This is a genomic window from Paenibacillus sp. RC84 (assembly GCF_041260495.1).
GTDB lineage: Bacteria > Bacillota > Bacilli > Paenibacillales > NBRC-103111 > Paenibacillus_F.
The window spans coordinates 288,357-346,027 of record NZ_JBGBYL010000007.1 but is presented as its reverse complement, the minus strand read 5'-3'; the positions used below and the strand labels follow the sequence as shown (position 1 = coordinate 346,027).

50 protein-coding genes and 6 pseudogenes (2 of these 56 cut by a window edge) are annotated in these 57,671 nt (G+C 49.7%); 16 read left to right on the top strand and 40 right to left on the bottom strand.

The window, feature by feature from the left end; all coding sequences use genetic code 11:
• The 5 genes from ABH899_RS18010 to ABH899_RS17990 form a co-directional block, all read right to left on the bottom strand.
• Positions 1–103, bottom strand: partial view of a CPBP family intramembrane glutamic endopeptidase gene (locus tag ABH899_RS18010; protein ID WP_369998964.1) — the beginning only. It extends 770 nt beyond the left edge of the window; 103 of the gene's 873 nt are visible here — the first part of the coding sequence; it begins with the start codon at positions 101–103; its stop codon lies off the left edge, out of view.
• 68 nt (positions 104–171) lie between these two features.
• The gene (locus ABH899_RS18005) at positions 172–12,321 is read right to left on the bottom strand and encodes an amino acid adenylation domain-containing protein (protein WP_369998961.1); all 12,150 of its coding nucleotides are present in this window, start codon (positions 12,319–12,321) and stop codon (positions 172–174) included.
• A 28-nt stretch (positions 12,322–12,349) separates the two neighbouring features.
• Positions 12,350–12,733 carry an aspartate 1-decarboxylase gene (panD, locus tag ABH899_RS18000; protein WP_009674847.1) on the bottom strand — a complete coding sequence of 128 codons (384 nt, stop codon included), beginning with the start codon at positions 12,731–12,733 and terminating at the stop codon, positions 12,350–12,352.
• A gap of 662 nt (positions 12,734–13,395) precedes the next feature.
• Positions 13,396–14,457, bottom strand: a complete 1,062-nt coding sequence (locus tag ABH899_RS17995) for a glycosyltransferase family 2 protein (RefSeq protein ID WP_369998957.1) — start codon at positions 14,455–14,457, stop codon at positions 13,396–13,398.
• A gap of 260 nt (positions 14,458–14,717) precedes the next feature.
• Positions 14,718–15,146: a MarR family winged helix-turn-helix transcriptional regulator gene (locus ABH899_RS17990; protein ID WP_369998954.1), complete on the bottom strand. Its 429-nt coding sequence runs from the start codon at positions 15,144–15,146 to the stop codon at positions 14,718–14,720.
• Positions 15,147–15,304: 158 nt separating this feature from the next.
• Between ABH899_RS17990 and ABH899_RS17985 the strand changes: the two genes are divergently transcribed.
• Entirely contained in the window at positions 15,305–16,615 is a 1,311-nt protein-coding gene (locus ABH899_RS17985; protein WP_369998951.1) for an amidohydrolase family protein, read from the top strand.
• 878 nt (positions 16,616–17,493) lie between these two features.
• On the top strand, positions 17,494–17,868 hold the full coding sequence (locus ABH899_RS17980) for a hypothetical protein (protein WP_369998948.1): 375 nt from the start codon (positions 17,494–17,496) through the stop codon (positions 17,866–17,868).
• Positions 17,869–18,075: 207 nt separating this feature from the next.
• Here ABH899_RS17980 and ABH899_RS17975 read toward each other — a convergent pair whose 3' ends face one another.
• Complete coding sequence (locus tag ABH899_RS17975; protein WP_369998945.1) at positions 18,076–18,996, bottom strand: AraC family transcriptional regulator; 921 nt, start codon at positions 18,994–18,996, stop codon at positions 18,076–18,078.
• Between the two features lie 222 nt (positions 18,997–19,218).
• Here ABH899_RS17975 and ABH899_RS17970 point away from each other — a divergent pair, with 222 nt between their 5' ends.
• Both ABH899_RS17970 and ABH899_RS17965 read left to right on the top strand, forming a co-directional pair.
• Positions 19,219–19,473 (top strand): Atu4866 domain-containing protein, encoded by a 255-nt coding sequence (locus tag ABH899_RS17970; RefSeq protein ID WP_369998942.1) that lies wholly within the window; start codon positions 19,219–19,221, stop codon positions 19,471–19,473.
• Positions 19,474–19,551: 78 nt separating this feature from the next.
• Positions 19,552–20,289 (top strand): SDR family oxidoreductase, encoded by a 738-nt coding sequence (locus tag ABH899_RS17965; protein WP_369998939.1) that lies wholly within the window; start codon positions 19,552–19,554, stop codon positions 20,287–20,289.
• A 603-nt stretch (positions 20,290–20,892) separates the two neighbouring features.
• On the opposite strand, the gene ABH899_RS17960 is transcribed toward ABH899_RS17965, so the two are convergent.
• The 3 genes from ABH899_RS17960 to ABH899_RS17950 form a co-directional block, all read right to left on the bottom strand.
• Positions 20,893–22,053 (bottom strand): MFS transporter, encoded by a 1,161-nt coding sequence (locus tag ABH899_RS17960; RefSeq protein ID WP_369998937.1) that lies wholly within the window; start codon positions 22,051–22,053, stop codon positions 20,893–20,895.
• Positions 22,054–22,158: 105 nt separating this feature from the next.
• Positions 22,159–22,512, bottom strand: coding sequence for an FAD-dependent monooxygenase family protein (locus ABH899_RS17955; protein WP_369998934.1), 354 nt, complete (start codon positions 22,510–22,512; stop codon positions 22,159–22,161).
• 99 nt (positions 22,513–22,611) lie between these two features.
• Positions 22,612–24,033 carry an MDR family MFS transporter gene (locus ABH899_RS17950; protein WP_369998931.1) on the bottom strand — a complete coding sequence of 474 codons (1,422 nt, stop codon included), beginning with the start codon at positions 24,031–24,033 and terminating at the stop codon, positions 22,612–22,614.
• Positions 24,034–24,273: 240 nt separating this feature from the next.
• Between ABH899_RS17950 and ABH899_RS17945 the strand changes: the two genes are divergently transcribed.
• The 3 genes and pseudogenes from ABH899_RS17945 to ABH899_RS17935 all read left to right on the top strand — a co-directional run.
• A complete protein-coding gene (locus ABH899_RS17945) occupies positions 24,274–24,741 on the top strand; it encodes a MarR family winged helix-turn-helix transcriptional regulator (RefSeq protein ID WP_009674855.1) in 468 nt (155 codons plus the stop codon).
• 354 nt (positions 24,742–25,095) lie between these two features.
• On the top strand, positions 25,096–26,442 hold the full coding sequence (locus tag ABH899_RS17940; protein WP_369998928.1) for a glycoside hydrolase family 64 protein: 1,347 nt from the start codon (positions 25,096–25,098) through the stop codon (positions 26,440–26,442).
• A 21-nt stretch (positions 26,443–26,463) separates the two neighbouring features.
• Positions 26,464–26,835, top strand: a pseudogene (locus tag ABH899_RS17935) (EamA family transporter); the annotation flags it as partial.
• A gap of 382 nt (positions 26,836–27,217) precedes the next feature.
• Here ABH899_RS17935 and ABH899_RS17930 read toward each other — a convergent pair.
• Positions 27,218–27,802, bottom strand: a complete 585-nt coding sequence (locus ABH899_RS17930) for a TetR/AcrR family transcriptional regulator (RefSeq protein ID WP_369998926.1) — start codon at positions 27,800–27,802, stop codon at positions 27,218–27,220.
• A gap of 159 nt (positions 27,803–27,961) precedes the next feature.
• On the opposite strand from ABH899_RS17930, the gene ABH899_RS17925 reads away from it, so the two are divergent.
• The 4 genes and pseudogenes from ABH899_RS17925 to ABH899_RS17910 all read left to right on the top strand — a co-directional run.
• Positions 27,962–29,434, top strand: coding sequence for an MFS transporter (locus ABH899_RS17925; protein ID WP_369998923.1), 1,473 nt, complete (start codon positions 27,962–27,964; stop codon positions 29,432–29,434).
• 196 nt (positions 29,435–29,630) lie between these two features.
• Positions 29,631–30,104 carry a MarR family transcriptional regulator gene (locus tag ABH899_RS17920; RefSeq protein WP_369998920.1) on the top strand — a complete coding sequence of 158 codons (474 nt, stop codon included), beginning with the start codon at positions 29,631–29,633 and terminating at the stop codon, positions 30,102–30,104.
• 156 nt (positions 30,105–30,260) lie between these two features.
• Complete coding sequence (locus tag ABH899_RS17915) at positions 30,261–31,496, top strand: MFS transporter (protein ID WP_369998917.1); 1,236 nt, start codon at positions 30,261–30,263, stop codon at positions 31,494–31,496.
• A gap of 190 nt (positions 31,497–31,686) precedes the next feature.
• A pseudogene (locus ABH899_RS17910) lies at positions 31,687–32,200 on the top strand (LysR family transcriptional regulator substrate-binding protein); the annotation flags it as partial.
• Positions 32,201–32,203: 3 nt separating this feature from the next.
• On the opposite strand, the gene ABH899_RS17905 reads toward ABH899_RS17910, so the two are convergent.
• Positions 32,204–33,106, bottom strand: coding sequence for a LysR family transcriptional regulator (locus tag ABH899_RS17905; RefSeq protein ID WP_369998914.1), 903 nt, complete (start codon positions 33,104–33,106; stop codon positions 32,204–32,206).
• A gap of 143 nt (positions 33,107–33,249) precedes the next feature.
• Between ABH899_RS17905 and ABH899_RS17900 the strand changes: the two genes are divergently transcribed.
• Complete coding sequence (locus ABH899_RS17900; RefSeq protein ID WP_016424203.1) at positions 33,250–34,269, top strand: alpha/beta fold hydrolase; 1,020 nt, start codon at positions 33,250–33,252, stop codon at positions 34,267–34,269.
• 29 nt (positions 34,270–34,298) lie between these two features.
• On the opposite strand, the gene ABH899_RS17895 is transcribed toward ABH899_RS17900, so the two are convergent.
• From ABH899_RS17895 to ABH899_RS17860, 8 genes are all read right to left on the bottom strand, one after another.
• Positions 34,299–34,445, bottom strand: coding sequence for a hypothetical protein (locus ABH899_RS17895; protein ID WP_369998910.1), 147 nt, complete (start codon positions 34,443–34,445; stop codon positions 34,299–34,301).
• Positions 34,446–34,485: 40 nt separating this feature from the next.
• Entirely contained in the window at positions 34,486–35,694 is a 1,209-nt protein-coding gene (locus ABH899_RS17890; protein ID WP_369998907.1) for a hypothetical protein, read from the bottom strand.
• Between the two features lie 259 nt (positions 35,695–35,953).
• A complete protein-coding gene (locus tag ABH899_RS17885; RefSeq protein ID WP_009673985.1) occupies positions 35,954–36,514 on the bottom strand; it encodes a DUF4303 domain-containing protein in 561 nt (186 codons plus the stop codon).
• 230 nt (positions 36,515–36,744) lie between these two features.
• Complete coding sequence (locus ABH899_RS17880; protein WP_369998904.1) at positions 36,745–37,011, bottom strand: SMI1/KNR4 family protein; 267 nt, start codon at positions 37,009–37,011, stop codon at positions 36,745–36,747.
• A gap of 109 nt (positions 37,012–37,120) precedes the next feature.
• Positions 37,121–37,396, bottom strand: coding sequence for a hypothetical protein (locus ABH899_RS17875; RefSeq protein WP_369998902.1), 276 nt, complete (start codon positions 37,394–37,396; stop codon positions 37,121–37,123).
• 248 nt (positions 37,397–37,644) lie between these two features.
• Positions 37,645–38,655: a hypothetical protein gene (locus ABH899_RS17870; protein ID WP_369998900.1), complete on the bottom strand. Its 1,011-nt coding sequence runs from the start codon at positions 38,653–38,655 to the stop codon at positions 37,645–37,647.
• A gap of 122 nt (positions 38,656–38,777) precedes the next feature.
• Positions 38,778–39,350, bottom strand: coding sequence for a hypothetical protein (locus ABH899_RS17865; protein WP_369998898.1), 573 nt, complete (start codon positions 39,348–39,350; stop codon positions 38,778–38,780).
• Positions 39,351–39,756: 406 nt separating this feature from the next.
• A complete protein-coding gene (locus ABH899_RS17860; RefSeq protein ID WP_369998896.1) occupies positions 39,757–40,437 on the bottom strand; it encodes a TetR/AcrR family transcriptional regulator in 681 nt (226 codons plus the stop codon).
• Positions 40,438–40,578: 141 nt separating this feature from the next.
• Between ABH899_RS17860 and ABH899_RS17855 the strand changes: the two genes are divergently transcribed.
• Positions 40,579–41,931: an MATE family efflux transporter gene (locus ABH899_RS17855; protein ID WP_369998891.1), complete on the top strand. Its 1,353-nt coding sequence runs from the start codon at positions 40,579–40,581 to the stop codon at positions 41,929–41,931.
• Between the two features lie 79 nt (positions 41,932–42,010).
• Here the strand turns inward: ABH899_RS17855 and ABH899_RS17850 are convergent, their stop codons facing one another.
• Positions 42,011–42,586 (bottom strand): TetR/AcrR family transcriptional regulator, encoded by a 576-nt coding sequence (locus ABH899_RS17850; RefSeq protein ID WP_369999065.1) that lies wholly within the window; start codon positions 42,584–42,586, stop codon positions 42,011–42,013.
• Positions 42,587–42,955: 369 nt separating this feature from the next.
• On the opposite strand from ABH899_RS17850, the gene ABH899_RS17845 reads away from it, so the two are divergent.
• On the top strand, positions 42,956–43,924 hold the full coding sequence (locus ABH899_RS17845) for an ABC transporter substrate-binding protein (RefSeq protein ID WP_369998888.1): 969 nt from the start codon (positions 42,956–42,958) through the stop codon (positions 43,922–43,924).
• A gap of 77 nt (positions 43,925–44,001) precedes the next feature.
• On the opposite strand, the gene ABH899_RS17840 is transcribed toward ABH899_RS17845, so the two are convergent.
• On the bottom strand, positions 44,002–44,241 hold the full coding sequence (locus ABH899_RS17840; protein WP_369998885.1) for an aromatic-ring hydroxylase C-terminal domain-containing protein: 240 nt from the start codon (positions 44,239–44,241) through the stop codon (positions 44,002–44,004).
• On the opposite strand from ABH899_RS17840, the pseudogene ABH899_RS17835 reads away from it, so the two are divergent.
• Positions 44,204–44,386, top strand: a pseudogene (locus ABH899_RS17835) (MarR family transcriptional regulator); the annotation flags it as partial. The gene ABH899_RS17840 and the pseudogene ABH899_RS17835 sit on opposite strands and share 38 nt — an antisense overlap.
• Before the next feature lie 191 nt (positions 44,387–44,577).
• Here the strand turns inward: ABH899_RS17835 and ABH899_RS17830 are convergent.
• The 6 genes and pseudogenes from ABH899_RS17830 to ABH899_RS17810 all read right to left on the bottom strand — a co-directional run bounded on the left by ABH899_RS17830 (position 44,578) and on the right by ABH899_RS17810 (position 48,196).
• Positions 44,578–45,069, bottom strand: coding sequence for a hypothetical protein (locus ABH899_RS17830; protein WP_369998882.1), 492 nt, complete (start codon positions 45,067–45,069; stop codon positions 44,578–44,580).
• Between the two features lie 383 nt (positions 45,070–45,452).
• Positions 45,453–46,130 carry a GNAT family N-acetyltransferase gene (locus ABH899_RS17825; RefSeq protein WP_369998879.1) on the bottom strand — a complete coding sequence of 226 codons (678 nt, stop codon included), beginning with the start codon at positions 46,128–46,130 and terminating at the stop codon, positions 45,453–45,455.
• 284 nt (positions 46,131–46,414) lie between these two features.
• Positions 46,415–46,615, bottom strand: a pseudogene (locus tag ABH899_RS28605) (IS4 family transposase); the annotation flags it as partial.
• Positions 46,616–46,718: 103 nt separating this feature from the next.
• A complete protein-coding gene (locus tag ABH899_RS17820) occupies positions 46,719–47,078 on the bottom strand; it encodes a hypothetical protein (RefSeq protein ID WP_369998876.1) in 360 nt (119 codons plus the stop codon).
• Between the two features lie 290 nt (positions 47,079–47,368).
• On the bottom strand, positions 47,369–47,911 hold the full coding sequence (locus ABH899_RS17815) for a YfbM family protein (protein ID WP_369998873.1): 543 nt from the start codon (positions 47,909–47,911) through the stop codon (positions 47,369–47,371).
• A 105-nt stretch (positions 47,912–48,016) separates the two neighbouring features.
• Positions 48,017–48,196, bottom strand: coding sequence for a hypothetical protein (locus tag ABH899_RS17810; RefSeq protein ID WP_369998871.1), 180 nt, complete (start codon positions 48,194–48,196; stop codon positions 48,017–48,019).
• Between the two features lie 282 nt (positions 48,197–48,478).
• Here ABH899_RS17810 and ABH899_RS17805 point away from each other — a divergent pair.
• Positions 48,479–48,839 (top strand): annotated as a pseudogene (locus ABH899_RS17805) (winged helix-turn-helix transcriptional regulator).
• A 225-nt stretch (positions 48,840–49,064) separates the two neighbouring features.
• On the opposite strand, the gene ABH899_RS17800 reads toward ABH899_RS17805, so the two are convergent.
• From ABH899_RS17800 to ABH899_RS17740, 13 genes and pseudogenes are all read right to left on the bottom strand, one after another.
• Entirely contained in the window at positions 49,065–49,727 is a 663-nt protein-coding gene (locus ABH899_RS17800; RefSeq protein ID WP_369999062.1) for a nitroreductase family protein, read from the bottom strand.
• 134 nt (positions 49,728–49,861) lie between these two features.
• Positions 49,862–50,275, bottom strand: a complete 414-nt coding sequence (locus ABH899_RS17795; protein WP_369998868.1) for an RrF2 family transcriptional regulator — start codon at positions 50,273–50,275, stop codon at positions 49,862–49,864.
• A gap of 173 nt (positions 50,276–50,448) precedes the next feature.
• On the bottom strand, positions 50,449–51,360 hold the full coding sequence (locus tag ABH899_RS17790) for an NAD(P)/FAD-dependent oxidoreductase (RefSeq protein ID WP_369998865.1): 912 nt from the start codon (positions 51,358–51,360) through the stop codon (positions 50,449–50,451).
• 54 nt (positions 51,361–51,414) lie between these two features.
• Positions 51,415–52,314 (bottom strand): methyltransferase domain-containing protein, encoded by a 900-nt coding sequence (locus ABH899_RS17785; protein ID WP_369998863.1) that lies wholly within the window; start codon positions 52,312–52,314, stop codon positions 51,415–51,417.
• Between the two features lie 139 nt (positions 52,315–52,453).
• Positions 52,454–53,899 (bottom strand): MDR family MFS transporter, encoded by a 1,446-nt coding sequence (locus ABH899_RS17780; protein WP_369999059.1) that lies wholly within the window; start codon positions 53,897–53,899, stop codon positions 52,454–52,456.
• A gap of 139 nt (positions 53,900–54,038) precedes the next feature.
• Entirely contained in the window at positions 54,039–54,509 is a 471-nt protein-coding gene (locus ABH899_RS17775) for a DinB family protein (RefSeq protein ID WP_369998861.1), read from the bottom strand.
• A gap of 58 nt (positions 54,510–54,567) precedes the next feature.
• Positions 54,568–55,206, bottom strand: a complete 639-nt coding sequence (locus ABH899_RS17770; RefSeq protein ID WP_369998858.1) for a ThuA domain-containing protein — start codon at positions 55,204–55,206, stop codon at positions 54,568–54,570.
• 148 nt (positions 55,207–55,354) lie between these two features.
• Positions 55,355–55,444, bottom strand: a pseudogene (locus ABH899_RS17765) (transcriptional regulator); the annotation flags it as partial.
• A 67-nt stretch (positions 55,445–55,511) separates the two neighbouring features.
• The gene (locus ABH899_RS17760; protein ID WP_217558613.1) at positions 55,512–55,913 is read right to left on the bottom strand and encodes an Rrf2 family transcriptional regulator; all 402 of its coding nucleotides are present in this window, start codon (positions 55,911–55,913) and stop codon (positions 55,512–55,514) included.
• A gap of 235 nt (positions 55,914–56,148) precedes the next feature.
• Positions 56,149–56,364, bottom strand: a complete 216-nt coding sequence (locus ABH899_RS17755) for a hypothetical protein (protein WP_369998854.1) — start codon at positions 56,362–56,364, stop codon at positions 56,149–56,151.
• A gap of 85 nt (positions 56,365–56,449) precedes the next feature.
• Positions 56,450–56,797: a VOC family protein gene (locus tag ABH899_RS17750; RefSeq protein ID WP_369998852.1), complete on the bottom strand. Its 348-nt coding sequence runs from the start codon at positions 56,795–56,797 to the stop codon at positions 56,450–56,452.
• A 61-nt stretch (positions 56,798–56,858) separates the two neighbouring features.
• Positions 56,859–57,368 (bottom strand): P-loop nucleotide/nucleoside kinase family protein, encoded by a 510-nt coding sequence (locus ABH899_RS17745; protein WP_369998849.1) that lies wholly within the window; start codon positions 57,366–57,368, stop codon positions 56,859–56,861.
• 213 nt (positions 57,369–57,581) lie between these two features.
• Positions 57,582–57,671: the final stretch of a CPBP family intramembrane glutamic endopeptidase gene (locus tag ABH899_RS17740; RefSeq protein ID WP_369998846.1), read on the bottom strand. It continues 633 nt past the right edge of the window; only the last 90 of its 723 coding nucleotides appear in the window; its start codon lies beyond the right edge, outside the window; it ends in the stop codon at positions 57,582–57,584.

The window sequence follows — 57,671 nt, the reverse complement described above, 5'->3', positions numbered from 1 at the left end:
GCGTCACTTCGTAATTGTAAGTAGAGCGAAGCAGATAGAGCAGCGCATAAAAGACCCCGAGATAAAGCGCGATATTCCCTATCATGGTCAACACTTTTTTCACAGGAAAGCTCCTTTCTTCCTTCGTCAGATGTATTCGAAGGGCCAGGCACAACCAGGGCTTGGCCCATGCTACGCCCCCGGGACGGCGCTGCCTGTTGCGGCGCGATATTGCTCGACCACGCTCGACAGCAGCTCCAGATAAGCGGAAGCCCAATCCAGCACCGCCTCTTTGCCGAGGCGCCGGGCGTTGTATGTCCATACCCCGCCAAGCTTTGGTCCCTCTGCCCCGCTTGATGCGGCAGCGCCATCCATATACAGCACAACATCGAATTGTTCCAATAGCGACTCGCGCTCTTTGAACCCATGCTGCGCTGCTCCTGCAAATAGCGGGAACAAGGCAAATCCGGCTTTGGCTTGCGGCTGCTTTCTGATTTGCCGCGCCGTATAACATTCTCCCGCGCTCGTCCGCTTGGCGGCGTGCCGCAGCAGCGTATCGAAATCGCGCACCTCCGCAAAGTCGATTTCCTTCGGGGCAATCAGCCCGTTGTCCGTCATTGCCGGAAGCACAAGCCGGCCCATGCCGGACTCGCCGCGCCAGAAGTACAGATATACGGCATAAGCCGCGGCTTTAACGGTCACCGAGCGGGATGCCGCAAGTTCCGCAAGCCCTTCCGCAACCGCCCGGTCCAGTTGGAACTGAACGCTGCCGATACGCTCCGCGGCATAGGCGCTACTGACGCAGTCGTCTGCCATAGGCAGACCGCTCCAGCACCAAATCGCGAGCTCGCGATTTCTTGACTCCAGATAAGCCGCAAGCGATGCGATCGTCGGATAGGTGAACAAATCCGTTACGCCGAGAGCGCCGGGATACAACTCCTCCAGCCGTTGATGCGCCCGCACCAGCAGCAACGATTCTCCCCCAACATCGAAGAAACGTTGATGGATGCCGAAGTCGTCCCTTTGCAGGATTTCGCGCCATACGGCGGCAATCGCCAGTTCGATATCGCTTGCCGCTTCGACAAACGGAGTGCCGCTATCCGCCGCAGGCTCCGGCTCCGGCAGCGCCTTCCGGTCGATTTTGCCGTTTGGAGACAGGGGCATGGCCGGCAGTTCCACCACGGTCTGCGGAACCATATAATCCGGCAGGCGCAGCGCCGCAAAATCCCGCAGTTCCTGATGGTCCGCAGGTTCGGGGCAAACGATGTACGCGCATAAATATTCACTTCCGCTTGCGGCGTCCCGCTTCATGACCACCGCTTCCGAAACCGCCGGATGACCGAGCAGCACATGCTCGATTTCCCCGCATTCGATGCGCTGGCCCCTTATTTTTACTTGATGGTCGATTCGGCCCAAATATTCGATCGTTCCGTCAGGCAGCCATCTGGCAAGGTCTCCTGTCCGATACATCAGACTGCCCGCAGCAAACGGATTATCGACGAACTTTTCTTCCGTCAAATCGGGCCGGCCGATATAACCTCGCGCCAGGCCGGCGCCGGATATGCACAGTTCCCCGGCAATGCCGACAGGCTGGAGCTTCATCGCTTCGCTCACGATATAAAGCGAGATGTTGTCGATCGGCTTACCAATCGGCACCTGGATCGGAATATCGCCGTCAGAGCAATCGTAATAGGAAACGTCAACCGTCGCCTCGGTCGGGCCGTACAAGTTCACAAGCCCGGCACCGAACGGAACTCCAATCCGCTCGCGGAACCGCCGCACCTGATCCGCAGTCAGCGCTTCGCCGCTGGCGAACACATGACTCAGGCTCTCCAGCCTGGCCTCGCCGCGCAGCAAGCCGGGATGCTCCAGGAACAGGTGCAGCATGGACGGCACAAAATGCATCGTCGTTATGCTATGCCGCGCTATCGTATCCATCATAAGCGCGGGATCCTTTTCGCCGCCCGGAGGCAGCAGGACCAGCTTGGCTCCCGCAAAGCTCCACCAGAACAGCTCCCAGACCGATACGTCGAAGGTAATCGGCGTTTTCTGCATAATTGCTCCACTTGCGTCCAGTCCGTATTGCTTCTGCATCCAGCCGATCCGGTTGACGACGGAACGATGCTCGATCATGACCCCTTTCGGCTGTCCGGTCGATCCCGAAGTATACAGCACATAAGCAAGCGAACGTGAATCATGCAGCTTCTCCACAGGGAAGTCGTCCCGCTCCTGCGCCAGCGCCTCAAGAACGTCCATAATTGGCAAGAACGTCTCCAGCCCTTCCGGGGCTTTGCCCTTCGTCAAGACAAGCTTGGCTCCGGAATTGTCCAGCATGTAGCGGATTCGCTCCGGCGGCAAGCCCGGCGCAACAGGCACATAAGCTCCGCCCGCCTTCAGCACGCCAAAGATTGCAATCATCATCTCCAGGCTGCGATCCATCACGACGGCCACGCGTTCCTCGCGCTTGACGCCTTGCTTTCTTAGCGCCTGCGCCAACCGGTTCGACTTCCGGTTCAATTCCGCATACGTCAATGCTCCGTCCCCCGCCTCGACCGCAACGGCCTGCGGCGTTTCCGCCGCTTGTCTTTCGAGGTAAGCCTCTACCGTATCGCCGCTTGCATACGGCGCGGCCGTCCGATTGAACGCTTCGCTCTGCTTCTCCGCCGCCGCGGCGTCGAGCAGTCCGATCCTTCCAAGCGGCCGCTCCGGTTCGGCCAGTGCAAGGCCGACAACACGGAAATACCATTCCGCCATTCTGCGTATGCTGTCCTCTTTAAACAGCGCCGTCGCATATTCGATCGTCAAGGCTGCGCCTTTTGCGCCTTGATCCGCAATCTCAAACGTCAAGTCCAGCTTCGATACGCGATTGTCCGGCACTTGCGCCTCGAATTGCAAGGCGTCCGCCGCCTGTCCGGCCTCCACATGCTGCATGACAAACATCGTGTCAAACAGCGGATTGCGGCTCAGGTCGCGCGGCACATCCAGCATCGTCACCATATGCTCAAACGGGAGCAAGCCGTTGTCCAGAGCCGCAAGCGCAGTTTCTTTGAGCTGCTCGGCGAACGCTCTGAACGGCAGTTCGCCGGATGGCCTGCTGCGAATCGGCAGCGTATTGACAAACATGCCGACCAGAGACTCGGTTGCGGGATGGAAGCGGCCGGCGGTCGGCGTGCCGACAATAAGATCGTCTTGCCCCGTCATCAGATGCAATAACGTATGGTAGGCGGCAAGCCAGATATGGAACGGCGTAACGCCCCATTGCTCCGCCGCCGCTCCGATCCCCTCGGCAAGCTCCGCCGGAATCGGCAGCCCAAGCTTGGCTCCTTCGAAGCTTTGTTCAGGGGGACGCGGATAGTCGGTCGGCAGTTGCAGCACAGGAAGCGTACCCGCTAGCCGGAACGTCCAATATTGCTCTTGCTGCTCTCTCGCCTCCGAAGCCATCCACTCCTGCTGCCAAACGGCGGCATCCTTATAGTGAATGGGCAGCGGCTGCAAGGAGCCGCCGCGATACAGCTCTTCGAAATCGCGCGCCATCACATTCATGGACACGCCGTCGGCGACGATGTGGTGAATGTCCAGCAGCAGCGTATGCCGACTTTCGCCGTCCGTCGCGAGAAACGCCCGAATTAACGGAGCCTTTCGCAAATCGAACGGGCGGACGACCGCGCGCGCAAATGTATTCAAGTCCGCCGCATCCATCAAGGCATGCACGGAAAGTTCAAACGAAACCCGCTCATGGACACGCTGTACCGGCTTGCCGTCTGCCCAGTCAAAGCTGGTACGCAGCGGCTCATGGCGGTCAATCAGCCCTTGAATCGCCTCGCGAAGCCTGTTCTGATCAAGCTTGCCCGTCAGGTTCAGAGCGAGCGGAAGATTGTAGGCCGTGCTGCCCGGATAAAGCTGCTGCAGCACAAACAGTCTGTTCTGCGCAAGCGACAACGGGTAGAACGGCCGGCTTTCCGCCCGGGCAATAACCGTGGCCCGCTTGGGGGCCGCGTTGTCGATGCGGGCCGCCATTTCCCGCAGCAGGGGAACGTCGAACACATCCTTCATCGCAAACGCCGCTCCATAACGCTGCTCGATCAAGCCCGCAAGCTGCGCGGCGCGCAAGGAATGGCCGCCCAATTGGAAGAAATGGGCTTCTCTTCCGATCGCCGCCTGGTCGTCCGGCTCCCCGGAGGCCAGACCGAGCACCTCCCGCCAAAGCTCGGCCAGCCGCTGCTCCGTCGGCGTAGCGGGCGCCTCGCCGCAAGCCGCCGGAGCAGCGAACCGGGGCTGCGGCAGGCGGCTGCGGTCGGCTTTGCCGCTCGGACTCAGCGGAAACGCTTCTATAGCAACAAAATATGAAGGAACCATATATTCCGGCAGCAGTTCCTTAAGTGCGGCCCGAAGGCTTGCTTCCTCAGGCGCCTGCCCGTCCGCCGTCACGAGATATGCGCAAAGCGCCGGCTCTCCCGCATGGTCCGTCACCGCCGTCACCACGGCATCGCGAACTTCCGCCTGCAAGAGCAGCGCGTGCTCGATCTCGCCGCATTCGATGCGGAGACCGCGAAGCTTGACCTGATGGTCAAAGCGTCCCAAATATTCAATATTGCCGTCCGGTAGCCACCTTGCGCGATCGCCGGTACGGTACAGCTTCTCTCCTGCGGCAAACGGATTCGGAACAAAGCTTTGCTCCGTCAAATCCGGCCTGTTGCGATATCCGCGCGCAAGACCGGCGCCAGCGATGCACAGCTCGCCGGACACGCCGATCGGCTGCGGTCTCAGCCGATCGTCCACAATATAGAGCCGGATGTTATGGATTGGCTTGCCGATCGGAATCGTACCCGCCTCAGCGTCCGGGCAATCGTAATAGCTGACATCGACCGTCGCTTCCGTCGGGCCGTACAGATTAATGAGCCGACACCTACCGCCGCCACGCTCCATCAGGCTGTAAAATCCTGCGACATGGGCGGGCTTGAGCGCTTCGCCGCTCGCAAATACGTATCGCAGGGAACAAAGCTCGCCGCCTCTGCCGCTGTCCGCCGCATAGGGCAAAAAGACGCCCAGCATGGACGGCACAAAATGCATAACCGTAACCGCCTGCTCTTCAATCGCGCGCAGCATGACTGACGGCTCCTTCTCCCCGCCGGGCTCCAGCAAATAAAGCGAAGCGCCGGCAAAGCTCCACCAGAACAGCTCCCAGACCGATACGTCGAACGTAATCGGCGTTTTTTGTAAAATAACGTCGCGCTCATTCAGCGGATAAGCCGTCTGCATCCAGTTCAGCCGGTTGATCGCCGCGCGGTGCTCCACCATCACGCCTTTGGGTTTGCCGGTGGAGCCTGACGTATAAATGACATACGCCAAATGCTCGGGGCCCGCTTGAGGCGTCAGGTCCGTTTCTTCTTCGCCCTTCGGCACGTCCGATGCGGCGGCAGCCGCAAGCGCGTCCAGATCAAGCGTTTCTCCCTGGTAGGCCGGGAGCGTATGAATCCACTTGGCCCCCGCCAGAAGCAGCCTGGCCCCGCTATCCTCCAGAATGCCGCGGATCCGCTCGGGCGGATGCTCCGGGTCGATCGGCAAATAGGCGCCTCCCGCCTTGAGCACTGCCATGATCGCAATCATCATGGATGACGAGCGCTGAGCGGCAATCGGCACAATCGTTTCGACCGCAACCCCCTTGCCTCTTAGCACGGCAGCCATACGTTCGGCGCGGTCATTCAGCTCCCCGTACGTCAGCGAGCCTTCGGCCGACCGCACCGCCGTCCGATCCGGCCACCGCCGGGCGGACTCGGCGAACCAACCGTGAATCGTCTTCTCCGCCGGGTACGAATGTCCCGTATCATTCCATGCCGCAAAGGCGGTTTCTTCGGCAGGCGTCGCCATGGCGACGTCGCCACAGATCAGGTCGGGGCTGGCGGCCGTTTGTTCCAAAATGTAAAGCAGCCGATCCGCCAACCGCTCCATCGTGCCTTTATGGAACAATCCCGTATTATACTCCAGCTCCGCCCGCATACCGCCTTCGCCATCGCTGTACAAATCGAGCTTGAAGTCCAGTTTGGATGTTCCGTGGCTGACGGGCAAGGGCTCCATGCTCCAGCCGTCGCCGTTCGCCGCCAGCTTCTCGTCTTCAAACTGGTTGTGAACGATCAGCATCGTATCGAACAGCGGGTTGCGCGACGGGTCATGCGGATACCGGATCGCTTCCATCATGTGCTCGAAGCTGACATCGCCATGCTCGTATGCGGCAAGCAAACGCCCATGGGTCTCACCGACAAACGCCAGGATCGGCAGCTCGTCCGCCACCCGCATCCGAATCGGCAGAAACTGGTTGAACATGCCGATCATCCGGGCCGTGTCCGGATGCGTCCGGCCTGCCGCCAAAGAACCGATTGCAAATTCCGTCTGATGCGTCGTTCCCTTGAGCAACAGCGCGTAAGCCGCAAAAAGCAGGCTGTTCATGCTCGCTCCGGCGCTTGCGGCCGTCTCTTTCAGCCGTGCCGCGAGCGCTGCCGGAATGTGGAAGGTATACGTATCGCCCGCAAATGTCTGACGGTCGCCGCGCGGCCGATCCAGCGGCATATCGAGCGGCGCCGGCGGCTCTGCAAGCTGCTCCGTCCAAAACGCTCGGCTTGCCCTGGCCCGCTCCGAGCCGGACTGTCGCTCCTGCCAAACGGCATAATCCTTGTAATGCAGAGTCAAAGGCGCAAGTTCCGCGCCGTCGATCAAAGCAGTCAACTCCTCCAAGAGCAGCTTGACGGATATACCGTCCGCCGCGATATGGTGGATGTTGAGCAGCAGATAGGCCTCCGCTCTCTCCGATTCGGGCCGGCAATAACATGCGGCGAGCAGCGGCGCTGCGGCAAGCTCAAGCGGCCGGAAAAACTCGCTCAAGCATTCCGGAAGCGTCATCTCCGCGAGCTCCGCCGTTTGCAGAACAAAGGCGGCCGAATCGTGCACGATCTGGGCCGGTACGCCGTCGATCCAATGATAGGAGGTCCGCAGCGGCTCATGCCGTTCGATCAGCTTCAGAAGCGCTGGCCCGATTCTGGTCTCACCCACCGCACCCGAAAGTTTAAGCGCAAGGGGAATATGGTAGGTTAGTCCGATATCAGCCATGCTTTCCGCCAAAAACATGCGCCGCTGCTGCGGGCTGAGCGGATAGGATGCGGCTTTTGGCGCGTCCGCAACAGGTTCGTACGCTTCCTTGACAGCCCTGTCGATCCAGGCCGCCTGCTCTCTAACCGTCGGCAGCTTGAAAATTTCCGGAAGCGGCATGCGCACCCGGCAATGCTTGTAGATTGCCGAGGTCAATGCGGCCGCCTTCAGGGAATGGCCGCCATGCTCAAAGAAGTGGTCCAGCGCGCCAACCTGCCCCGCATGAAGCACTTCTTGCCACAATCCTACGACAATGATCTCCGTATCTGTGGCGGGCGCTTCATATGGGACCGCGCGCTCCGGCGCAGGCAGACGTTTTTTGTCCACCTTGCCGTTAGCGTTCAGCGGCAGCTTCTCTACCTGCACAAACGCGGCGGGAATCATAAATGACGGCAGCTTGCCTGTCAGTTGGCTCCGAACGCTTGCCTGCCCTTCGGTTTGCTCCGCAACGATATAAGCGCATAAATACGGCGCGCCGTCATTCTCGATCAGCGCCACAAACGCTTCCTTGACGCCCGCGCAATCCAGCAGCCTGCTTTCGATTTCGCCCAATTCAATCCGGTAACCCCGCAGCTTGACCTGGCTGTCGATCCGGTCCAGAAACTCCAAATTCCCGTCAGGCAGGCGGCGCACCAGGTCGCCGGTTCCGTACACGGTTTCGCCTTCCCGGAACGGATGCGGGCGAAACTTCGAAGCGGTCTGCTCCGGCAAATTCACATAGCCGGATGCGACACCGTCGCCCGCAATCCACAGCTCGCCCGGCACCCAGTCCGGCTGCAATCGGTTCCGCTCATTCAGCACCAGCGTTTCCGAACGCGCGATCGGCGCTCCGATCGGCACGGTGGCCGTTCCTTGTCCGTCCCATGTCTCCGTGATCGGATAGCAGGTAGCGAACACCGTCGTTTCCGTAGGGCCGTAGACATGCAGCAGCACGCCCGGTCCAAGCGCGCGGAGTGCTTTGCGGATATGCGGCACGGAAGCCCGCTCTCCGCCAAATAAAATATGGCGCAGGCCGCGCAGCGACTCCAGCCCGTGATCGACCAGTGTATTGAACAGTGCCGTCGTCACAAAGAATACGGTAATGCCTCTGTCCTCAATCAGCTCGGTCAGCCGCACAACGTCGGCAACCTCTTCCTCGCCGACCAGCGTCAGCTTCGCGCCGTTCAACAGCGCTCCGTACAAATCGAACGTTGATCCGTCAAAAGCGTAGTTGGAAAGCTGCAACAGCGCATCGTTTTCCGAAATGCTTACATAATCGGTCTGGACGGCAATCCGGGACACATTGCGATGCGAGGTCATAATCCCTTTCGGCTTGCCCGTCGAGCCGGACGTGTACATGATATAAGCGAGATCGTCCGCCGAGCCGTCGATGTCCAGATCATGGCCGTACTCGCTGGCCCATCCCGTATCGAGTTCATCCATGTCGATGACATCTGTTCTGTCTCCGGCAAGCCGGGTGCCCATCTCCATCGTTGCAGCCGCAGTCACGATCGCCTGCGTTTCCGTATCCTGCAGCATAAACAAAATCCGCTCTTCGGGATACTGCGGGTCGATCGGCACATAGACGGCCCCCGCTTTCAGCACAGCCAATATCGCCACAATCATATCGGGCGAGCGCAAGAGCAGCAGCGCCACCTTAGCCCCCGGCGCGACGCCGCGCCGCGCAAGCGCGCGCGCGAACCGGTTGGCACGTTCGTTCAGCTCGCTGTAGGTATACGCCCGCTCGCCCATTTCAACGGCAATCTGCTGCGGTGTCTCCACCGCTTGCCGTTCAAACAGCCTGTGCAGCGACAGCTCCTGCGGAGGCGCGGCAGATGAACGGCAAAGCCGGAGCAGCCGTTCCCGCTCCTCTGCATCGACGGGATCAAGCTCGCCAAGCACCACATGCGGCTGCGCGGCTACTGCCCGGGCCAGCGCTGCATAATGCCGGGCCAATTGCGCGGCGGCCCGCTCATCGTACAGATCCAGCGCATACTCCAGCGTAAATGCGATGCCTGTGCCGGTATCCGCGCACTCCCAAGTCAGGTCGAACTTGGCCGAGCCGCTGTCCATCGCTTGGGGCGTATAAACGACATCCTTGCTCCGCCATTCGGGCAGCTCCATATTTTGCAGCGTAAACACCGAATCGAACAGCGGATTCCGCCCGTATTCCCGTTTAACATTGGCCAGCTCGGCTATTTCTTCATAAGGCACATCCCCGTTGCCGATAGCCGCCAGCGCTTCCCCATGGACCTGCTTCAGCCATCGGTCGAAGCGCAAACCGCTTTGCCCGCGCAGGCGGATCGGAACCATGTTGACGAACATCCCGACTACGCTTTGCAGCTCCGGCCGCACCCGTCTCGCGGCTGCAGTTCCGACAATGATGTCGGATTCGCCCGTATATTTCGCAAGCAGCGCATAATAGATCGAAAGCAGGACGGTGTATAACGTTACGCCCTCGCGTCTAGCCAACGCCCGCAGCGATCCGGCAAGCTCCGGCTCCAGCTCGAAGCGCTCAATTGCCCCGCGATAGCTTGGCGTCTGGGGCCTTGGACGGGGGGACGGAAGCGCTGGAGACGGCACGCCATCCCGAAAGATTTCGCGCCAATAAAGCTTCTGGCGCTCCAGCCAGCCGCCGCTTCGGCCCGCTTCCTCCCACAGCGCCATATCTCCGCCATGAATGGACAACGGATCCGGCGCGTTCCCTTCGTAAAACCTCGTAAGATCGGTCATCAAAATACCCATCGACGTTCCGTCCGTAATGATATGATGCATATCCAGCAGCAGCACGCTTGACTCGTGGTCCAGACGCACAAGCTCCATACGCAGCAGCGGCGCTTGCTCCAGACGAAACGGCTGCAGGAAGCTGCGCTGCCGCAGCGCCAGCTCCGCCGCCGTCCAGCCGCTTCCGTCAACGACGGCAAGCGACGGCTCAATCCCCTGCTCGATGCGCTGCATCACATTGTCTTCTTCCCTATAAAAGGACGTCCGCAGCGCCGGATGCCGCTCTATCAGCGCCAGCCACGCCGCGCGGAATCGTTCGATATCGAGCGGGCCCTTCACCTGGGCCGCAAAAGGCAGATTGTAGCCCAGCAGCCGCGGATTCAGCTCTTCCAAAATGAACAGCCGCTTTTGCGCCGAGGTCGCCGGATAAACCGTCCTCTCCTCCGCTTTGGCCACCGGCGGCGCAACGACGGCGGCAGTTCCTTCGCCCTCTAGCGTCTTTTGCTCCAGCAAAGCGGCCAGCGAACTTACCGTATCATGCAAAAACAGCTCGGTAAGCGTAAGCTCGACGCCAAACGCCTCTTGCAGCCTGGCGGCGGCATAAGCCGCCTTGAGCGAATTGCCTCCTTGCTCAAGAAAGCCGTCCTTCCGGCCTATGTAATCCTTTTTCAATACCTCGCGCCAGATGGACATGATCCGCTCTTCCGTCTCCGTGGCCGGCTCCAAGCCGACATCCCCGCGCAAGGCATCGCCGCCTTCCGCATCACACCGCACAGGCGCGGCGGCCGCTTCCAGCTCCGTCAGCTCGGCAAGCGCTTGGGCAAACTCGCCTTCGCGCAGCGCTTCCGCCAATACGTAGCGTTGAATTTTGCCGGAGGTTGTTTTCGGAATTCGCCGAACGGGGACAACAAAAGCAACGTCCAGACCGGCCGATCCGTTCAACCGCTTTTTCACCTCGGCCATCAGCGGTACAAATCCGCCGGCCTTGCCGCGATGCTGAATAAAAACTGCGATCGCATCCCGTTTGGTCGTCGCATCCTGAACGGCGGCAATCGCCGTTTTCCCGATTTCGGCCCCTTTCAGGCTGCTGATCAACGCCTCCAGGTCATGCGGATACACATTTTGCCCGTTGACGAAAATGACGTCCTTCATGCGGCCGGTCACATATAAACGCCCTTCCAGCAAGAAACCCAAATCTCCCGTATTCAGCCAGCCGTCCGGGGAAATCGTTTGCTTGTTTACATCGGGCCGCTTATAGTAGCCGCTTGTAACGTTGCTGCCTCTAATATGAATCAAGCCTACGCTGCCTGCTGCCGAAGGGTTTCCCACTTCGTCGCAAATGCGCACCTCGCACTCTTGGACGGGGAAACCCAGCTCGACGATCTCGATCGCCGTATGATCCACGTGGGCGGCTATTTGTATAGGCTGTCCGATAGTGAGCGATTGGCGCTCAAGCTTAACGGTATTCAGGTGATCTTCCGTCCCCGGGAACGTCACGGCCAGACTCGCTTCCGCAAGCCCGTATACCGGGAAAATGCAATTACCCTTTAACCCGTACGGCTTCATCGCCTCCAGAAAATCGCGGCAATGGGCGGCCGATATCGGTTCGGCCCCGTTAAAAATGAGCCTGACGCAAGACAAATCCCATGCCGCCGCTCCTTCCGGCTTCCAATGCTGCAGAAAATGCACATAACCGAAATTCGGCGAAGAGAGGCATGTCACCCGATGCTTATGCGTAAGTTCCAGCCATTTCATCGGATGAAGCACAAACGTCGAGGTCGGCAAATGCAGCTGATTCATGCCGCAAAACAGCGGCGTGAGATGAAAGCCGATGAGCCCCATATCATGCGTCAGCGGCAGCCAGCTTAGCGAAGAGTCCCGCTCCGTCGATTGCGCCCCATGGATAATGGCGCGCATGTTCGACAGAAGATTGCCGTTAGTCAGCACGACTCCCTTCGGGTCTCCGGTAGAGCCCGATGTAAACTGGATGAATGCGGTGTCCGTCTCGGCTGCGTCATACGGCTCAGCTTCGGGACGGCCGGCATCCGCAGCCGCCGCAAGCACTTCCGCAATCGGCACACTGCTAGACTCGAGCCGGGCCACCGCCTCTGCCTCCCCGTGTTTCAAAGCATAGCCCTGAATTCCCGGCCACAATTCTTCATCACAGAGCAATGTAGGCGCTTCCAACTGCTTGCATACCTGGATCAGCTTTTTGCGTCCTTCGTCCGTACGCGCCGCCGTCACAGGTACGGGGACAATGCCGCCGAGCACACAAGCCCAGAACAGAAGGATAAACCTTTCGTTATCTTCTGTCTGCATGACGGCAAAGTTGCCTGGACCAAGTCCCTGCTCGCGCAGCAGATGGAGCGCCCTTCCGGCCGATACAAGTAATTGGCCGTACGACAAGTAGTGCCCCTCACCGCTTTCGCAAAATAAAATTCCCGCATCGTTTTCCTTGCGCGCCAGCAATACGCCGGACAAATTACGGATGGTTCTCATAGTCGGCAGCCCTCCGTTCTGTCTTTTATCACACCGTTGTGGAATGCAGTTCTTGATAATCCTCCGTTACGATGCGATTATGCTCGTCCATAATGACGACATGCGGACGATACGTGCGGGCTACCGATTCCTCCATCATCGCGTAAGAAATAATAATGACGCGGTCACCCGGCTGCACCAGTCTGGCAGCGGCGCCGTTCAAGCAAACCATACCCGAGCCTCTCGGGCCGGTAATGACATACGTCTCCAGCCTGGCTCCGTTGTTTATATTGACAACTTGCACTTTTTCGTTCTCCAGGATGTTCGATGCATCCAAAATATCCTGAGCGATGGTTATGCTTCCTACGTAATTCAAATTGGCCTCAGTCACGACAGCCCGGTGAATTTTGGACTTATGCATCTCTCTAAACATGAATACACTCTCCTTATGGAGTAGTTTGGAAAAATTAAAACGTACTAATTTCTATAACGAACGTTATTGTTCAACTATTCATTTACGGAAATTCAGAGCGCAAACAAACTTGCATGGTTTCTCTGTCTTAACGAAAAAGAACAAGCCGGAGCAATTAAGCCGTTATAAAAAAGAAAATCTGCGGCAAGCGGGTGCCAATGTGGTTGTTCGTACGGAGTAAGCAAGTTTATGCTTATGTGTAGAATCAAGCTAAATGGGGGATTTCATGCGATTGTGAGGGCATGTTGACTGGCAAGCTCATGCTTTTGTGTGGAATCATGCTGATTGGGTAAGCTCCTGCTTTTGGACGAGGTTATGCTAATTAGGCAGGTTACGCTATTGTGCGGGTTCTAGATGATTGAAAATTCTGACAAAAGAAGCGAAAACGTGGTTTGTACACCGCAGCTGCTCATCATACAGACAGTTGAGTGCTGCGAAGGAGAGGAAAAAAAGATGTCATATAACCGGGTGTAGCGGCAATGATTTAAAGCGCTGAAGCGAAATTTAACTTTTTTTTCTTGTAACCTACCCTAATAGTAGGGCTAAATGTTTACTTTCGATAGGGTAATAATCTTACAATAGAGGGGGAAATTCTTTTATTTTTTAACTTAATTTGGTTTAAACTACCAAATATTAAGAGCTTTACGAAAAAAAACGTTTCCGCTCTTGCTTGAAAACAGTAGCTTGACAAACAAAAACAGATTAAAAATCGAAACTTTGTGGCGAAGGGATTGGCGGCAATAGCGGAGCGCTTTTTTGCGATCGCAACGGTTCAAATAGCTGAGCGTATAATATTTGCTTGCGATGCCGATGTCAATGTAAGAGAGCTGTTTCGCTTTATTGCTGACGGAATCGGACTGAGCGACCAAATCCCGGATATGCTCGCGCACCTTGATAGATTTGAAGCTAAGTCCCTCGATTTTTTTATATATTTCCTCGTTGAGATGAAGCGTATCGGGATCAAGCTGCCAGCGGTCGCAGAAGAAATAGAGGCTGTCGGGAGACTCCCGGTAGACGGAATGAGGTTTGGTTTGCAGCGCAATTCTGTATTTGTCGAAAAAGCGGAGCAGATAGGTCGTATCTTCCCCCAGATAAAAATGTTCGTTGATCAAGCCGACTTCGTCCAGCAGCTCTCGGCGGAATACCATCGTGTTCAGTTGAAAAAAATTGCGCGTATGCGACAAAAACGCCTCGAACAATCCTTTTTCAAATACAATCGTTTCTCCGTCATTCCATGTTTCGAACTTTGTTCGCATCGAATGCAGCCAATACCGCTCAACCTCATTGTCGAAGTTGTAGGAAGTAATATCCCCGTGCTGTTCCACCCATAGCGCATAGCTGATATCCGCTTTCGTCAGCGCATGCGTCCTCATGCTGTCGGTCAAATGACTTGGATACCATTCGTCATCGGAATCAAGAAACGCCAAATATTCGCCTTGCGCCGCCAGCATGCCCGTGTTTCGCGCGCCGCCCGGTCCTTTTTCCCGTTCATTGCACACATAGCGGATTCGCACATCTTTGCGTGTCCACTCGCGGATCGCCTCTTCCGTATGATCCGTGCTTCGGTCATCAACGACGATCAGCTCCCAGTTGGCGTAAGACTGGCGCAAGATGGACTCGATCGCGCCGGAAATGATCTGCGCCCGATTATACGTTGGCATCACAATGCTTATCAACTGCTCCATTCGCTTCACTCCAATCGTTATAAAATAGATGCCTTAAATCATCGTGAGTGTAAATGCGAAAGCGGGAAGCCGTCAAGTCCCAAAAGCATGCGGCAGTTTAAGCACGCCCTGCTTATGAGTTAAAAACGTCCCTGATTCCAATATGGATATGCCAGCTTGCTAGCAACCTTCCGAAACGCAAAAGGCCCTCCGCTTCATTTGCGCAGAGCGCCACAGTTCGCATTGGAAGACGTCTCCATAATTTCATAGAATCGTCTTCTTTATATGCGCTCATTGATTTTGATCAACAATTTCTTTAAGATTTGCTTCTCCTCGTCGGTAAGGACTTGGACGATTTCTGCCTCCACCTTTTGAAATGAGTCTTGAAAGTCTTCAATCAGTTCAATCGCTTTTGGCAAGACATATATATTTTTTTGCCGTTCATTATTGGCCGGGATTTTGCGCTCGATGAACCCTTTTTGCTCTAGACCTTGAAGCATGCTTGTAATGCTGGCCCCACGTAGATGAAACCGATCTGCAAGGTCCTTTTGAATAAGTTGATTATTTTGGTTCTCGTAAATATAGTCGATTACTTTTCCTTGTTGAGCGCTTAACCCCAGCTCTTTTATACTCTCGTCCGCTCTTTTCTTTAACTTAAGACCGATAATCTGAAACAAATCCAGATAAGGCGTATCCTTTCGGGATTGCATGATCGTCCCCCCCTGTGATTGATAGAAATCTAATTGTAAGCAAATAAACTATACAGTGATCCTATAGGCTTGTCAAACAAATATTAATTTATTGACAGTTAGAAATCTAACAGTTATACTCCGGATTGTTGAATAACAAACACTTAGGAGGCATTCAAATGGAGAAGGTAACTCAAAATGCTGCGTTAGAAAAAGTTACGGCGATTACAAATGTACGTATCTTTGATGGAGATCAAATTATTGCGCCCAGACATGTTGTCATTAAAGGGAAATCCATTATTTCAGTGGGCGGAGACCTTCCGGCCGATGCAACGATTATCGATGGAGAAAATGCGACTCTACTGCCTGGTCTGATTGATGCACATGTCCACACCTCAATCGGCGGGTTACGAGATGCCTTAAAATTCGGCGTTACAACCGAACTCGAAATGAACGGCGATTTTACTAAAAGAGGGCGCGAGATTCAGTTGAAAAATGTGAATGACGTCGCAGACGTCCGTTCTGCCGGCACAGCGATCACTGCTCCGGGCGGACACCCAGATGAATTGCTGCCGGATGGAGATGAAATACCGGAATTCGTATTAAAGGAACTAGAGAAGTTATCGGAGGAAGACCGGGAAGCGATGTTGGCCGCATACGCTCACGATCATGAAGAAATACCGCAAGTGACGACGGTGGAAGAAGCGATTAAACATGTGCATACCCAAGTGGAGAATGGAGCCGACTATATTAAGATCATGATTGAAGAAGGAACGGTCATGGGTGCACCTGGCCTGCCTGTACTAAGCGACGAGATTCTAAAAACAGCCGTGACAGAAGCCCACAAGTTCGATAAGCTGGTCATCGCCCACGTCTTGACGGCTCGTTCATCGCAAGAAGCCATCGATTTTGGAGTCGACGGTTTGGGTCACTTGTTTATCGACAGACCCGAGTACACGTCCGAGTTAGTGAAATCCATAGCGGACTCAGGCGCTTTTGTTACACCGTGCTTGGTGTTGAATTCATCGATTATTGGAAATCCGGCATCGGAATTGGCAAATGATCCGCGTGTTCATTCCAAATTAAGTCCGGATTGGATCGATATTTTGAACTCAAGCTTCAATACGTACCCGCAAGGCAATATGGAGAACAGCTTTAAGAATGTGATGGACCTTCACCGTGCCGGAGTTGATATTCTGGTAGGGACGGATGTCGCGCCGGTTCCCGTTCCGAACCTTGGCGGCCTTGCTCATGGGGCCAGTGTCCACCACGAAATGCAGCTGCTGGTGAAGGCCGGGTTCACTCCGATCGAAGCTCTTCAGTCGGCTACTTCCAAACCGGCCCGCTGCTTCGGTCTTCACGATCGCGGCCGTATTACCGAAGGTGCGCGCGCTGATCTTATTCTCGTAAACGGTGATCCGACCACTACTATTTCGGATACCTTGTCGATCAAAACCGTGTGGTTCAATGGTTCGCAGCAGCTAGGTTAATCAGATTCGATCTCCCTGCACCATGACAACTAAAACTCCGTGCCAAAGCACGGAGTTTTAGTTGATTTAATTATTATTTTAAGTCGATGCTTATCGCTTCCGAACAGATCCTATAAAAAACAAAACCATATCCTCCGCTACCTCCATCTTCATTTACACAAAAAAAGGATATTTCCGCTCCAATGAAGTCGCGACATGATTATTGGAACAGCTCACTTATGATATAATGTCGAATCGTAGTTCGTATTGCAAGCTCGCAGTACTGGAGCCTTGTTTATTTCGTATACTGAAATCCATGCCTGCCCTGAACATAATATCTTTTGACATATAAATGATGCGAGATTCGATTGGATCTTTGTTTGAATATTGGCATCAGTAAAACATACGACAGGCAATACGGTATCATTGACAACCTTCCGGTTAGAGCGAGCAAGCTCCCGGCGTAACCGATTGCTCATCTCTGTCTGGTGCCGCACCCTGCTGCGATAGCCTTTCCAACCATTGAATCGAATGGGTGAACGGATCAATCACATCCAGATCAGCCCCTTCTTTCGGCATATAATCTGCCGTGATACTGAATGTTCTATATAAGATGTCCTTATGTCGTGTGTAAGATAAATTCCCGCCCCCCGTTGTAAATGTCCCGTCTGCTGCATTAACCGTATGAACTGGGTTAAATTTTATAGACGCCGGTATAAAAGATGATGTATATTTGTAACTAACAAACCAGAAAATCCCAATAATTATGTTATTGGGAGGTGTTCGACCAACCGACGACATTCAAATTGAAAGCGAATTCAAAATGGTAAAGACCATCCGCCTGGTACAAAGAAAGTGCTTGTCGAGTTCACTCTATGAAAAAAGGAGCTTGAGATGGTATGAAAAGAAAAATCGCGTCTATCGCTTTCGTGCTTGTCCTGCTGTTCAGTTTTGCTTCCGTTAGTTTGGCGGCCTCTAGCGGACCGGGTACAGGCAACAATACTTGGGCGCCGGTCCAAGCCCATGGCAACATTTATATCGAAGGCAACTTCATAAACGACGGGCAGATCAGCCTCGGTGTTAATTTTAAACTGTACCGGGTTACCCCGACCGGAGATGTGCTGGTAGGGAGTAATTGGACGAATACCATTGTGGCCGGTCAATCTGCACGTCTCAAGATTCCTTTGGCTTCGAATCAACCCGACGGACAGTATAGACTTGTCTTAGACTCGCCGGGTGATTTCACCGTCATTGCCTATCTGGGCTACAATTAAACGTTAAAACCTCCACAGCCGCTTTGCTCCTTACGGTGGCGATGGAGGTTTTTCATCTTCAGTTGATTATCGAATATGGAGTCTTCCCTTAATAAAAATTACTTGATAAATATGATATATTGCTTGACCCTCTTCATAAGCTGACCCTTCTCACAAATCCTCCTTACCTTGTCTTTAAAATCAATAAATACATCTCCCTTCATTAATCTACTCGGAAACTGTTATTTCGTTAAAGGAGCTACGTAAACGGCTAACATCCCTGACTGGGGGCAGTCCAAACATCCGCGCATATTCCCGGCTAAAATGAGATGGGCTTTCGTATCCGACCTGAAACGCAGCTTCCGCCGCGCTAATCGATCCGGAGAAAATCAGACGACGCGCCTCTTGTAATCGGATATGCTTTTGAAACTGGATCGGACTCATCCCCGTGACTTCCTTAAAATAATCGTACAAAACCGAGGCGCTCATATGGGCCTCCACTGCCAATTCGTCTACGCGCAGGGGCTGGGCAAAATCGCGATTGAGCCTCTCGACGACCCCTGCGATTCGCTGCGCATGGCTTCCGATGACAGCAAATTGCTTCAAAGACGCATTGTTTTCTCTCTGAAGCACCCGGTAAATGATTTCCCGAATGACATAAGGTGCAAGCACCGGGATATCCTGCGGCGTTTCGACCAGTTTCACAAGCCGCAGCACCGCATCCAAGAGCGTATCGTTCATCCGGCTCACCTTCAACCCCCGACCGACCTCACTTCTTGCTCGTTTGGCCTCTCCAAATACCTGAATGACATCAAGAATCTGGTTCATATCGAATAGGATCTGGAGGCTTAAATACGGCGTTTCTCTCGAAGCTTTCATCACTTGTCCAGTAATCGGCAAATGTACCGAAGCAGTTAAATAGCTGCTTGGATCATACTGGTAAACCTCTTGCCCCAACATAACCATTTTGGAACCCTGCGCCACGATGCAAAGGGAGGGTTCATAGACAGAGTAAACCGGCTCGGATAACCGGGAAGCACGAATCAAGCGTAAACCGGGAACTTGCGTGTCATGAGCCCCGTCTTCCGGTGTGTATTTCTCGATGATCTGCAGCAGTTCTCTCCTTTGTTTCTCGAACCATTCACCCATCCTCTTCGTCCCCCTTCGCTTTTATCCACACTACTAATCAAACTTTATCTTTTCCTGGAGGATTAGGCAATCTTCTCGTATGATCCTGCTACCGTCTAGCTTTCCGCTGGCACGATAATGGACATGTAACAGTTGCGTTGCACTGTACGAAGTTCGACACCGTGGAGATGGTGACTAGGTAGACACAATCCTAGATTCACAAAGGGAAGGAGAAGATTCTGAATGAGTACTCAAAACGTAAAACCTCATCCCTATGTCGGAATGTGGGTGACAAAAGACGGTTACATACGGCATGAACTTCTGGCGAATGGCCGGTATGACGAAGCGCGCGGAAAACGGAAGAGCGCTTATCAAGGCCGATATACCTTCGTAGGCGATCGTATCGAATATGTGGATGATACAGGCTTTAGAGCGGACGGCGATTTCCGCGATTCGGTGCTCTATCACGCCGGCATGGTTCTTTACCGTGAAAGATAGGAAGAATTACCATTTTGATCATGGCGTTAATTTAATAAGACCAACTGGAATGAATCCATTCAAAAGGAGAAATGTACAATGTCCGAAATCAATAGAAAAGTAGTTGTGATTACAGGAGCAAGTAGCGGGATCGGCGAAGCAACGGCGAAGCTTCTCGCCAGCCGGGGGGCACATGTCGTCATTGGGGCCAGACGCGTGGAAAAGCTGGAAGCTCTGGCATCCCTCATTGAGGCCGAAGGAGGTTCCGCCTTATATCAACAACTGGACGTTACGAATATCGGTCAGATGCAGGCGATCGTCCGCTTGGCGCAGAGCCAGTTTGGCCGTGTCGATGTGGTAGTGAACAACGCCGGTGTGATGCCCCTCTCTCCTTTGGAAGCCTTGAAAATCGACGAATGGAACCGAATGATCGACGTCAATATCCGCGGGGTTCTGCATGGCATTGCAGCGAGTCTTCCCATCATGAAAGAGCAGCAATCCGGTCACATGATTAACGTGGCTTCCATCGGAGCCTACGCGGTCACGCCGACGGCAGCGGTGTATTGTGCGACCAAATACGCCGTTCGCGCCATCACGGAAGGCTTACGGCAGGAGGTTGGTAGCAATATCCGGGTTACGCTCGTTTCTCCTGGTGTGACGGAGTCTGAGCTCGCTGAGAGCATTTCAGACGAGGAAGCCAAGGAAATGATGAAAACGTACCGGCGCGATGCTCTCCCGGCTTCCGCCATAGCCCGTGCCATCACTTATGCGATAGAGCAGCCCGCAGCCGTCGAAGTGAACGAGCTGGTCGTCCGGCCCACAGCCCAGTTTGCCTGACGTTATCACTGATCCCACTCCAGACGGGCATTCCATGCATACAATTGGCTGTCCGGAAGTCAATGGATGGGAATCCTTTAGGACCTGGTTGTAGTGGCGGGGCTATGATGGTTGACTTAAATGTTGAAGGTCATATGTGGAGAGATCTTGTGGTAGGACTTAACTCACGTTCTCCAGTAGATGACGATACTGTGGAGCTTAGTCCTGGGTTGCCGGTTGTGAACTCAGACTGTATTGCAAATTACAGGTATCTGCTCCCGGAGAATTAACGAAGCTTGCCTAAAAGTTTTAGCAGGCGGTATCGTGGACTCTACCTCGCTTTTCATCGAGTTTAGCTTTCGATTCTTCATGGTTTCGGATTTTCATAATTCCTATGTAATCGATAATTTTTCCAATAAAAAAATAACGGCAGCAATTATTATGCTGCTCCTTAAGACAGCCTGCTGATTTCAGCAGGCTATTTTGTCGATTGCATGATCAAACACGGAATTCCGTGGGGTTATCAGCGTTGATGACTCGTATGTGATATAGCAAACGAGGGCTTTTCATCTCGGCGTTGGCTCTTCTATTCTGTTTAAGAATGGGGATTATTCTGACTGGTATTCATTGCTTTCCAGGAAATCCATGCTTTCTCGCACTCCACGCGACCATCAACGCAACGATGAGCAGGATCAGCAGCGCTCCCGGAAACGACTGAACGCCAAAAAGTTCCAGCAAGGAACCGCCTACAATTCCTCCGCATGCGATGGCCAGATTCCATACGGTCGTATTAATCGGCATCGCGATATCTACCCCTTCTTCACCGCTTGCATTGGCTTGCGCGGATTGCAGCAGGGTGGCTGCGCCGCCAAAGGTGAATCCCCATAACGCCACAGCTGAGTAGACAATCGTCACAGAGGTGCCGCCGATCCATAGGGCAATGGCTACCAGTGCAAAACCACTCAGGCTGATCAATACGAGCATACGCAGTATTCGGTCGATCAAGATACCGACAATCCAAATGGACACAAGAGCGGCTAAACCAAAGACCAGCAAAACCAAATCAACACGCCCGGCAAGTCCGGAACGCTCGAGGAACGGCGCAATGTATGTGTATAAAATATTGTGCGCCAACATCCAGGCGAGCACCACGATGAGAATCGGACGCATGCCGGGCATTACGAAAACCTGCTTTACTTTCATTCTTTGGTTTGCAGGTTGCCCGGGGTAATCAGGCACTCTCCACAGAACCCAGCCGATTAAAACAAGAGCAAGAAAAGACATAAGTACGAATACAGCGCGCCAGCCGATCAGGTCACCGAGCAAGGTGCCGATAGGTACGCCGAAGGTCAAAGCAATCGGCGTTCCTACCATTGCGACGGCTAAAGCGCGTCCTTTCAAGGCATCTGGAACCATGCGCCGCGCGTAACCGGCGATCATTCCCCATGCCGCGCCAGCGGCAACACCGGCGAAAAATCGAGCAATGAGCGTCAACGCATAGCTGGTCGACAAGGCGGTAATCGTGTTGAACACCAAAAAGCCCGCAATAATGGCAAGCAGCAGCGGACGACGTCGAACTCCGCCGGTTAGCATGGCGAACGGAATTGCCGCCACAAGCGAGCCTATCGCATAAAGGGTGACAAGCTGCCCTGCCATCGCGGTTGTAATATGCAGCCCATCTCCGATTAACGGCAGCAGCCCGGCCGGAATGGTTTCGGTGAGAATGCATATAAATCCAGTCATCGCCAGCGCCAGCAATGCCATCCATGGAAGACGGGCAGGCATGCCTTCCGCTTGAGCCGTACCTGACGGGCGGATCTTCGACCAAGCGCCGTCCGCACCCACGAGGAGTTCTGTACGGACACAGTGGAGCCGTCCGCAAAATTCAGTTCATGTCGGCCGTCGCCGAGGGCGGCGGCTCCGACGAGCTCTTTCCCCCACTGAATACGAGTCGAGGAGAAGGCGGCGCAGGTCGCCGCGAAGCACCTCGGGACGTCCTCCGTTACCATCGTCGGGTTTGTCGAGGAGCACCTTCCCGTGCGTATCAAGTACCCGCGCCGCTTGGATGCCTTTGTGGATCAGGCCGAGGAACTCGTCGAACAGCCCTGCTGCCTGGAGCGCATGTTGTCCATTGTACTCGTGGATGTCGAGCTGCCCGCCCTGCGCGCGGGCCTCTGCCGAGGGCTCCGCCTCGTAGATCGTTGCGGGGATGCCGTGGATGTGGAGAACGCGTGCGAGAGTCAATCCTCCCAGGCCACCACCAACGATCGTAACGGGTGTCGTCGTTTTTCGGGATCCGGTTTTTTTGTCACGTTACTTCTCCTCTTTCTAATTTTGAACGGTTTATTTGCTGCTTAAGGCTACCTGTCCCTTACGGCTTTTTAACAAAGAAGAACCTACTAAGCCGATGATCACAAATACAAAAACTCCAATGAAAGCATAATTTACTCCATGAACCTGGGACTGGGCAACTTCGTTAAATCGTCCGGATTCAACAGCGTGACTCGATACTTCCGTATAGATGGTAATCAATAATGCAGTCCCGATCGATCCGCCAACCTGTCGGAACGTATTAATCATTGCCGTTCCATGATTGATTAAATGATCCGGCAGCGCATTTAACCCTTCCGTAGTCATTGGCATCATGATCATAGAAATACCCACGATCATGAGCGCGTAGAACAATACGATCATCCAAAGTGCCGTTTGTGCATGCATGAAAATAAATGGAATTACGGAGACGGCAATCAGAATATAACCGATTACACCCAAGTATTTACCGCCGATCCGATCGTAAATTTTACCGGCAATCATGGAAACAATGCCGTTTACAACCGCACCGGGCAACAGAATGAGTCCGGATTCAAGAGCCGTCATCCCCCTAATGTTTTGAATATAAATGGGCAGCATCGTTTGTGGACCCATTAAGCAAATAAATGAGATGACCACGGCAATTGTCGATAAAACAAAGGCATACGACTTAAATACCCTAAACTCAAGCATGGGTTTTTCCGACCTTAATCCCTTTAATATCAGTAAAGTTAACCCTGCTGCTCCAACAATGCAACACACCGCTGCGCTTAGAGCGCTACCGGAGCCGGCAATGCTAATCCCATACAATAAAGCGCCAAAACCAACCGTGGATAAAAATACAGAAGGAATATCTATCTTCTGCCGCTTGTTTACCTCTGTGACATTCTTCATGTAGACAAGGGTAAGAATTAACACAATGACGGCAACAGGAAGCACCATGAAAAAGATATATCTCCACGAGAAATGGTTCATAATCAAACCTGAAAGCGTCGGACCGATCGCCGGTGCAAAAGCAATGACTAATCCAACCAACCCCATCGCCGTCCCCCGCTTCTCTCTGGGGAAAATGATGAAAAATACAGTTTGCATAAGCAGCATAGTTATGCTTGCTCCGCAGGCTTGGATGATGCGTGCGATCAAAAGTAAAGTGAAGTTTGGCGATACAGCCGCAAGCGTTGTTCCTATAATAAATAAAGACATAGCCACGATCATTAATTGACGAGTCGTATATTTGCTTATAAAGAATGCCGTCACCGGAAGAAGAATACCATTAGCCATCAGGTAAGCCGTGGTTAGCCATTGCCCTGTACCTGCACTAATTCCAAAATCGATCATGATCTCGGGCAAAGCTGTAAACAAGACCGTTTGATTTAAGATGGTTACAAATGTCCCTATTAAAAAAATACATGCAAGTAAGGTTCTATTAAAGTTAAGACTGCTTTTTTCACTCATCACCATGTTCTCCTTTAAGTTCATTCCTGCTTTATTGCTGTCATCCATCCGGGATGGGGAAAAAAATCGCCCAAAACCATGTTTTCTCCTTCCTCTTTGGCTTATACTAATATCGATATCGTTTGACTCTCATCCGTTTTTGGATAGAATGATTGATGATGAGCCATGTAATAGTGAGGCGCCACACTAATATAGAGCAAGCGTACTTCTGAATTTATTTTTTGTCAAGGGAGAATAATGATGGGTCTTTCAAAAGAAAATGCCGTTTTAGCGGTTGAAGTTCTGGATCTGCTGTTTCGTGCCACACGTCATATCCAACAGGAATATGAAATGAAACTGGAGTCGCTTTCTTTACCGTTCCAGCTTTCAGGACCTAGGTTACGCCTATTGCTTATGGTTTGGCGTGCAGAAAAAATTCGGATGAATGAATTAGCGAGCAAATTGGGCGTGAAACCCAGAACCGTGACTGAATTGGTTGATGCATTGGAACGGGATGGTGTTCTTCATCGAACTCCTGACCCGAATGATCGCCGGGCAACGCTGCTGCATTTAACCGAGGAAGCTCTGAATCAGATTTCTCGTGTTCGGTCTGTACAAATGCAAATTTCGGATGAAATTTTGCAAAAGTTTTCCGCAGAACAGCGCACCCAATTACATGCCTTATTAAGCAAAATTTTTGAAGGAATGGAATTTGATTTTGTCTATTAACTGCATGCATGCGATTTCGTAGTGTATCCATCAAAAAATCCCCTCTGAGTAAAAGGCAGCCCGCCCACTCAAAGGGGAAAGAATTTTGGGTGCCAAAGCCCAAAGTCGTCTCGTTCGAAAAGTCCTTCGCTTGCTCGATACATACAAGGACATTGCTGCGCATCCGAAATTGTAGACCATATTCCAAAATTCCAATGTCTACCACATTTGGATGCCTAGGTTTATAATATTTGTAAGCGCATACATTTGTTTTGGCTTCAGACAACCAAATACCGTCAGATCAAAGGGGGGATGCCGTTTTAAACCCGATTGCGAGCTGATTTTATCCCCATTTTTAAAGGAGGAACTCTGATCATGCGAAAGGGAATGCCTTACCTGTTGATCCTGTCGTTAATTCTGACCTGTTTTTCCATCTTCGCTACGAAAGCCGAAGCCGCGGACTATACGCGCGGCGTCGAATTATCCGGAAGCGCAGCCACCATATGGTTCAAATCCGCCGTCAACTCGAGTTGGGTCGATGTCCATTACAAAGTGAACGGCGGCGTACAGCAAAATTTCAGAATGGCTTACAACGCCAGCAAATCCCGATATGAAAAAGCCATCTCAAACATTTCCGCCGGCTCCGTGATTACGTATTCGTTCACTTACAATAACGGAACCCCAGCCTACGACACCGAAGTCTTTACTTACACCGCGGGTACCACGCCGCCTCCCTCTTCTTCCGGCTCTATTTATGACATTCTTCCATCTTCGATTCCCTCACCGGCAAGCGGCGCCGTCTCAGTCAAGGTCATGAACGGCACCAACGGCGCTTACTCCGACCAGCAGATATACTGGGGCGTTATCGGCATTAATCCCGTCAACAATAAGTGGAGTTATCTGGACCTGAACGGCAATCTGATCCCCATCTCCACCGCCTTGAACGATGCGCCGGGGCATTTAACCAAAAACGGCATCAATTACGCCAACATCTACCACAAGGTCAGCGATGCTCCCTGGGCCACCTTGCCCAAGATTACGGCGGGCCGAATGTTCCTTAGCGCCGGTACACCACTGTACATCAAAACCTATAACGATGGATTCGCCGGCCCCGATCTGAATAATCCGACCGATCCAAACCGCGATATCTATTTCGATTTCGCTGAATTCACGGTTGATGCAGCCGGCTATCATGGCAATACGACACGCGTCGATGGATTCGGTTTCCCCATTCAGCATCGACTGGTCAACAAATCCGGTTCCTTCGATCGAACCACGGGTGAACTGGAATCTGAGACCCGAAGCGGAATCTTCACCAAATTCCAGGCTGAAGTTCCTGAGGCTTTCAAATCGCTGGCCACCGTTCAAGCGCCTTATCGCATCGTCGCGCCGATTCACGGTTCTTTCGCCCAGGGTGGCGCTAATGCCAACTATTTCGGCGGGTACGCTCCCTACAATACACAGGATATTTTCCGGTGCGACGGCGCTTTAACGAATGCGGCAGCTTGTGCAGCCATTAATCGTCATGTTTACACGACGGGCGACTGGAATAACGTGTCGAATTACTATAACGCAGCACCGGCCAATTATTACGCGAAATTTCGGCACGATCACAGCATTAACCGCTTGGCCTACGGGTTTCCGTATGACGATGTCAACGGCCAATCCTCTTATCTTGAAGTAAGCGACCCGAAAGGCCTGATTATCCGTGTCGGCTGGTAAATATTGTGTTGACAATGTTCCAAAAAAAAGCCGACAAAAATGAAGCTTATTTCCATCGCATTGCTTTTAATTGGTTCCGTTTTGGCGGCCAATATCTTGTTTCAGGACCGCTTGACATTGTCATGGCTTGGGCTTGGATGTATTCATGGGATCATTCCTTATGGACTAGTATTGGGTATATTTGGAAGCGTCCTCCCACCCCTTCTGTATTCGATTGGAATGCCGCATGTCGGTTCGGGGTTGGGAACCATTCTGACGTCATCCGAATTGCCGGTTGTCGTCATCATGTCCTCTTTAGTGCTGGGAGAAGTCATAAGCTGGTCTCAGTGGATTGGCGTGATTATCATTCTGGGCGGGATTGTTAACAGTAACACCCGATTTTATTTTTTCTAAGCATTTTCAGAATTTCCGACATAAACGTAAAGACTTCTTCCTGCAAATAGTAGTTTTCACCGTAACGGGTTTAACGGCGAAATCATTTTATTCAAGAAAAACCGGAGGCGCTGCCTCCGGTCCTCTTTAGGTTGTACGTATATCCTTTTTGTACTCATGCCCACATACCCCTTGATAATACTCGGGGTATATTTCTCCTACGCATAATTCATACGAAAGCCTTGTTGGTACCGAAGGGTTTCCATCGTCCACCATATTGGCCGGAATTTCTGCCAAATTGCGCGGACGGCTCGTATACATCGACGTCAATATGCGGTAACTCGATTTTCACAGGGAATGCTCTTTAAGCGAATATTGCCTCCCGCGAAATGAAGATCGTCCGTTACCCGCGCTGGTTGTCCGGAGCGAGCTGCTTCTCCAAGAGCAGCTCCGCTGCCTTCCGGAAATACTCCGGATCAAACTCGGTCCTATCCAAGTAGCTCTTCATGACGAATCCGTCATATAACATCCTCAACTGCGCAGTCAGCTCCTCGGGCTGTCGTGCCCCGCCTTCCCTTGCAAGCTCTAGAACCCGAGACCAGAAACTCCTCTGAATGTCCAGCAACTTGATGTGGGCGGGGTGATCCGGATCCGGGAATTCGACCGCCGCGTTCAAGAACGGACACCCCCGGTAATCCGGCATCCCCATCTGTTCGGTCACATCGCGAATGAGGGTGTCGAGCTGTTCCTTAGGAGAGTTCGGATACAGCTGCCTCAGTTTTTCCAGCTTTTCTACTTTTAGTTCATCCCTAGATTCGAGATAAGCAACCGCCAGATCATCCTTAGTCGCGAAACTTCGATAGAAGCTTGCCTTGGCAACGCCGGATTCCTTGATAATCCGATCGATGCCGACCGCCCGTATTCCTTCCATGTAAAACAATTCGGAGGCGACCCGCAGTATACGAACTCTTGCCGATTCTTTTTGCATATTCGACCCCCGTCTCTATAGGTTAGGAAAAAAGTATATTGACATGAGACAGATCTGTCTGTATCATTTCGTCATGAAGAGACAGACCTGTCTCCTCCATTATATGAAATCCTCTCGCCACCTGTCAATCGAGCGAGTAGTGAGAAAGGGGAACTCTCTATGCCCAATACACTTTCGGACGCTTCCGCCCAGTCGGTGCGGACTCGCGACCCCGTCTCCAAAGGAGACGGACGCAGATCGCGTCTGATGCTGCTTGCTCTGCTTTTGCCTGTATTTATGGCCGTGTCGAACGTGTTCATCGTGAACGTAGCCACGCCTTCGATCCAGAAAGGGCTCGGGGCCAGCTTCGCCGATGTACAACTCATGCTTACCGGGTATACTCTTACGTTCGCCGTTCTGCTGATTATCGGCGCCCGGCTGGGCGATCGGTTTGGACGCCGGAGAATGCTGTTCATCGGAGTGGCCTTATTCACAATTGCTTCTCTGGTATGCGGCCTATCTGCCCACGTCACTATGCTCATTGCGTCGCGCGTTTTGCAAGGCGTCGGCGCCGCTCTGTTTATGCCGCAGGTTTTATCCCTCATTCAAGCCCATTATACTCCGGAACGTCGAGGTGCGATCTTCGGCATGTATGGAGCGACCCAGGGAATCGCGGCGACGGCCGGGCAGATAATCGGCGGGCTGCTTCTCCGCATGAATTTGTGGGATCTGGATTGGAGAGCGGTGTTCCTGATCAGCGTCCTGCTCGGGGCTCTGATATTGGCCCTGATTCCGTTTATTCCGGAATCCAGCACGCCGGATCGCGCCGGACTGGATTGGATTGGAGCCGCACTCGCCGCGGCCGGCTTGCTGATGCTTGTCTATCCGCTCGTGCAGGGACAGCGTCAAGGATGGCCCGCCGACCTCGTCGTCAGTTTGCTCTTGTCGGCCCCTGTGTTGGTTTTGTTCGCCTGGTACGAACGGCGGCTGTTGCGCCGCGGCCGGCTCCCATTTATGAATGTCGATCTTTTTAGACATAAGGTGTTCACGCTGGGCATTCTCGTCGTGCTGCTGTTGATGTCGTCGCAGGGTGCCTTCTTCCTTGTCGCCGCCTACATGCTTCAGCTTGGACTTCATTTCTCGGCTCTGCAAGCAGGTCTTGTAATCGGGTCGATGGGAATGGGCTATTTCCTCGCATCGCTGTTCTCATCCCGAGTCGCTGCGAAGCTTGGAGCCCATGTGCTGACCGTCGGTTCCATCCTGACGACAGCAGGTTACCTGCTGCTCAACTGGGCGGTCCGAACGACCGGAGTTTCATCCGATATCGGCGTGTGGATCCCGGCTCTAGCTGTGCTCGGCATCGGTCAAGGCTTCGTCGCCGCGCCGCTGACTAATATTGTTTTGGCGAAAATTCGCACAACGGACATCGGCTCCGCATCCGGTGTCATGACAACCAGCATACAAATTGCCTCTACGATCGGAATCGCCTTGATCGGTATCGTTTGGCTCAGCGCTCTTGGAGCCCATACCGGCTCGATCTACGCCTATCCCGATGCGTTTAACATTTGCTTATATGTACTGGCCGCCGCCACTGCGCTCATCCTTCCACTGGCCTTGATGCTGGCGGGGCGAGCTGGAGCCCGTCGATCGTGAAAGAGAAGAAGCCCCCGCGCAACCGGGGGCTAAAAGCAATTTATGAGGTACTTCCCGCCCCCCATTTAACCTTGAAAGACCGGTATCAACTTTTCACGTAAAGCTCCATTCCTAACATAATTATTTAATAGTGTTGAAATAGAAACAAAAAGTTGAATATACTATTGTTAATGCACTACGGGTTGGAGGACAGGCCATGAACAAAGAAGAACAGGTCATAATGGGTTTCAGGGACTTATTTAACAAGCTGGTTTGGCTTAATAAGAGTAAGATGGAAAAGAGTCTTAAGGGTTATAAGCCTTCTGAAGTACATTGCATCGAATATATTGAAAAAAATGTGGATTCCAACGTGACCAAACTTGCGGAGTCCTTTTATATGACTCGCGGTGCCATAAGTAAAATAACTAAACAGCTCCTAAAAAAAGGCCTTATCGAAAGCTACCGGAAGGCGGATAACAAGAAAGAAATCTATTTTAGGCTTACTGAGAAAGGGAAAGTCATTTATAACATTCATGAGGACTTGCACAAAGAGTTTCAAGAGCGGGACAAGGCCGTATTTGAGCAGGTAACCGAGGAGCAATTTGACAGTATGCTTAGCTTCGTGGAAAAGTACAGCAGGCATTTGGATGCGGAAATAAAGAAACGAGGTATAGGGATTGAGTCGGAATAAATTTGAATAATGAAAATGAAACCACAGGCAGCCGGGCTCTATTGAGAACGGGCTGCATTTTTTATTGCTATTATTTTGTTGACTAGGAAACAAAAATATATTACGATGATTTTGTTTCCAGGGAATCAAAATCGCGAATTTTGAAAGGAGAATGTAATGTTCAAATTTAGATCACCTAATGAACAGAACACAAAACAAACCGTAGATAAACACGCTTTACTATTCGGTCTTATCTCTGTATTTCTTTGCGGAATAGGCTTCAGTATCATAACACCTGTCGTCCCTTTCTTAGTGCAGCCTTATATAAGCAATCCGGGAGAACAAGCTATAGTTGTTACGCTGCTGACTTCTGTTTATGCATTCTGCGTGTTTTTTGCGGCGCCCGTACTCGGAGCTTTGAGCGACAAATATGGCCGTCGTCCATTACTCTTAGTATGCCTGTTGGGTTCCGCAATCGGGTACTTTGTTTTTGGCATAGGCGGAGCTCTATGGGTACTATTTGCCGGGCGCATAATAGAAGGCATAATAGGCGGGAGCGTAGGCACGATCTTCGCCTATTTTGCAGACATCATTCCTCCGGAACAGAGAACCAAATACTTTGGATGGGTGAGTGCGATTGTAGGTGTAGGCACCGTCATTGGCCCGACTCTAGGCGGATTACTTGCCAAGTTCGGTTATTCTGCACCCATGTATTTTGGAGCCATCATAACTTTATTGAATGTTGTTTATGGATTCTTTTTTATGCCTGAGAGCCTTAAGAAGAATAATAGACTGAAAGAGATTACCTTTGTAAGACTGAATCCGTTTACCCAGCTTGCAAATCTGCTTTCCATGAAACATTTAAGAAGGCTGTTTGTTTCAGCGTTCTTACTTTGGATACCGGGCGGATCTTTACAGGCCGTTCTTTCACAATTTACAATGGATACTTTCAGTTGGAAGCCAGCATTGATTGGACTTATGTTTTCAATTATGGGCGTCCAAGACATCATTTCACAAGGTTTTATCATGCCAAAGCTTTTGAAAAAACTTAATGATAATCAGATAGCGATTCTTGGAATGGTTTCGGAGATTGTAGGTTACAGTCTTATTGCGCTATCTGCTTTGTTCTCCTTCTATCCTCTTCTTATCGCTGGAATGTTTATATTTGGATTTGGTGATTCGATCTTTGGACCATCATTCAATGGGATGCTCTCCAAGTCTGTCGATTCTAGTGAACAAGGAAGGATTCAAGGAGGCAGCCAATCTATTCAAGCTTTGGCAAGAATGATCGGGCCTGTCATTGGAGGTCAAATCTATGTATCGCTTGGTCATGCCGCCCCCGCTTTTATGGGGATGATCCTTATAGCAGCGGCAATACCCGTTTTATATAAGAGAACGCATGTAAATAGGTAAACTGCCTTCATAAAAGGATACTTCTTCTCTAGAAACGCCCCTCCCCCATACCGATTTATTGTTACCTGTTGTTCACTCGGAAGCTCGCTTTTCATCAATGACGAAGCGAAAGCTCTGGCACTGTATTCTGAAGACGGTAATCAGTTGTACGGGGTGGTCATCACATTCTCAATGATAGAGACTATCAGATACCAACGGTACATGTGAACAAAACCAGGTTGACTAAATCAGTGAACGTGTGGATGTGGCTTTGATGGTCTACCCGGAAATACATCCGGAAAAATGCATTCATCATTATTCTTTGGCCCAGGAGAACATTGTCCTGGTGTGCAGCAATGACGGCCCAGACCATTTCGATGAATTTAAGCGAGAGAACACCAACCATTTTTTTATTACGAATGAAGAAGGCTGTAGTTATCGGACCATGTTTGAGAAATATCTTGTTAAGCATGATATTCCCCCGTTTCAAACCATGGAGTTATGGAGTATAGAGGCGATTAAACGAACCGTTATGAGTGGACTTGGAAAGAAGACGTGGATAGAGGAAACCTTAAAATTGTAAGTCATTCCGAAAAGTTCGAATCGATATACTCCCATATGCTGATTAAAAAGAAAAGTGGCTATCTCCAACAGTAAAAGCTTTTTCTGAACTAGTCATAAAGTCGATCCGTGAAACGGATAACGAGCTCGAAAGATCAAGATGACCACTATTTATTCTCCTCCTCTATAGCGAGAACCTCCCTTGCTGTCTCTATGAAAGATAATAGGATTGGTGAAAGCCACTTGTCTTTATGCCATAACATCTGTGTATGCACGTGCAAGCCCGGAATTTGCCATGGAAGAGCAACAAGTTCGCCCCGCTCACCCTCGGCTTCCGCTACGATTTCAGGAAGAAAGGCAATGCCGATTCCCGAAATTGCACATTGTTTAATGGCTTCGGCACTTTGAAACTCTAAATAGGTAATACTATCGATGCCCTCTTTCTCAAATGACCGGTCAAACATGGTTCGATAGGGACACCCCTTTTCATTCGTCAGAAACACTTCTCCGTGAAAATCTTCCAACTGCATCACAGTTCGTTTTGCGAGCGGGTGATCCGGAGCAGCGAACAAGCGGAAAGTTTCTTCCACCAACGGTTCCACTGCAAGTCCCGTCGAGCGAATGGGCTCGTCCAACATAAAGACGACATCCGCGGTTCCCTCAAAAAGTGTTTGCTTGAGCTCTTGATTGGGAACGGAGCGGAAGATGAGACGCACTCCCGGATGGCGCGAACGAAATCGTTGAAAGACAGTTGGAAGACGATAGGCGCAAATAACCTCATTGGCACTTATCGTTAGGGTGCCGCTTAGAACTTCATTGTCATGAACGACGCTGCGCGCTTCGTCCAATTTGTCTAAAACGCTTTGGATATGAGTTAAAAAGCGTTTACCCGCCGTTGTGAGAACGAGCTGCTTGCCCAAGCGGTCAAAGAGACGAACGCCAAGCTCCTCCTCCAATGCTTTTATTTGCATCGTGACGTTGGAGGGGACGTAGTTCAGCACTTCCGCAGCCCGGCTGAAATTTAAAGTGAACGCAACCGTGCGGAATGTAATCAATTGGCGCAATTCCATCCTATTATCCCCCTTCTACTTTCAATATTATTGAATACTGCTTTGAATTCTATTCACTTTTATTGATGATACCTTAGGCCTATACTAAGTACAAGAAATACATTTTAAATGTGTGGGTTCATCTTGAAGGGAGCGACAATACGATGGATTATGAGATTTTTGAGTTGGGTGACGTAACCTTGCAATCAGGAGTGACGTTGCCGAGCGCTTTTCTTGCTTATAAGACTTATGGAACATTGAATGAAAAGAAAGATAATGTCATCGTCTATCCGACTGCGTTTGGCGACCAGCATGTTCAGAATGAATGGTTGATTGGAAACGGCATGGCACTGGATCCGCAGAAATATTTCATTATTGTTCCAAATCTGCTGGGCAACGGATTATCTTCGTCTCCCAGCAACACGCCTCCCCCATTCGACCGGGCTAATTTTCCGGAGGTAACCATCTATGACAACGTTAAATTACAGCATCGGCTGGTGACCGAAAAATTAGGCATTCAAAAGATCGCTCTCGTAGTCGGATGGTCAATGGGAGGCATTCAATCTTTCCAATGGGGGGCAAGTTATCCCGACATGGTGGAACGAATTGCACCTTTTGCCGGTGTTGCAAAGACTTGGCCCCACACGTATGTGGTCCTGGACGGAATGAAAGCTGCACTTATGGCTGCAGTCCGCTTCGATCCAAGCAAACTAAACCAGCTGACTTCTGTCGACATGTGCGCTGTTGGCCGTGTCTATGCGGGATGGGGATTATCGCAGGAGTTTTACAGAGAGGAACTTTATTGTGAGCTGGGATATGACTCATTGGAAGATTTTGTGGCTGGCGTCTGGGAAGATAGCTTTATGAAGATGGATCCGCACAATGTCCTAGCCATGTTATGGACCGGACAAAATGCAGATATTAGTGCAAACCCCTCTTATAACGGAGATTTCGATAAGGCGCTCAAAAGCATTAAAGCGCTTGCCTGCATCATGCCAGGGAGCACGGATCTTTTCTGCTCGGCGGACGATAACGAATACGAGGCTAAACGTATACCTAATGCTGTTTTTAGTCCTATCAAGTCGATCTGGGGCCATTTTGCCGGTCGCGGAATCAACAATTCCGATAATCAATTTATTGAGGATAACCTAAAACACTTGTTGGCGCTTAGTACAAACGGATAGATCATCATTATGCCTACAGATTGAATCTATTATTTTTCAATAATCCCCCAGTTCAGTTCGGCAGATGTACCAGCTAATAATTGGAGGAGCGCAGATTCAACAAGCTCACCGGTCAACACTCCTGTACGAAGCTTTATAGATATGTCCATGATATCGAGTGCTAGGACAATTTTCAATTTGCCAATTTCCTAGTGCCCGTTCATTTTCTTATTTCATTCAGTAATCGCGCGCTGCATCGAACCAGCGTTGAGCCATCTCCTCTGTTATAGGCTGGCCAATTAGGTGGTCAGACTGGCTGAGTTGCCATACCGCTTCACCAAGGTCTTCTCGTTCAGTGGTTTCGATGCCCTTGAGGTTGTTGAAGCGCACAGTGAAAGCGGTAATGGCTGCCTCGGCTTCAGCAAAGCTACGGGCCTCTGACAAGTTTGCCTGTGCAACGTTGTATGCTTCATTAGCCAGCTTGGCCAGACGTTTAGGCCAGGACGAGAATGGGCGGCCGAACTCGGTCGTCCACCACTCAGGCTTTCGTAATTGGCTCACTGACGCATGGTCGGTCCAAGGGCGGTTTTCAGCGCGTGTTTTCATTTGCTGTTTTAGACGCTTGCCAGCGATCTCTTCCACATTGTAAGCGATAAATCTGTCAAGTAACGGCCAGGCGTTCAAGGTCGGCAAGTCCCCCAGATCAGGCATGAAGCGCAGCTCCAGATTCATTAACTGGGCATGATGAGCCAATAAGTCCAGATCGCAGAAGTTTCCCCACAAGCTCAGTGAGTTAAGGTTTGGGAACCGATTTAGACACTCCAGCGAGATGGGCTGTCCCAGCGGCGTGTTCTGTAGCGTCAAGCTCGTTACCTGATGCAGCTCACCCAGGTCGGGCAGCAAGAAAGGAGTATCATTCTTGCGTCGACCGGTGCTCGGCGCTAGTGTCAGAGAATATGGCAGATCGCCTGTAGCCGAGAAGCGTGATAGATCGCCGGACACACTCAGGCGGAAATACCGCTTCGGAAGCTTCAGGCTCAGAGACTTGCCGGACTGGTCCAACTCGATATGCAAGCCATGCAAATTGGACTGACTGGCGTCCGCCACCGTGTCTGCAGACAGGATCGGAGTCCACGTCATCTCTTCAATGGGACGTTTCTGCGCCCAGTCAAAGAAGCCTGAGTCACTGCCTGTATAATGCAGAAATCGCGGCCAGGGAGAGCCCGCCGGCGTGGTAAAGGCATCGAATACGGTCCAATCGATGTGCGCATCAGGCGCAACATGAAGATCTGCCTTCTTCCCCAATTGCGACGGTCCAATGGATAGACTGCCCACACCGGGCTGAATGACAAGAGAGTGACTGCTTGGTCCTGTCAGGTCGATAGAATAACGACCAACTTCTCTAACAGAACCAGTTGAAGGACGAGCTTGGCTATCATTTGGCATTTCTATCATCCTTTCTTCTAAAACATATCAAGTCATTTCGGCGGTTTCTCTCTCGTGAGAGATTCATTTATTTTTTAAATACGGAACGCTCTTCTACAATAACGGTCACCAGCGTGCAAAAGGAAAGCCCGTGTCCTCCTCATCCATATCCAGAAAAACTTCATCGATCAACACCTCATGAATGTCCGCCGGAAGTTCCTGAAATACGCCGTTAAATCGGAACATAGTAGACGGTCAGAGTTCCCGAAAGCGGATGCTTCTACTCCGCCGCTTCCGCCAACCATACTTGCATAGCCGGAGATTCCGCCCGATTCAAACGTAGGGCAATTTCGGTATTGATCTCATCCGGCGGCATGACTTCGACAAGGACGCATACTGACTCTCGCAGTTGATTCAAGGCAAACACGCCTTCATCATCGAGCATTTTCATCGCCAGCTCCATGGCCTTCAGCCTCAAATCAAACTCGCGATTCCCTTCGTCATTATCAAGATCCGCAATGAAAGGACGCTCGATAAATCGTTGTTTAACGTGATCGAAGTTCTCATCCCCGAAACAACAATAGGGCGAATCGGCATAGGACCATTTGATGAGTTCCGCAATCGTCGATCCCGGTGTGTCACTTTCGTCTCCTTGCCTGGCCGATTCCATCTCCAAAGCTTCCCACGACCAGGCGGAGATGCTTGGCGCATGTCCCTCGCCAGTAGTATATAGTGTACAGTAATAGTAACGTTCGCCATTTTCAAAAAGAGCGCGAAAAGACGTTCTGGCCGCATCGGCGATCTCTATCGCCAGCGTCTCTATTTCTTGCATCGGCTTCATGACAATGGTCCTCCTTTCCGTTAGTCGATCAGCTCAGGCCGTCTTCTATTTGCTCCAGCCTTATTTCGTCTCCAATTGAGCCCAGATCACCCGGGCGCGGCCGATCTCAAAATCCAGCAGCAGCGCGCAGCTTCCAACCTACTTATCATTTATTCTTATTTAAGAACGCTCGTCAATCAGCCGTTCTAGAAATTCCGCAAACGTTGAAGCATACTCGTCGATCAAATCATTCATGAGATCATAACACATGATCGGATGTGTATGTAAAGAAGGTCGCCGTCGTAATACTCTCTGTGTTCCGGAGCAGCGATCGCTAGAATATTCCCGCCACTCAACCGGGCATTACCGTAATGAACCAGCCACCAGCGATAAGATGGCGGCAGGCGGAATCCCAATTCCTCTTCGGCTTCCGCTATCCAGCTCTCTTCCGCACCACGACCAGGAAACCATTTTAAAGCGGAAGTCGTTTTCAGTTTTTCTGCCAAACGCTCATACATGAGTTCGATCCTCTCTCTCTATTCATGGTTTATTGTAAGTTTGGATGACTCTCCTTCTTCTACAAATGATATGGCGGGCTTTTCCCACCATATCTGAACAATACTTTGATCATTTTCCTCTTTTATATGCATTAGCCAATTGGACTAGATACCAGACAGCCACACCCACAAGGGCAGTGAACACAAGATTTATGCAGCCGAACACGATCAGCGACTTCGCTATGCCGGGGCCGATCCGGAAAGCGGCCGCGAGCTGGAAGACGGCGGGTAGTAGAAACGCCAGCCAAGAGACGGTTATAAGCTTTTCTGTTTTGAAGCTCCACCATACCGCCGAACATGATGCAACGAGCAATACCCAGGTACAGATAAACTTTAATGCCAACATGATTTCGGCATTCCTCCATTTTCAAGGCCTTCTGTCGCACGATAGTGCGATTTTATTGACGGCTAACCCCCGGGCTGCAATCAAGTTTTCGCAATATGCCTGAAGGCCGTCGAATGAATCGGCGGCCTCGTTATGTGATTAACTAGCTATAAATGTAACAAAAAGCTTTATTCACCATCGTACATTTTCATGTAACTAGGGATGGAAGGATTCCGGAGAAACGAATTGGTCGCCAAGACTCCTCCCTTTTATTGAAACCCCAATTTTAATAAAGATTGTTGTATTTCCTGGTCTGCTTTACTTTTGAAAGTTGCAAACTCCACTGAAGATAAAGAATTTGGAAGTTTCTGATTGATAAAGGAATCAAAGTCGATTGCCGTTTTGAAAATGCGAAGCTTGTGCAGCAAAGGCAGTTGCTCCATTCCCATCAAACGAGTCAAGCCTTTACAATTCCTGATAGATAGCTCCTCCAGTGCCTTCATTTCCCGGTCAAAGCTGATTTCTTGCAGCTTGATTTGATCCTCAATAACAAGTCTCTTCAGCGCTTGAAAGGCCGTAATATTGGTCAGGTCATGAAAGCCGCGCACTCTACTGATCTCCAGGTTCTCGATTGTATTCTCTTCAATTTCCCGAATATGCTCTCGGCCTCCAAGCAAAATGCGAAGGTGCTGCAGCTTCCTCAGCCGGTTAATAAAATGTAACGGCAGTTTGCTGATCGAATGCAGCGCGAGATAATTCAAGTTCTCCAGGTAACCTATAGCATCAAGGTTTTTAACCTTGCCCCCTACATGCAACTCTTCCAGATAAGAGAACTCTTTAAAATATTGCAGGTTGAGAATCTTTTTATCCGAGGTAACGTTTAAAATTTTTAGAGAGCGCAGCGTATCAATCCCCAGAATTTCCGAATTCTCCAGCTCGTATATGCCTAAGCTCAAACTGGACAGGTTATCCAGCTTGGCCATTGCTTCGGTGTTATGTGCCTGGACGAGACTATTGAGCTGCAGCATTTTGACATGGGGAACCCGCAAGAGAGTATGACAATCAAAAGACAGGGAATAGTGGGCGTAGAAACGGACTCCGAAATCCTCATCCCAGCGCGCGCAAAGCTCATCCACTTCTTCCAGTATGGAGCCATAAAACTCCGGGTGAGAGAACTGGACAATTACTTGGTTGCCGCCGCGCAAGTCCTGCTCGATCTGAGCCCGGTCCAGCGCAACAGGATTATTGATCAGAATCCTTCTTTTCCATATTTTGCGCATTCGTAAACCCTCCTAGTTGCCTTGATCACAAGTCCGTATTTACTGAAAATCCACGATTTGCTCAAGTCGTGAATCGCATCATGGCTTATACGCACAGAAGGCTTTTGCTCCTTCACAGCCTTTCAAAATTCATATTTCTCAAATCGTTCTCTGAGAGTTTCTTCGTGCGGTATCCATTCCGAATCACTCCATAAAGACATTCTTACGAGTTCCGACAGCTTATCTACGGCTTGTGCCGGACTTGTAATGCTAATGAAGCCGTCAAAATCCTCATTACGGATATCCAAAACTTTCCGCAAGTAGTCATCATTAAGACGCTCTTCTTTGAGTTGTTCATATTCATCTCTTGTCCACGGTTCACAAAAGATTCTTTCGGCCCCAATGTCTCCATTCTCGAAAAACGACAACTCGAATATTTCCTCATTCATATATGCGGCGGTCATCACTGGCTCCTCGATAAGCCGGGACAACGTTTTGCCGATCTCCTTCACCGTACCCCATACAAAATAGTCGTGGAGCACGCTGATCCAGCTCTCGTTGCTTTTGCTTACGTACATGACCTCTTTGATCTCTTGAGCCTCCTTATCTGGCTTGCCTAATACATTGCCATGCGATTCGCTTAGCTCTCTTAATGCTTCGACAGTCTTCTCCAGGTTTTTCGACTTGATATGCAAATTTGCGAATGATCTTCCCACGAGATGGCCTCCTCTAATCGTTTCTTACTCAGCCTGATTTTTGTTTATACTCTATAGATTGGTTCTATGTATGTCTCTTATTTCCATTATAGTGATTGTTTGTCCTGAGTCTACCTACATTGCACCTGAGTTTTGGAAATGACCTTTGTAAGGGTAGAGATGTAGCCTTGTCCGTTCAGCACAATCTCCAGCTCCTTCCCTGCGCGCTTCGCTCCCTCATTAAAATAAAAGAGGGTGTCCCTCCGTCATTTTATACTTTTGGGACACCCTCTGTCGAACTATTCCACATTCCTACAACACTCTCCAACTTTCCACAGCAAAATTTTTCGCCGTCACTTATGGTATGGTTCTCCGTGCTTTCCGTAACGGCAAGTTTTAGGACCACCCTATGAGCGTTTTTTACCCCCTACTTCTCCTGCTCCTTTATCACCTGCTCAATTCCGAGCAGAATCAGCTTCAATCCGAACTCAAACGCTCCGTCGGTCCCCATCAGCTCGAACAGCCCGTTCGTGAACATCCTCCGGAACAGTCCCGCTTCCGTCTCGCTCATGGAGTCCAGCAGGTGAATCATCTCCTCACCCGGAAGTGCTCCCTGGTCCTTAAGGACAGCGGTGACATTTTGCTGATGCTGATAATCGTCCAGAACGAAGTAGTAGACATAGTTTACAAGGGTGAGAACTACTTGCATCTTCTGCTCTTGGTCAAGCGGCGTTGATTCCACACAGAGCAGCATACGGTTGGTGAATCGGATGATATCCGGTTCGTGGGGCAGCGTCATCATCATGAGCTGTGTGGAACAGGGATACCGGCTGAGTACACTCCGTACCGTTACCGCAAGTCCCGTCAGCTGCTCCTTCCAATCCCCCTCGGAACGGAACTCCTCCAGGATTATTTTCGATACCTGGTTGGCCAGACGCTGGTAAAGATCCTGCTTGCTCTTGAAGTACCAGTACAGAGAGGGAGCCTGAATCCCCAGCCGGTCGGCCAATCGTCTCATGCTGAATTTCTCGATGCCACCTTCCCCTAGAAGTTCCCAGGAGGTTTCCAAAATTTTATCCTCCGAAATCTGAGGCTGCTGCTTTTTCATCGATATCCGCCCTTTTATCTAACAGTGTAAGTTTATGCTTTACAGGTTCATAGGTTCATGATATCATCTAACACTGTAAGGTTCAACCTAACACTGTTAGACTAACGTATTCCAAATTATATAAAGAAAGTAGTGACCCACATGGATGCAGAGAACCTCCATTATTTTGAAAAAGCACCGATCGTCAAAGCCGTAGCTCACTTTGCTGTACCGATGATGCTAGGCACGTCAATGAGTGTCATCTATTCCATCTTGAATGCCTATTTCCTTGGTACACTGGGCAATACGGCCATGTTAACCGCACTCGCACTAACCTTGCCGTTATTCGCGGCCATTATGGCGCTAGGCAACTTGATTGGCATGGGCAGCGGTACATTCATCTCCCGTTTGCTGGGAGAGAAAAAAGTTGAGGATGTAAAGCATGTGTCTTCATTCGCCTTTTACAGCAGTTTAGTTCTGGGTATTATCGTGATGGCCGTCAGCCTTCCGTTGATCGATTCAATCGTTCATGGCCTGGGAGCGACGCCTGACTCCTTCGGTTTCACGAAGGACTATGTCACGATTATGCTTATCGGTTCACCATTCGTCGTTTTATTCTTCACGCTGGAGAATGTCGTGCGCTCGGAGGGTGCGGCAATCACATCGATGATCGGTATGCTTCTCAGTGTTGTTGTGAATATTATTCTTGATGCGCTAGTCATTTTCGTCTTCCATTGGGGCGTGATTGGCGTTGCGTCTGCTACGGTCATTTCTAACTTGGCTGCGAGTATATTCTACGTCTTTCATATGAGATCTAAGAGCCAATTCTTAACCGTCTCCTTAAAATGGTTCAAGGTTACCAAGGACATTTTGAGCAATGTGATTAAAATCGGAGTTCCCGTCTTTATTATGAGTATCTTTTTGGGTGCCATGTCGCTTATCTTTAACCATTTCCTTGTCGAATATGGGGATCAGTCCGTAGCGGCTTACGGAATTTCATCACGTTTATTGCAATTTCCGGAGTTTATTCTGATGGGCTTATGCGAGGGTGTCGTGCCGCTCATTGCCTTCTCTTTTACAGCGAATAAATTACGCATGAAGCATACGATTGGATTTACGATCAAAGTGATTGTGGCGTTAGCCGTCCTGTTCGGCATCATCGTCTATTTGATTTCCGGCCACTTGATCGGTTTATTTACGAATGACCCGCAATTAATCGAAATGGGCAGCTACATTCTGCATGTGACGTTCTTATCCTTGTTCATTACGGGAATGACCACATTGTTTACGGGAATCTTCCAAGCAACAGCGCAAGGAACCGCCGCGTTTATTATGTCGGTAATTCAAGGAATTACTCTCATTCCAGTGCTCTATATCGCCAATCGTATGAACGGCTTCCATGGGGTGGTCTGGTCGCTCGTTATTGCGGATGCCGTCGCGTTCCTTGTCGGTGCCATCATGCTGTATGCTTTGCGGAACAAATTGAAGCCGGATTTGGATCATTTAGTACAGTAGTAACCTATAACACGCAAAAAGGCAGGATACGGGCACTCCCCCGATCCTGCCTTTCCTATCGATCAGGACTGCTTCGGCTTTATAGGTACGCCCGGATCGAAGCGGTCAAATCGCTAACCACACTTCCGATTTGTTCCGGTGTCAGATGAAAATCGTTCAGAGTCCATTCGATCAGCATCATATGCACGATGGAGGATAGCGATTTGCCTGCGTACAGCCGATGTGTATGAATCGCTCCCTCCCCGTTTCCGCCCGGCTCATTTCTTCTGCTCGCGAGCAGCTCGTCGAAGTAGTCACAAATGCTTTTATAGATGAGCTGCCTGATCTTGCGGTCTTTGGTCAAGATACTATGGATTAAGGCGGCGGGAGCATTGCGTCTCCAATTGCGAAACAGCAGGACGAACATCTCTTCGTCGAACGAGGTCTTCATCCCGACGCCCACATCGTGCCACATCCCTTTCATAAATCCGTCCAAATAGGTTAGCAGGATGACGTCCTTGTCTTGAAAATTACGATAAACGGTTTGCCGTGCAAGCCCGGCCCTATCCGCGATCTCGGTTATCGATATATGGGAGTACTCTTTTTTTTCCATAAGTTGAAACAAAGCCGTTTGAATCCATTCCTGCGATCGTAGAGCAAGCTTGCCTGACTGCACGTTCAAAGTGTGCCACATCCTCTTATCGTGTAAATTTCGATCTTATCCACCCAACCGGCGCTGCATGAAAAGCTTAAACATAACCGATACAACTATATCATAGGTTACACCTGGCCATCCGCGAAGTTAGGTAAACGTTCAAAGTGTGACACATTCTCTTAAGTGTCTATTTTCACTCTCATTTCCTCGACAAGCATTGCAACCCATAAGGTTTTATATTAAGGTAGACAAGGATCACACGTGTGACATCTGTAACGTTTCTGTTTTCATGGAAAGCCGCATCATTCAAATTAAGGGAGTCGTCTGTAAATCTCTATTGAGAATGATAATCATTTTTAAAAATAAGGGAAACCGAAAGGGGTATTACTGTTGGGAAGATCAAAAAAATGGATGGCGTTGCCTCTCCTCCTCCTCATGTCCTTACTTGTCGCAGCCTGCACCAAACCGAACGCATCCCAGCCGCCAGAAGAGAAAAGCAGCGAAGCTCCGGTACGCATGATTAAACATGCGATGGGCGACACTCCCGTTACCGGAACGCCGCAGCGCATCGTCGTGTTGACGAACCAAGGCACCGAATCTTTATTGGAGCTTGGCATTAAACCGGTCGCTGCGGTAAAGTCGTGGATTGGCGAGCCCTGGTTTGATCATATCAAAGATAAGATGGACGGCGTCAAAGTTATCGGCGACGAGTCGCAGCCCAATCTGGAGCTTATTGCCAGCCTGAAACCGGATATTATTTTAGGAACCAAGGTCCGCCACGAAAAAATATATCCGCAGCTTTCCGCTATTGCGCCAACCGTCTTTACGGAAAATCTCGGCGATAGCATGATTGAAAACTTCGAGCTGTATGCGAAGGCGCTAAACAAAGAAGCGGAAGGAAAAGCGGCTCTCGATAGCTACAACAAGGCCATTGAGCAAACGAAAGCTGCCCTTGGCGATAAAACGAAAATGCGTGTTTCGCTGGCCCGTTTCCAGCCCGGAAAAGTGCGCGTCTACTACAAAAACAATTTTGCCGGCGTCGTCTTTGAGCAGCTGGGTTTTGCCCGCCCGGAGGCTCAAAACAAAGATAAATTCACCGACGATCTTACAACGGAACAAATAAACGTGCTTGATGGCGATGTGTTCTTCTATTTCACTTCCGACCGCAAAGGTGAAACCGATGCCTCCAAAACGGCGGACGAATGGCTGAAAAGCCCTCTCGGACAAAATCTGAACGTTGTAAAAAAACAACGGGCTTTCAATGTCAATGAAGCGGTGTGGAATACATCGGGCGGCATCATCGCGGCCAAGCTGCTGGTTGAGGACATCAAAGTCCGGTTCGAGAAGCTGAGCTTGTAGGCGTCCTTGCTTTCACCGTCATCGGTAAGGATAAATAAATAGCTTCCGCCTTATGTAATAGGCGGAAGCTATTTTGTTTAGAACCGGGAAGTAACGTTTCCGCACCAGCGGGCAATCCCTTCCTTAATCGTTTGTCTAGGATTAGGATTTGAGCGGGGTATCGCCCAGGCAATATGACCATCCGGCCTGATGAGTGCTGAGTGGACATCGTTCCAATCGTCGCCGGTTACGTCCAACGATGCAGACACAACTTGAAGTTTGCGATACTCTTCCCATGCATGTATCGGAGAACAGGAGCCGATTAACGTTACATCCATCACGGCAATGCTAAATTTAAGCAAAGGAAACACTTCTAAGGTCCCCAATAAATTATTGAAGGCCGGGTGGGTTCGAAAAGCCCAGCTCAACGACAATAAGAAAGAAGTGTATTTTCGGCTAACGCCGGTCGGAAAGAAGCTGTTTGGCGATCTGATTGACTTCTATCGCTAGAACGATGACCGAAGTGCTGAACCACCTCCTATCAAAGTTAACGCGGCATCAGGATTAGACTAGGATACGGTTCAGTTTAACGGGGGCCTGTTGGCGAAATAATGCGAAAGGAGCTGCCTTAGCAGCTCCCTTCGCATTATTTTGAACAAGTCTCGGATTTCAGCCTAGTTTGGCCACGGAGTGTCAGAACTTTTAAGAAAAACTTCTCCTTTTGGATAACCTTGTCCACCGTAAATTTGCACTGTATAACTGCCTGCAGGGACAGCTGGATTATTATTGTTATTTATCGGGTCAACTGTGCCACCTGGTTCAACGGTTTGATCAAAAATAACCGTATTCTTATAGTCGTGCTTTACTTCGATTCTAAAACTATGTGTTCCTGTATTTTTTGCAAACAGTTTAACATTTCCATATCCACCTGTAACGGAAAAATTAGTATTTTTAGGGTCTGTTTTACTACCGTCTAAATACCAAGTTAGTGTATCCTTGATTTCATAAGGACTAATCCCTATGGATTTTAAACTGTCATTTGACGAAACAGAACTAGAAACTCCAGCAAAAAGTGCAGTAGCAGCGCTTGCAGGCGCAACGGAAATTAATAAAGCAGAAGAAAGGATAGTTGCAGAAGCCACTAATTTTGAAAATTCTTTTTTCATTGGGTAACACTCCTTTTTTAGGGATTCATAATGAATTTCAGAAATTTCCATAAGTAACCATAACTTTACTGCACTACTACCTGAATTAATTGTGTGTAAAAACTCTTCTCAATCACTTCCAATCTTTACTATAATTGGTTGTCATTACCATTTTATTATACAATTACATTTTTTTTATTTCAAGAGCAACTTTGTATTCTGTCATCTGTTCACCAAAAAAAGTTCACCATCTTCCTGATTAGTATTATTTCACATAAGAACCAATCTCGGTTGCGTTTAACGTTATAAGTTCTTGTTTTTTCCATTTTTGAATTACGGCCTTGTCCCTTTTAAAAGTTTCAAGGCCATCCTTTGCGGGATGGCCTTTCTTTTTGATGCACACCTTAATAGATTGAAATGTCCGTTCCATAAAGGTGAAGACGGAGTCGTTTTGCAATAGACTGGGAAGAATAATTATCCCATGATGTACTATATAAAGGGATCCTTCCAGACCGTCGTATCGCTTGAGCCCATGAGGACGTTACGCGCATCGCATATCCTTTGCCTCGGTAATCTTTCAATGTCTCAACTCCGGCTTCAGCCGCCTTATCACTACTTCTTGCGCTAAAACAGACAGATACAGCCATGTTGTTTTCCGTCACCATAAAACACGGCTCTCGAAACTTCAGTTCCGATAATAGAGTAGGAAACCCTGGTTCCAAACAGTATTTATTGTCTTCAGTGACTAATCTGGCGTCCGTATAATCTTTTACAATTTCTTGACAAGCAAAAGCCGGACCCATCCATATGCCTATAATTTCTCTGTCCTTTTCCAATGCCCGAATAACATTAGCAAGCTGTCCGGTTGAATCACTCTGACCCATGAATTGCAGGATGTCATGGACTAAGCGAACGGGTGTGTCGCTGCGGAATCTTACAATGCTGCCGGCATCGGTATGTCCCCAAAAAAATCGAGGAGCAGACTGGTTCGCAGGCTCATTAATTGTTGTGATACGGCCGGCATGATCATGATTGTAGAGAACTTCAGCTTGAATGCTCATTAGTTCCAGATGATCGTACAAAGATTTGCCTCCTCTGTTGGTTGTCCTTCACCCTTTCCCTGCTCAATTTAACTATCATCAAAGATCACTCGCTCTCATCATAATCCGTTATCTTTCCAAAACAGTTTAAACGGTCCTTTTTTACATTTCAACTCAAAAACCTGCCGTTACTTGTGAAAAGGTTCAGCTTAACGGGTCTATCAGCGAACAATCGAAAGGAACTGCCGCGGCGCATAATTTACTCGTTCCAAGAGCGGCCTGATTGTAAGTGATTCAACTATCGTTTCTCGTTAGTGCAAAGGTTCGAGCAACTCCACCGCTTTACTTTGGTTACGATCAAACATCGAATCGTCAAAGATGAATGCGGTCTCGCAGTTATCGGAAGTCAATTGCTCCACTTTCTGAACCGTCGCAGCGCTCAGAGATAAAAGGGACTGCCACCACGCGAATTTCATGTGGTTTAAGAATCGATAAACGGAGTCTTTGCCCGGAAATGATTCGGTCTTTTAAATGTTTGAGGACGTTCAATTCTTGGCGGTGTTTCTATTTTTACAAGGGATAGATCTGTATCCTGATGCAGCTTTATTTACCAAGGGTGCATGGCCAATTTTACTCTGCGAAGTTTGAGTTACTTGAAAGACAAAATGATATTATTTCACTAACACATTTAGGTGTCACTTCTTGCTCATGAACATTTTCATTTAAATTATAAAAACCAGGCTCAATATAACTACTTTTAATCACTTCCAACTTTGGAAATATACTTCCTTCTGTAACAAAATCAAGTCGATATATTACAAGAAAATCTTTGGTTGGCGAAATAATATGCAACGCTTTTGCAAATATTTTATCATATGGGTCTTTACCGATATACCAATAAAATTCTTGGTTGTTTACTACAATCTTTCGCTTACGTTTTTCTAAAATCGCCAATTTCATCACCACAGTATATAAATTTTCTTCGCTCACAAAATTACTGTTTGATCAGAGTTATTGCTTATTCTAACACCAACAAACTCTTTCAGTACTTTATTTAATTCAATTTTGTTCGTGCCAGGAAGGAGGTATGGCAGCTCATTATAATAACGCTGGATATATTATTCTCGAGCCGTTCCAGCGGGTTTCATCGTCAAAATTGACGGCTTCCAGCCCATTTTTAACTTCCGAAATATAGGAGCGGTCGATGCGGGAATATCTGTTGGAGAACTTCCCGTAACGTCTGGCCGAAAATAACAAGCTGCCTATGGTTTCGCCCTTCTTCAGTAGATACTAATCAAGATATCATGGCCTTGGTCACGGCTGCGTTCATAAAAGGAAATTAAGTTTTGCAGTTCCAAGGTTAACTCCGCGAAACGCTCGTCTGTCTCTTCGTCGACCCAAGTGTTCGGATAAATCTGTTGTTCCCTGAATGCTGAGAGCTTGAAATGTTTTCGTAACGCAATCCTATCAATGGCTTGCAGTGATGCTACAATGCGCGGCAACTCGTCCGAGCCAATGGCTGCTATGAAGTCTTCTGTGTCCAGAACATGGACGCCTACAATCGCCTCGCTCAAAGGATCACCTTCAATCGGTTGAGATGCAGATACACCGGTTAGAAGAAAATGCAGCCCATCCCAACATTTATCCATCTCATAAACCGAGCAGAGTCGATTTTCCATCAATTGCTCAATCTTGGTAATGATAGCTGAATTGTCCAGTTGTGCCACTTCATCCGCCAGAGCATCATTTAAGCTCAAGTAACAGGCCATTATTCCCATAAGTCCTCTCCTATCCAACTTCGCAGTTTTTTTATCATTCGCCATACCACAATAAAACCCCTGCAAGGGACGGATTTTGCATCACAGGAAACAGCATGTGCGTTGATGCATCCGCCTACCAGCATCCGCCGATCAAATATCTTTGCGCACTCATCGCCCCCGCATCGGCAGGATGAGCGCGAATACGGCGAACGACTGGAGCAGTGATGTGGTATTCTGCAGCAGGCCAAACTTGGCGGCGACGATGCCGATGATGATAGCGTACAACAACAAACTGTAGAACACACTCCAGCTCGAATAACCGAGCCATTTGCCGCATACCACTATCAACGGCGAATCGGCCGCGGTAAAATCGCCAACAGCAGCCCGCGACCCGTATATTCAACAATTCCACATTAACTGCTCCACCCAATTTTTCGCCGTTACTTGTGATAAGGTTCACCGCGCTATCTGTAACCGCCGGTTTTCTTTTAAACAGAACAGGGAACTCTATTGAGCGCCCTCTTTTCCTGTGGTAACGGGGCACCCCAATAAGTAATCAGAATGAGATAGCTGTATCCCATTTCAACTGTAGCAAGAGGACCTTTCGAATAAACGGAACCACTAGCTTGAATGTGTAAGGCTTTCTTGCCGGACAACAGACCTACAGGACCATTTTTGGATTCGATCATCGGCAAATGGAAGCCGATTATTCTTTATCATTTGCTTCAAGGTAAACCTTTGCGGTTCAATGAGTTAAGAAGAGCCCGAAATCACTCAAAGGATGCTTACGCTCCATCTGCGCGAATTGGAGGAGGATGAGATCGTTAAACGAGTCATTTATCCGCAAATCCCGCCGAAAGTGGAATACTCCATCACGGAATACGGCATGAGCCTGTCTCCGATTTTGGAAACCTTGCATCAATGGGGAGTGGACCATGTCGGGCGAAAGCAGCTTATAAAGGAGAAAAATGAACAAACAGAAACGGACTAGCGTTTGACATTACGCTAGTCCGTTTTCTGTCTTTTGACAAGAACTTGTATCGTTAAAATAAAAAATCGCAACCATGCGGCTTCTTTACGTTATATGTTCTTATCCTCCAACATATTTGGTGTCATACAAACATACCCTTAAAGCGCTGTCCTTTAAAACCTTCGGCTAAACAAAAAAGACACCGGGATCCCATTGAATCCTGGCGTCTTTTCGTATGGAATAGGTTTATGCCTTGGGCATTTCGTTGTAGAAAGTGACATCGTCAATCGGCAGTCTTAACGTTGGATGTCCCGGCTTCGCCGCCTTGCCGATGGCGATAAGCATAACGGGAGCGTATCGTTCTGAAATATGGAAGGCTTCCACAAACTTGGCCTCGTCGTAGCCGGCCATCGGAACCGTATCGTAGCCTTTGGCGCGGGCCACAAGCATGAGCTGCATGGATATCAATCCACCGTCAATGGAAACGATTCGGCGAATAGTCTCCGGAGGCATACTCGAAAAAATTCCTTGATAGCGTTCCACGAACGACTTAGCCGTCTCTGCAGGCATGTGACCCGCATCAACTGCCATTCCGTAAATTTTTTCGGCCAATTTAGTGCTCTCCAAATCTCCCAACACCGCAATGACGGCCGATGCCTCGATCACTTGCTGCTGATTATACGCGATCGGAAAAAGCTTTTGCTTCAGCTCCGGCGAGTCGATAACGAGGAACCTCCACGGTTGCAAATTGGCGCTTGAAGGAGCCAGCGTCGCTTGCTGCAAGATTTCGTTCATTTCCTCCCGCGAAATCTTGACATCGGGATCATAGCTGCGGACGGACCGGCGATCCTTAATAACGTTGAAAAACTGCTGCTGCTCCACCGTTAGAGATGGTTGTGAAACGGACATCATTCTCTCCTCCTCAACAATTACTGTGCCTTATTTAGGCACAGTATATCTTAAATAAAAATGCAGCCGAACGAACAACTGCAATCCATTTTATTACAGTATATAACGTTCCGGCTCACATTGCAATCCGGAAATCATCCTTGAATCAAATCGGCTAATGTATGCTGCTTGAGCAGTTCGACAGTCTGCTTCTGTACTTCTCCCATAATCGCTTCGAGCTTCGCATCGATTTGCAGACCTGTGGCACAATCGGGTTCATCCCCCTGTTCGCAGCAATCCGATTTGATGGCCATAAATATATCCGCCAGCGTAATTTGATCCGGACGGCGCTTCAAATAGTAGCCTCCGCCGCGCCCTTCTCTCGCTTCGACAATACCGGTGTGAGTGAGCTGCGCCAATACTCTACGGAGGAAGGTAGCATGCGATTGTACACAGCCGGCTATGGCCGCGCTGGAAAGCATTCCTTCGCATTGGGCAAGCTGAATCAAAGCATGCACGGCAACTGCGAAACGCGGCGGACCGATTTGGCTGCCCCGGTTAGATATCATAACAACTCCTCCTGTTTACAGCGTACCCCGGAAACGGATGTCCACATAGGATATGTAACTTTCTATGAAAATACAGCAGATTCATAGATTCGTCAACGGTGGGCACACTTGTGGCTCCCAAAAAACAGCAGCTCTGGACAAAATCCAGAGCTGCCGGCCGATGGTTGGATCATTTACTGCGTTTTCCGCCAAGCTTCCTGATTTAATTCTCCATTTATTGCTGCCGCAGCTAAAGCCCCGGATGCGGCGGCCGCAATGGATTGATGCATGAGTGAAGACGCGTCGCCCGCTGCGTAAACGCCAGGGACACTGGATTTTCCAAATTCGTCGACTGCAATCACCCCCGTATCCGATGTGCGGCAGCCAAGGGACTGCGGCAAATCCGTTCCCGGAACCAGTTCCGACTTGAAGAAGATTCCCGTACACGGAATTTCTGTCCCATCCTCAAGCTCAACATGGTTCACCATACCCTCGCTGGATAAAATGGCACGAATCGGCGTATCGAATAGCGGAATACCATGATCCCGCAATTCATCGCGTTCAGCCTCGCTCAATTCATCGGGGCCATTCGTGCAAACGACAAACCGCTTTGTCCACCCCGACAACAATGGAGCGAAATGCATGAGTGCCGCTCCTCTGCTAATGACAACCAGCGGCTCATCCCTTAATTCCCAACCGTCGCAATACGGGCAAACAAACGCACTCTTCCCGTAGACCTCGGCCAATCCAGGAATCTCGAGCTTGCGATCCTTCATGCCTGCGGCAAACAGCAGCTTTTTGCTGGCGATCTTCATCCCTGTGGCCATCTCGAGCAAGAAAGATCCGTCCTCGCCCGAGATCGACACAACGGTATCTTCCGCCTGGGAAACCGACGGATAGACGCGCAGCTGCTCCTGCGCAATGCGTCGGAATTCACCCGGGCTGATTCCGTCCCGCGTCAAAAACCCGTGCGCCTCCCGGGTCACCTCATTGCGGGGACGTCCCTCGTCAATGACGATCGTCTGCTTCCTTGCGCGTCCCAGCATAAGTCCGGCGCTCAAACCTGCGGGACCTCCCCCGATAATCGCTACATCCACTTTGTTCATGATTGTTTAGTCCTCCTCGTTAGTATGCTATTCGGTATTTATGGCGACTGCAGGCTAGACCCTGTCTTCTCTGTCGTACATATGCTGATTTTGCAGACGAACAAGCACTTTGCCGAACCGGCCGCCTTGCCTGATTTCTACTCCTTCGCCGGGATAGCGCGTGTCCAAATGACGGGAGACAATATCACGAACCCTCTCGTCCGTCTCGATACCGTACATTTTCAACCAATTGATCGTATCTTTAAATGCCGTCTCCTTGGAGACTGTCGTTGTTTTCATTTCCCCGGTTACCAACGATTGATACGAGTATCCCTTTAGCAGCAGTAATTGGGTCAGGTAAATCATCTCCAAATGCTCGGTCTCTCGGGGGCGATCCGTGACAAGCGGCCATACCTCGTCGACCAGGCTGTGCTTCCTGGAACCTACCGACAAACTCATGTAGCAGAACGCTCTCGCGCAGCTCAGCACCTTCTCCACGCTGGCCCAATCGACCAGAATCGGGCACATGGAGACAAAGACGAGATCAAAGGCTCGCTCCCATCCCCTTGCCTCGAGATCGATGTTTTCGAAAGGCTCGTGCACCACCTTGACCGTTCCATTCGCCAAGCCCGAACTATTTTGCTGCAGGAGCTCGACCAACGTAGGAGAAGTTTCTACTGCCGTTACATCCGCTCCCCGCTCCGCGAAAGGTACGGAAAAGCCACCCGACGCCGCACCTATATCCAGAACAGAAGATCCCGAAAATTCAACGCCCTGGTCCTCTAGCCAGTTCATAATCCGTCTGGCCCTACGCCTGCCTTCTTCGCTGAACACCTCTTTATTGAACGACTCAGCCGCTGAATCGAGTGAATGCGCCGGATCGATGCCGGCCCTCTTCATCTTGTTTACTCCCGTATACGGATCTTCCTTCCATGCTTTTTCCCATACCGCCGAATCAAACAATTCATTTCTCATCGTATTTATCACCCTTTTTTCACCTAATAAAGGCTTAATATGGAGCCCTTGGATAGCGGAAGTCAATCGACGCAAACCTTGGTATCGCGGCATCGGTCCGCAGCAATTTCGCAGCGGAATCCTTTACCGTTAGCTGTCGTTATTTCTGCTCCGATAGGTGAACACGCTTCATGAAAAGAGAGAAGACGAAACCTATAATCGCAACGACAATCGCAAGTTCAAAAACGTGTTGTACTCCCGCTGTCAAAGCAAGCGTCACGTTGGCTGGGTCCCCCTGGTCTGCCGTTTGTTTCAGAAAGCTGCTCATACCCACAGACATGATACTTACCGCAACCGCTGTGCCGATCGCACCCGCCACCTGCTGGACCGTATTCATAATTGCGCTGCCGTGCGGGTAAAGTGAAGGAGGCAATTGGTTCAATCCATTCGCCTGCGAAGGCATCCAGACCATGGAGATCCCGATCATCAAGAAGGTATGAAGCACAATGATTTGGGGGATTGTCGTCGTTGTCGTAATTCCTGAGAGAAACCAAAGCACGACGGATATCAAGGCCAAACCTGCGGGAACAACCCACCTTGGCCCAAATTTATCGAATAATCGGCCCATAATCGGTTGCATGATCGCGTTCACAATCCCCCCGGACAATAAAACAAGTCCGGCAGAAAAAGCGTTTAGACCGAGGCCTCTAATCAAATACATGGGCAGCATAAGCATAGCTGCCATCATCACCATTACGGCAATCATAAGCATGACCGTGCCAACCGTAAACATGGGCTGTTTGAATGCCTTCAAATCCATCATGGGCTGCTTCATTCGCAATTGCCGTACCGCAAATATCACAAGCGCCAATATGCCGACAATCAATGGAATCACGACCTTAAGCGATCCAATTCCTCCTTCTCCTTCCCCGGCGCTGCTCAAACCAAATACAATCCCGCCGAAACCAAGCGTGGATAAGATAAGCGAATAGATATCTATTTTCGGCTTGGTAATCATCGAAATATTTTGCATATATCGCATTCCAAACAGAAGAGAAAACGCCAAAACGGGAAGAGACAATCCGAAAATCCAGTTATAGCTAAGCTGCTCGATCAACAAACCGGAAAGAGTAGGTCCGACAGCGGGAGCAACCACAAGGACAAGACCGATCAGCCCGTAGGTCATCCCCCTCTTCTCGGGTGGAATAATGACCAGCACGGTGTGAAACATCAGCGGCAGTATGAGTGCTACGCCCGCGGCTTGAATAACCCGTGCAATCATGAGCAATTCAAATCCCGGGGCAACCGTCGCCACCGCTGTGCCGAGTAAAGACAATAGGAGCGAGGCCGTGAACAATTGTCTGGTTGAAAACCATTGAAGAAATAACCCCGATACCGGAATCAATATGCCCAGGGTCAGTAAGTAACCAGTCGTCAGCCATTGGGCCGTTGCGGCGGTGATATGAAACAGATTGATTAAATCGCTGAGCGCTACATTTAAAGCCGTCTCGTTAAACATCCCAATAAATCCGCTTAAAAGTAAGGAAACCATGATCGGAATCACTTTATACTTTTGCACCGCATTATGCCGTGCTTCTGTCGTCACTGCTTGCATACTCTCCACCCTCCCAGTTAAAATTCGATATTTCAGATTTTAAAGATACCGGTTATCTTTAATTACTTTAAAAAAAAGTGTTATGTACCTATATTCAGTTTCCTATTCAGTTTCCGTTTTAATGAAATCACTAAGGTTTAACGAGGTTCATTTTCGGCGGGATATACCCGAGTTGCCTGCCCATTTTTAAAATTTGTCCTCTATGATGAAATTCGTGGGTGACGGTGTGCGTAAATAGCCATAATTCGGTTAACTCTACGCTGTCACTCTGCCAGGATGCTTGAACGGTAGGGTCCCATTTGTTTTTAAATTCATTCAGAAATTCATGGACCAAAGCATCCGTTTTCTTAAAAACTTCACGCATTTCCTGTACATTGTCAACGGAGTCCGGTTTTATTTTGGGAAGTGATTTACCGAGTGCACGACTCCCCAACCATACCCGGTAACAATCGGCTATATGAGCATGCAGACTGCGAACAGAAACTCCGCCTAAGGTTTCAACTTCTTTAACATAATCTGTAGGGGAAAAAGTTTCGCAATAACGAAATAATGATTCCCTTGTGCGTTGGATCAATTCATACTGGCTTTTGAGTACGTCCATCTTCGCGCTCCCCTTTTTATAATAGGAGTTAATTGGGGGATTTCTCCACCTGGTTAAACTACTCTACGAACCTCCGGGCAGCCCACATTCCGCTATTCCGAATCAGCTTACGCACGGATTCTACCCGGAAAGATGGAAGATGATGCCCCGGCATCAGATATACCACACGGCCAGAGCCATATGTATGTGCCCATGCAGCAGGCCACCGCCGGCCATCATGGACATATTCGGCAAGTATAACCGCTGATTCATGAGGACTCAGCTCGAACCGAAAAGGTTCTTCATCTATCGTAAAATCGATTAAATTCTCCACAATAGAATGACTCCCTTGATTATATCGAACTGGCAGTGACGTATACTCCGGATGTCCCGTAACCCTGCCGCCGATTAACTTTTCGAGCTCTTTGCTTTGCTGCAGCGAGATACCGTTGTGAATAACTAGCAGTCCCCCGCCGTTTTTCACATACGCTATGAGCGCTTGTACCTGATCTTCGGGTATCTCCAGATCCGAAAAATCCGCGTACGATATGAACAGATCATAGCCCTCCAGCTTATCCTCCTGAAGCACGGCGTAATCATCCGTACATTCAACCTCCATAACATGTTCAAATATGGATTGTAACTCGTGATCGATATACGCGAAAGGATGATATTTCGCTCCCTCGTATTGTCCAAGCGCAATGGCTTTCATATTCATAATCTCCTCTCCTTCCGTTTGTCAGGCCAATCTTGTCCTTCATAATCCAGAAAGATCGGCTGTTCGCCAAGGCAAGCCTTATGGTCCATCACAAGTTTCATGACACGATCGGCAGACACATCCGGCGGCACGCCCGCTTCCTGATTCAAGCATTAATACTATCTAGGAACGAAATATTTTCCTGATTTCGTTTGAGTCGATATCCGCCATTCACCCCCATTATCGATTCAATCATGCCCGTTATAAATCGATATTATAGATTTTAAGGACTGTTAATATCCTTAATAGACCTAAAAAAAGAAAGATTATATGACTATATTCAGTTCCCGCACAAGATCAGACATTTTCTGATTTCTCAACTGTTCTTCCATCTTCTCTTCTGCCGATAATACCACCTTTTGAATCGGGCATCCTGGTCCATGTTCGAAACTGCAATCAAACAAGGAGGCCGAGCCTTCAATCGCATGAATAATATCTAGGAACGAAATATTTTCCCAATTTCTTTTGAGTCGATAGCCGCCATTTACCCCCGTTATCGATTCAATCATGCCCGCCTTCACCAACTTGGTCAGTATTTTGGACAAATAGGTGGGGGAAACACTTTGCCGCTCCGCCAACTGCTGTACACCTATTGGTTTTTGGGGAGTCGCCGCAGTAAGAAAGAGCATCGTATGGAGGGCATAATCGGTAGCCTTGGAGTACTTCATTCATAATCACCTCAAACACAGACTTAACAAGTCTATAATAACTATTATGATTCATTACGTCAAGTTTCAGCAGGCGAAGGTTTGTTTCGGTCTATTCCGTGGCGTTATTCATCCTGTCCAACCAAACTCGTTATTTCTCCCTTCAAAATACATTTTAATGCAGATAAAAAATGAGTACCGTGCATTTTCTGTACGAAAAAGTCAAATAGAGTCCTCCGGCGAATAGGTAGTAACTTCAACAGGTCCAAAAATAAAACCGCGCTGCGCGCGGCCTATTATTATTGAGTGAATTATCACTAACCGTGCTTTGATCCGTTGTCATTGGCAACAGGCCGCCGGCTTCCAGTCGGCTGAGCAGCACTTTGATCCCGGCTGTTGTATTTGGCTCCTGTTTTCCGTAAACTGCAAGCCCCGAGCTTTCGTACGGGTTGCCAAGCGACAACAGTGTCATTGCAGACGCACCTAGACCTTGAGTGCTTTTCGACAAATTCAGCATCGTAATATCACCAGAACAACAGCAAATGAATTACAACTTGTTATTTCTCCCAAAGCTCGACCAGTCGACCATCAGGATCTTCAATCCAAATAAACTTTCCAAACTCATTACTCTCTTTTTTCTTTGCAAGAGGTACACCAATATGTTCAAGATGCTTGATAGTCTCGTCTAGATTATGTACTTGGAAATTTAACATCACTTGTTGTTCTGTTGGAAAATAACTGTCATTCTCGGTAAAGAAAGAAAAGATAGTCTCATTTCCTAATTGGGGTTTTATCACAGTCCCATTCCAATTTTCTATTTCAATCTTCAATACTTCACTGTACCATTTTTTTGTAACTTCAAGATTCTTAGCTCTCCAAAATATTCCGCCGAAACCTTTTATCATCGTATCCAACTCCTGTCTGTTATCAGATTTTTAACTATCCGTTTACGTTTCGCTCAATCAATTAAATTTTTCTGCGTTCCCGATCTAACAGTTCAGTTAACGTCATCAAGCTTTCGGTCACAGTTTGGTGAGCTGTGTCGATGACGATGTGATCTCGGTCCCAAACATCATACTGCCGGTTCCTGACCTTCTCCCAAGTAGGTAGCACAAAACCAGGTATATCGGCTGCACGCGATTCGACTCGATGCCTGTGTTCACGATCGTCAGAGCAGATCACTTCGATTTCCACAAACGGAGTTTCAAGAGATTCCGCCACGTTGCGCCAAGCTTGACGCGTTTCATGGATAGGATTGACTGTATCTGCTATGACGTCAAGGCCCAGCCGGAGATTCTGCGATGCAATCGCATAACACACGATGTAACCCGCAGGTCCATCGTCCCAAGTTCCGGCAACCCGCATAGCCTGCTCCACGACATCGACTCGCAGATACGCCGCCTGTAACTCTCTAGCCAGAGCGGATGATAGCGTGGACTTCCCGGTGCCTGGCAACCCGCTAAAGATATAGAGCATAAAGCTCTCCTCCTTCACAGCAACATCAGTATAACTTGAGGTACTCGTTCACGTTCTGGGTCTTATGTTTTATTTTCTTATTCTACTCCTTTATTTTCCTAGCGTACAAATTTAGTTACCGACATCCGGTGGTCTATGTTTCAAAACGTATCGATCGATAAACTCAGGTCAATAGTATTTCATGCAAAACTGAACAGCAAAGACCCTATAAGTTTAAACCGAATCGGAAACATGCAGTTTCGCCCCGGGTCGATTTCGTATCTTGTACTTGATCCAGAAAAAAAGTATTAAGGGTAACGCCGT

Coding starts and splice junctions, on each gene's coding strand:
- ABH899_RS18005 (WP_369998961.1), bottom strand. CDS start 12,321: ATGAGAACCATCCGTAATTTGTCCGGCGTATTGCTGGCGCGCAAGGAA.
- panD (WP_009674847.1), bottom strand. CDS start 12,733: ATGTTTAGAGAGATGCATAAGTCCAAAATTCACCGGGCTGTCGTGACT.
- ABH899_RS17995 (WP_369998957.1), bottom strand. CDS start 14,457: ATGGAGCAGTTGATAAGCATTGTGATGCCAACGTATAATCGGGCGCAG.
- ABH899_RS17990 (WP_369998954.1), bottom strand. CDS start 15,146: ATGCAATCCCGAAAGGATACGCCTTATCTGGATTTGTTTCAGATTATC.
- ABH899_RS17985 (WP_369998951.1), top strand. CDS start 15,305: ATGGAGAAGGTAACTCAAAATGCTGCGTTAGAAAAAGTTACGGCGATT.
- ABH899_RS17980 (WP_369998948.1), top strand. CDS start 17,494: ATGAAAAGAAAAATCGCGTCTATCGCTTTCGTGCTTGTCCTGCTGTTC.
- ABH899_RS17975 (WP_369998945.1), bottom strand. CDS start 18,996: ATGGGTGAATGGTTCGAGAAACAAAGGAGAGAACTGCTGCAGATCATC.
- ABH899_RS17970 (WP_369998942.1), top strand. CDS start 19,219: ATGAGTACTCAAAACGTAAAACCTCATCCCTATGTCGGAATGTGGGTG.
- ABH899_RS17965 (WP_369998939.1), top strand. CDS start 19,552: ATGTCCGAAATCAATAGAAAAGTAGTTGTGATTACAGGAGCAAGTAGC.
- ABH899_RS17960 (WP_369998937.1), bottom strand. CDS start 22,053: ATGCCTGCCCGTCTTCCATGGATGGCATTGCTGGCGCTGGCGATGACT.
- ABH899_RS17950 (WP_369998931.1), bottom strand. CDS start 24,033: ATGAGTGAAAAAAGCAGTCTTAACTTTAATAGAACCTTACTTGCATGT.
- ABH899_RS17945 (WP_009674855.1), top strand. CDS start 24,274: ATGGGTCTTTCAAAAGAAAATGCCGTTTTAGCGGTTGAAGTTCTGGAT.
- ABH899_RS17940 (WP_369998928.1), top strand. CDS start 25,096: ATGCGAAAGGGAATGCCTTACCTGTTGATCCTGTCGTTAATTCTGACC.
- ABH899_RS17930 (WP_369998926.1), bottom strand. CDS start 27,802: ATGCAAAAAGAATCGGCAAGAGTTCGTATACTGCGGGTCGCCTCCGAA.
- ABH899_RS17925 (WP_369998923.1), top strand. CDS start 27,962: ATGCCCAATACACTTTCGGACGCTTCCGCCCAGTCGGTGCGGACTCGC.
- ABH899_RS17920 (WP_369998920.1), top strand. CDS start 29,631: ATGAACAAAGAAGAACAGGTCATAATGGGTTTCAGGGACTTATTTAAC.
- ABH899_RS17915 (WP_369998917.1), top strand. CDS start 30,261: ATGTTCAAATTTAGATCACCTAATGAACAGAACACAAAACAAACCGTA.
- ABH899_RS17905 (WP_369998914.1), bottom strand. CDS start 33,106: ATGGAATTGCGCCAATTGATTACATTCCGCACGGTTGCGTTCACTTTA.
- ABH899_RS17900 (WP_016424203.1), top strand. CDS start 33,250: ATGGATTATGAGATTTTTGAGTTGGGTGACGTAACCTTGCAATCAGGA.
- ABH899_RS17890 (WP_369998907.1), bottom strand. CDS start 35,694: ATGCCAAATGATAGCCAAGCTCGTCCTTCAACTGGTTCTGTTAGAGAA.
- ABH899_RS17885 (WP_009673985.1), bottom strand. CDS start 36,514: ATGAAGCCGATGCAAGAAATAGAGACGCTGGCGATAGAGATCGCCGAT.
- ABH899_RS17880 (WP_369998904.1), bottom strand. CDS start 37,011: ATGTATGAGCGTTTGGCAGAAAAACTGAAAACGACTTCCGCTTTAAAA.
- ABH899_RS17875 (WP_369998902.1), bottom strand. CDS start 37,396: ATGTTGGCATTAAAGTTTATCTGTACCTGGGTATTGCTCGTTGCATCA.
- ABH899_RS17870 (WP_369998900.1), bottom strand. CDS start 38,655: ATGCGCAAAATATGGAAAAGAAGGATTCTGATCAATAATCCTGTTGCG.
- ABH899_RS17860 (WP_369998896.1), bottom strand. CDS start 40,437: ATGAAAAAGCAGCAGCCTCAGATTTCGGAGGATAAAATTTTGGAAACC.
- ABH899_RS17855 (WP_369998891.1), top strand. CDS start 40,579: ATGGATGCAGAGAACCTCCATTATTTTGAAAAAGCACCGATCGTCAAA.
- ABH899_RS17840 (WP_369998885.1), bottom strand. CDS start 44,241: ATGGATGTAACGTTAATCGGCTCCTGTTCTCCGATACATGCATGGGAA.
- ABH899_RS17830 (WP_369998882.1), bottom strand. CDS start 45,069: ATGAAAAAAGAATTTTCAAAATTAGTGGCTTCTGCAACTATCCTTTCT.
- ABH899_RS17815 (WP_369998873.1), bottom strand. CDS start 47,911: ATGGCGAATGATAAAAAAACTGCGAAGTTGGATAGGAGAGGACTTATG.
- ABH899_RS17800 (WP_369999062.1), bottom strand. CDS start 49,727: ATGTCCGTTTCACAACCATCTCTAACGGTGGAGCAGCAGCAGTTTTTC.
- ABH899_RS17795 (WP_369998868.1), bottom strand. CDS start 50,275: ATGATATCTAACCGGGGCAGCCAAATCGGTCCGCCGCGTTTCGCAGTT.
- ABH899_RS17790 (WP_369998865.1), bottom strand. CDS start 51,360: ATGAACAAAGTGGATGTAGCGATTATCGGGGGAGGTCCCGCAGGTTTG.
- ABH899_RS17785 (WP_369998863.1), bottom strand. CDS start 52,314: ATGAGAAATGAATTGTTTGATTCGGCGGTATGGGAAAAAGCATGGAAG.
- ABH899_RS17775 (WP_369998861.1), bottom strand. CDS start 54,509: ATGGACGTACTCAAAAGCCAGTATGAATTGATCCAACGCACAAGGGAA.
- ABH899_RS17770 (WP_369998858.1), bottom strand. CDS start 55,206: ATGAATATGAAAGCCATTGCGCTTGGACAATACGAGGGAGCGAAATAT.
- ABH899_RS17760 (WP_217558613.1), bottom strand. CDS start 55,913: ATGAAGTACTCCAAGGCTACCGATTATGCCCTCCATACGATGCTCTTT.
- ABH899_RS17755 (WP_369998854.1), bottom strand. CDS start 56,364: ATGACACTGTTGTCGCTTGGCAACCCGTACGAAAGCTCGGGGCTTGCA.
- ABH899_RS17750 (WP_369998852.1), bottom strand. CDS start 56,797: ATGATAAAAGGTTTCGGCGGAATATTTTGGAGAGCTAAGAATCTTGAA.
- ABH899_RS17745 (WP_369998849.1), bottom strand. CDS start 57,368: ATGCTCTATATCTTTAGCGGGTTGCCAGGCACCGGGAAGTCCACGCTA.